Origin of the sequence: Actinosynnema sp. ALI-1.44, assembly GCF_001984155.1 — a bacterium.
In the GTDB taxonomy this organism is placed as follows: domain Bacteria; phylum Actinomycetota; class Actinomycetes; order Mycobacteriales; family Pseudonocardiaceae; genus Kibdelosporangium.
Map to the genome: position 1 here is coordinate 461,373 of NZ_MTQO01000051.1, position 57,671 is coordinate 519,043.

General features: G+C 68.5%; 50 protein-coding genes (2 of these 50 cut by a window edge). 33 read left to right on the forward strand and 17 right to left on the reverse strand.

The window, feature by feature from the left end:
- The 14 genes from ALI144C_RS37210 to ALI144C_RS37275 form a co-directional block, all read left to right on the forward strand.
- A protein-coding gene (locus tag ALI144C_RS37210) for an amidohydrolase family protein (RefSeq protein ID WP_076991900.1) crosses the window boundary here: on the forward strand, nucleotides 1-983 show its 3' portion. 493 nt of this gene lie to the left of the window's left edge; 983 of the gene's 1,476 nt are visible here — the last part of the coding sequence; the start codon falls outside the window, past its left edge; it ends in the stop codon at nucleotides 981-983.
- Nucleotides 980-1,849, forward strand: a complete 870-nt coding sequence (locus ALI144C_RS37215; RefSeq protein ID WP_076991901.1) for a GNAT family N-acetyltransferase — start codon at nucleotides 980-982, stop codon at nucleotides 1,847-1,849. Before ALI144C_RS37210 ends, ALI144C_RS37215 begins: the two co-directional genes overlap by 4 nt.
- Complete coding sequence (gene menC, locus ALI144C_RS37220) at nucleotides 1,846-2,952, forward strand: o-succinylbenzoate synthase (protein WP_076991902.1); 1,107 nt, start codon at nucleotides 1,846-1,848, stop codon at nucleotides 2,950-2,952. The genes ALI144C_RS37215 and menC overlap by 4 nt, the downstream gene beginning before the upstream one ends.
- 77 nt (nucleotides 2,953-3,029) lie before the next feature.
- Nucleotides 3,030-4,703: a PucR family transcriptional regulator gene (locus tag ALI144C_RS37225; protein ID WP_076991903.1), complete on the forward strand. Its 1,674-nt coding sequence runs from the start codon at nucleotides 3,030-3,032 to the stop codon at nucleotides 4,701-4,703.
- 156 nt (nucleotides 4,704-4,859) lie between these two features.
- Nucleotides 4,860-6,131, forward strand: a complete 1,272-nt coding sequence (locus ALI144C_RS37230) for an MFS transporter (RefSeq protein ID WP_076991904.1) — start codon at nucleotides 4,860-4,862, stop codon at nucleotides 6,129-6,131.
- Complete coding sequence (locus tag ALI144C_RS37235; RefSeq protein ID WP_076991905.1) at nucleotides 6,128-7,039, forward strand: serine hydrolase; 912 nt, start codon at nucleotides 6,128-6,130, stop codon at nucleotides 7,037-7,039. The genes ALI144C_RS37230 and ALI144C_RS37235 overlap by 4 nt, the downstream gene beginning before the upstream one ends.
- Nucleotides 7,040-7,162: 123 nt before the next feature.
- On the forward strand, nucleotides 7,163-8,548 hold the full coding sequence (locus ALI144C_RS37240) for a serine hydrolase domain-containing protein (RefSeq protein ID WP_076991906.1): 1,386 nt from the start codon (nucleotides 7,163-7,165) through the stop codon (nucleotides 8,546-8,548).
- A complete protein-coding gene (locus tag ALI144C_RS37245; RefSeq protein ID WP_076991907.1) occupies nucleotides 8,545-9,447 on the forward strand; it encodes a serine hydrolase in 903 nt (300 codons plus the stop codon). The genes ALI144C_RS37240 and ALI144C_RS37245 overlap by 4 nt, the downstream gene beginning before the upstream one ends.
- Before the next feature lie 8 nt (nucleotides 9,448-9,455).
- Nucleotides 9,456-11,057, forward strand: coding sequence for an ABC transporter substrate-binding protein (locus ALI144C_RS37250; protein WP_076991908.1), 1,602 nt, complete (start codon nucleotides 9,456-9,458; stop codon nucleotides 11,055-11,057).
- Complete coding sequence (locus ALI144C_RS37255; protein ID WP_076991909.1) at nucleotides 11,054-12,037, forward strand: ABC transporter permease; 984 nt, start codon at nucleotides 11,054-11,056, stop codon at nucleotides 12,035-12,037. Before ALI144C_RS37250 ends, ALI144C_RS37255 begins: the two co-directional genes overlap by 4 nt.
- Before the next feature lies 1 nt (nucleotide 12,038).
- Complete coding sequence (locus ALI144C_RS37260; protein ID WP_076991910.1) at nucleotides 12,039-13,877, forward strand: dipeptide/oligopeptide/nickel ABC transporter permease/ATP-binding protein; 1,839 nt, start codon at nucleotides 12,039-12,041, stop codon at nucleotides 13,875-13,877.
- Nucleotides 13,874-14,866 (forward strand): ABC transporter ATP-binding protein, encoded by a 993-nt coding sequence (locus ALI144C_RS37265; protein ID WP_076991911.1) that lies wholly within the window; start codon nucleotides 13,874-13,876, stop codon nucleotides 14,864-14,866. Before ALI144C_RS37260 ends, ALI144C_RS37265 begins: the two co-directional genes overlap by 4 nt.
- Complete coding sequence (locus tag ALI144C_RS37270) at nucleotides 14,863-18,156, forward strand: serine hydrolase (RefSeq protein WP_076991912.1); 3,294 nt, start codon at nucleotides 14,863-14,865, stop codon at nucleotides 18,154-18,156. Before ALI144C_RS37265 ends, ALI144C_RS37270 begins: the two co-directional genes overlap by 4 nt.
- A 239-nt stretch (nucleotides 18,157-18,395) precedes the next feature.
- Nucleotides 18,396-18,797, forward strand: a complete 402-nt coding sequence (locus ALI144C_RS37275) for a nuclear transport factor 2 family protein (RefSeq protein ID WP_076991913.1) — start codon at nucleotides 18,396-18,398, stop codon at nucleotides 18,795-18,797.
- Nucleotides 18,798-18,837: 40 nt separating this feature from the next.
- Here ALI144C_RS37275 and ALI144C_RS37280 read toward each other — a convergent pair whose 3' ends face one another.
- The 3 genes from ALI144C_RS37280 to ALI144C_RS55925 form a co-directional block, all read right to left on the reverse strand.
- The gene (locus tag ALI144C_RS37280; protein ID WP_076991914.1) at nucleotides 18,838-19,068 is read right to left on the reverse strand and encodes a hypothetical protein; all 231 of its coding nucleotides are present in this window, start codon (nucleotides 19,066-19,068) and stop codon (nucleotides 18,838-18,840) included.
- Nucleotides 19,069-19,342: 274 nt separating this feature from the next.
- Entirely contained in the window at nucleotides 19,343-19,918 is a 576-nt protein-coding gene (locus ALI144C_RS37285) for a hypothetical protein (RefSeq protein WP_076991915.1), read from the reverse strand.
- On the reverse strand, nucleotides 19,867-20,064 hold the full coding sequence (locus tag ALI144C_RS55925) for a hypothetical protein (RefSeq protein WP_076991916.1): 198 nt from the start codon (nucleotides 20,062-20,064) through the stop codon (nucleotides 19,867-19,869). The genes ALI144C_RS37285 and ALI144C_RS55925 overlap by 52 nt, the downstream gene beginning before the upstream one ends.
- A 323-nt stretch (nucleotides 20,065-20,387) precedes the next feature.
- On the opposite strand from ALI144C_RS55925, the gene ALI144C_RS37295 reads away from it, so the two are divergent.
- The gene (locus ALI144C_RS37295) at nucleotides 20,388-21,881 is read left to right on the forward strand and encodes an endonuclease/exonuclease/phosphatase family protein (RefSeq protein WP_237774509.1); all 1,494 of its coding nucleotides are present in this window, start codon (nucleotides 20,388-20,390) and stop codon (nucleotides 21,879-21,881) included.
- Between the two features lie 70 nt (nucleotides 21,882-21,951).
- Here the strand turns inward: ALI144C_RS37295 and ALI144C_RS37300 are convergent, their stop codons facing one another.
- Nucleotides 21,952-22,305, reverse strand: coding sequence for a VOC family protein (locus ALI144C_RS37300; protein ID WP_076991918.1), 354 nt, complete (start codon nucleotides 22,303-22,305; stop codon nucleotides 21,952-21,954).
- A gap of 149 nt (nucleotides 22,306-22,454) precedes the next feature.
- Here ALI144C_RS37300 and ALI144C_RS37305 point away from each other — a divergent pair, with 149 nt between their 5' ends.
- From ALI144C_RS37305 to ALI144C_RS37335, 7 genes are all read left to right on the forward strand, one after another.
- The gene (locus tag ALI144C_RS37305; RefSeq protein WP_143231092.1) at nucleotides 22,455-24,437 is read left to right on the forward strand and encodes a M4 family metallopeptidase; all 1,983 of its coding nucleotides are present in this window, start codon (nucleotides 22,455-22,457) and stop codon (nucleotides 24,435-24,437) included.
- A gap of 36 nt (nucleotides 24,438-24,473) precedes the next feature.
- Entirely contained in the window at nucleotides 24,474-24,980 is a 507-nt protein-coding gene (locus tag ALI144C_RS37310) for a hypothetical protein (protein ID WP_076991919.1), read from the forward strand.
- Nucleotides 24,977-26,473, forward strand: coding sequence for a hypothetical protein (locus ALI144C_RS37315; RefSeq protein ID WP_076991920.1), 1,497 nt, complete (start codon nucleotides 24,977-24,979; stop codon nucleotides 26,471-26,473). The genes ALI144C_RS37310 and ALI144C_RS37315 overlap by 4 nt, the downstream gene beginning before the upstream one ends.
- The gene (locus ALI144C_RS37320; RefSeq protein WP_076991921.1) at nucleotides 26,473-27,399 is read left to right on the forward strand and encodes a polyprenyl synthetase family protein; all 927 of its coding nucleotides are present in this window, start codon (nucleotides 26,473-26,475) and stop codon (nucleotides 27,397-27,399) included. Before ALI144C_RS37315 ends, ALI144C_RS37320 begins: the two co-directional genes overlap by 1 nt.
- Nucleotides 27,396-29,207 (forward strand): FAD-dependent monooxygenase, encoded by a 1,812-nt coding sequence (locus ALI144C_RS37325; protein ID WP_076991922.1) that lies wholly within the window; start codon nucleotides 27,396-27,398, stop codon nucleotides 29,205-29,207. Before ALI144C_RS37320 ends, ALI144C_RS37325 begins: the two co-directional genes overlap by 4 nt.
- Nucleotides 29,204-29,683 (forward strand): RICIN domain-containing protein, encoded by a 480-nt coding sequence (locus tag ALI144C_RS37330; protein ID WP_076991923.1) that lies wholly within the window; start codon nucleotides 29,204-29,206, stop codon nucleotides 29,681-29,683. The genes ALI144C_RS37325 and ALI144C_RS37330 overlap by 4 nt, the downstream gene beginning before the upstream one ends.
- 542 nt (nucleotides 29,684-30,225) lie before the next feature.
- Nucleotides 30,226-30,807, forward strand: a complete 582-nt coding sequence (locus ALI144C_RS37335; RefSeq protein ID WP_076991924.1) for an SIS domain-containing protein — start codon at nucleotides 30,226-30,228, stop codon at nucleotides 30,805-30,807.
- 163 nt (nucleotides 30,808-30,970) lie between these two features.
- Here the strand turns inward: ALI144C_RS37335 and ALI144C_RS37340 are convergent, their stop codons facing one another.
- The gene (locus ALI144C_RS37340) at nucleotides 30,971-31,894 is read right to left on the reverse strand and encodes an EamA family transporter (RefSeq protein WP_083753728.1); all 924 of its coding nucleotides are present in this window, start codon (nucleotides 31,892-31,894) and stop codon (nucleotides 30,971-30,973) included.
- Nucleotides 31,895-31,962: 68 nt separating this feature from the next.
- Between ALI144C_RS37340 and ALI144C_RS37345 the strand changes: the two genes are divergently transcribed.
- From ALI144C_RS37345 to ALI144C_RS37355, 3 genes are all read left to right on the forward strand, one after another.
- Nucleotides 31,963-32,823 carry a LysR family transcriptional regulator gene (locus ALI144C_RS37345; protein WP_076991925.1) on the forward strand — a complete coding sequence of 287 codons (861 nt, stop codon included), beginning with the start codon at nucleotides 31,963-31,965 and terminating at the stop codon, nucleotides 32,821-32,823.
- A gap of 83 nt (nucleotides 32,824-32,906) precedes the next feature.
- Complete coding sequence (locus ALI144C_RS37350; RefSeq protein WP_076991926.1) at nucleotides 32,907-33,452, forward strand: hypothetical protein; 546 nt, start codon at nucleotides 32,907-32,909, stop codon at nucleotides 33,450-33,452.
- A gap of 280 nt (nucleotides 33,453-33,732) precedes the next feature.
- Entirely contained in the window at nucleotides 33,733-34,677 is a 945-nt protein-coding gene (locus tag ALI144C_RS37355) for an SRPBCC family protein (RefSeq protein WP_168211449.1), read from the forward strand.
- Between the two features lie 176 nt (nucleotides 34,678-34,853).
- Here the strand turns inward: ALI144C_RS37355 and ALI144C_RS37360 are convergent, their stop codons facing one another.
- Nucleotides 34,854-35,219: a hypothetical protein gene (locus ALI144C_RS37360; protein WP_076991928.1), complete on the reverse strand. Its 366-nt coding sequence runs from the start codon at nucleotides 35,217-35,219 to the stop codon at nucleotides 34,854-34,856.
- A gap of 401 nt (nucleotides 35,220-35,620) precedes the next feature.
- Here ALI144C_RS37360 and ALI144C_RS37365 point away from each other — a divergent pair, with 401 nt between their 5' ends.
- From ALI144C_RS37365 to ALI144C_RS37390, 6 genes are read left to right on the forward strand one after another with little or no spacing between them, the layout of a single operon-like run.
- On the forward strand, nucleotides 35,621-36,316 hold the full coding sequence (locus ALI144C_RS37365; protein WP_076991929.1) for a winged helix-turn-helix transcriptional regulator: 696 nt from the start codon (nucleotides 35,621-35,623) through the stop codon (nucleotides 36,314-36,316).
- A 13-nt stretch (nucleotides 36,317-36,329) separates the two neighbouring features.
- Nucleotides 36,330-37,223: a crotonobetainyl-CoA--carnitine CoA-transferase gene (locus ALI144C_RS37370; RefSeq protein WP_143231095.1), complete on the forward strand. Its 894-nt coding sequence runs from the start codon at nucleotides 36,330-36,332 to the stop codon at nucleotides 37,221-37,223.
- A complete protein-coding gene (locus ALI144C_RS37375; protein ID WP_076991931.1) occupies nucleotides 37,220-38,506 on the forward strand; it encodes an aminotransferase class V-fold PLP-dependent enzyme in 1,287 nt (428 codons plus the stop codon). Before ALI144C_RS37370 ends, ALI144C_RS37375 begins: the two co-directional genes overlap by 4 nt.
- A 19-nt stretch (nucleotides 38,507-38,525) precedes the next feature.
- Complete coding sequence (locus ALI144C_RS37380) at nucleotides 38,526-39,392, forward strand: class I SAM-dependent methyltransferase (protein ID WP_076991932.1); 867 nt, start codon at nucleotides 38,526-38,528, stop codon at nucleotides 39,390-39,392.
- A complete protein-coding gene (locus ALI144C_RS37385) occupies nucleotides 39,389-40,510 on the forward strand; it encodes a trans-sulfuration enzyme family protein (protein WP_076991933.1) in 1,122 nt (373 codons plus the stop codon). The genes ALI144C_RS37380 and ALI144C_RS37385 overlap by 4 nt, the downstream gene beginning before the upstream one ends.
- Nucleotides 40,503-41,408, forward strand: coding sequence for a homocysteine S-methyltransferase family protein (locus ALI144C_RS37390; RefSeq protein WP_076991934.1), 906 nt, complete (start codon nucleotides 40,503-40,505; stop codon nucleotides 41,406-41,408). The genes ALI144C_RS37385 and ALI144C_RS37390 overlap by 8 nt, the downstream gene beginning before the upstream one ends.
- 36 nt (nucleotides 41,409-41,444) lie before the next feature.
- On the opposite strand, the gene ALI144C_RS37395 is transcribed toward ALI144C_RS37390, so the two are convergent.
- The 4 genes from ALI144C_RS37395 to ALI144C_RS37410 all read right to left on the reverse strand — a co-directional run bounded on the left by ALI144C_RS37395 (nucleotide 41,445) and on the right by ALI144C_RS37410 (nucleotide 46,287).
- Nucleotides 41,445-42,752, reverse strand: a complete 1,308-nt coding sequence (locus ALI144C_RS37395; RefSeq protein WP_076991935.1) for a metallopeptidase TldD-related protein — start codon at nucleotides 42,750-42,752, stop codon at nucleotides 41,445-41,447.
- On the reverse strand, nucleotides 42,749-44,191 hold the full coding sequence (locus tag ALI144C_RS37400; protein WP_143231096.1) for a TldD/PmbA family protein: 1,443 nt from the start codon (nucleotides 44,189-44,191) through the stop codon (nucleotides 42,749-42,751). The genes ALI144C_RS37395 and ALI144C_RS37400 overlap by 4 nt, the downstream gene beginning before the upstream one ends.
- A 5-nt stretch (nucleotides 44,192-44,196) precedes the next feature.
- The gene (locus ALI144C_RS37405) at nucleotides 44,197-45,435 is read right to left on the reverse strand and encodes a DUF885 domain-containing protein (protein ID WP_076991937.1); all 1,239 of its coding nucleotides are present in this window, start codon (nucleotides 45,433-45,435) and stop codon (nucleotides 44,197-44,199) included.
- Nucleotides 45,436-45,582: 147 nt separating this feature from the next.
- Nucleotides 45,583-46,287: a DUF899 family protein gene (locus ALI144C_RS37410; protein WP_076991938.1), complete on the reverse strand. Its 705-nt coding sequence runs from the start codon at nucleotides 46,285-46,287 to the stop codon at nucleotides 45,583-45,585.
- Nucleotides 46,288-46,418: 131 nt separating this feature from the next.
- On the opposite strand from ALI144C_RS37410, the gene ALI144C_RS37415 reads away from it, so the two are divergent.
- Nucleotides 46,419-48,110 (forward strand): ABC transporter substrate-binding protein, encoded by a 1,692-nt coding sequence (locus ALI144C_RS37415; RefSeq protein WP_076991939.1) that lies wholly within the window; start codon nucleotides 46,419-46,421, stop codon nucleotides 48,108-48,110.
- Between the two features lie 171 nt (nucleotides 48,111-48,281).
- Here ALI144C_RS37415 and ALI144C_RS37420 read toward each other — a convergent pair whose 3' ends face one another.
- From ALI144C_RS37420 to ALI144C_RS37430, 3 genes are read right to left on the reverse strand one after another with little or no spacing between them, the layout of a single operon-like run.
- Complete coding sequence (locus ALI144C_RS37420) at nucleotides 48,282-49,289, reverse strand: 3-oxoacyl-ACP synthase III family protein (protein ID WP_076991940.1); 1,008 nt, start codon at nucleotides 49,287-49,289, stop codon at nucleotides 48,282-48,284.
- Nucleotides 49,286-49,921 (reverse strand): SRPBCC family protein, encoded by a 636-nt coding sequence (locus ALI144C_RS37425; protein WP_076991941.1) that lies wholly within the window; start codon nucleotides 49,919-49,921, stop codon nucleotides 49,286-49,288. The genes ALI144C_RS37420 and ALI144C_RS37425 overlap by 4 nt, the downstream gene beginning before the upstream one ends.
- Nucleotides 49,905-51,596 carry a thiamine pyrophosphate-binding protein gene (locus ALI144C_RS37430; protein ID WP_076992064.1) on the reverse strand — a complete coding sequence of 564 codons (1,692 nt, stop codon included), beginning with the start codon at nucleotides 51,594-51,596 and terminating at the stop codon, nucleotides 49,905-49,907. The genes ALI144C_RS37425 and ALI144C_RS37430 overlap by 17 nt, the downstream gene beginning before the upstream one ends.
- A gap of 207 nt (nucleotides 51,597-51,803) precedes the next feature.
- Between ALI144C_RS37430 and ALI144C_RS37435 the strand changes: the two genes are divergently transcribed.
- Nucleotides 51,804-52,454 carry a YncE family protein gene (locus ALI144C_RS37435; RefSeq protein WP_076991942.1) on the forward strand — a complete coding sequence of 217 codons (651 nt, stop codon included), beginning with the start codon at nucleotides 51,804-51,806 and terminating at the stop codon, nucleotides 52,452-52,454.
- Nucleotides 52,455-52,474: 20 nt separating this feature from the next.
- Here the strand turns inward: ALI144C_RS37435 and ALI144C_RS37440 are convergent, their stop codons facing one another.
- The 4 genes in view from ALI144C_RS37440 to ALI144C_RS37460 are tightly spaced (at most 33 nt apart) and all read right to left on the reverse strand, a layout consistent with a single transcriptional unit that may run on beyond the window.
- On the reverse strand, nucleotides 52,475-53,764 hold the full coding sequence (locus ALI144C_RS37440) for an activator-dependent family glycosyltransferase (RefSeq protein ID WP_076991943.1): 1,290 nt from the start codon (nucleotides 53,762-53,764) through the stop codon (nucleotides 52,475-52,477).
- A gap of 12 nt (nucleotides 53,765-53,776) precedes the next feature.
- On the reverse strand, nucleotides 53,777-55,267 hold the full coding sequence (locus ALI144C_RS56905) for an NAD-dependent epimerase/dehydratase family protein (RefSeq protein WP_202819145.1): 1,491 nt from the start codon (nucleotides 55,265-55,267) through the stop codon (nucleotides 53,777-53,779).
- A gap of 9 nt (nucleotides 55,268-55,276) precedes the next feature.
- On the reverse strand, nucleotides 55,277-56,386 hold the full coding sequence (locus tag ALI144C_RS37455) for a DegT/DnrJ/EryC1/StrS family aminotransferase (protein ID WP_076991944.1): 1,110 nt from the start codon (nucleotides 56,384-56,386) through the stop codon (nucleotides 55,277-55,279).
- A gap of 33 nt (nucleotides 56,387-56,419) precedes the next feature.
- Nucleotides 56,420-57,671: the 3' portion of an NDP-hexose 2,3-dehydratase family protein gene (locus ALI144C_RS37460; protein ID WP_076991945.1), read on the reverse strand. It continues 191 nt past the right edge of the window; only the last 1,252 of its 1,443 coding nucleotides appear in the window; its start codon lies off the right edge, out of view; it ends in the stop codon at nucleotides 56,420-56,422.

Here is a 57,671-nt window from a genome sequence, read left to right on the forward strand (position 1 = left end):
GCGCGCTCGGGGTCGGGGTGCTCCTCGGTTACGCGCCGCTGACGGATCCCGGCGAGTTCGTGGCTCTGGCTCGGCTCGCCAAACAGGCGGGAGCACCCACCTACACGCACGTCCGGGAACTGGTCGAAGTGGACCCCGCGACCCCCGTCGACGGCTCGGCGGAGATCGCGATCGTCGCGGCCGAGACCGGCGCGGCCATGCACCACTGCCACGTCAACAGCACTTCCGGCCGTCAGATCGACCGCGTGCTCGCCGCGCTGGAGGCGAGCCGCTCGGCCGGGTCGCGGGTGACCGTGGAGGCCTACCCCTACGGTGCGGGCAGCACGGGTATCGGCGCTGCCTTCCTCTCGCCGGAGCGCCTGAAGATGAAAGGGCTCGCGCCGTCCAGCGTGATCATGCTGGAGACGGGGGAGCGGATCGCCGACGAACGCCGTCTGCTCCAGGTTCGTGCCGAGCAACCGGGCGCGCCGTGCATCCTGGAGTTCCTCGACGAGAGCAGCCCGCGTGACCTGGCGCTGCTGCACCAAGCGCTCGCGTTCCCCGACGCCATCGTCGCCAGTGACGCCCTGCCCGTGTACTGGAAGAACGGCACCAGCGAGAGCACCGAATGGCCGCTGCCGCCCGGAGGCGCGACGCATCCGCGCACGTCCGGGACGTACGCCAAGACGTTGCGCCTGATGGTGCGCGAGAGCCAGGCCTGGACCTGGCTGGAGGCGTTCCGGCGCTGTTCCTACCTGCCTGCGCGTGTCCTGGACGAGGTCGCTCCCGCCGCGCGGGCCAAGGGCAGGCTGGACGTCGGCGCGGACGCCGACATCGTCGTCATCGACCCGGCCACCGTCACCGACGCGGCCACCTACTTCGACCCGACAAGGCCCTCGGTCGGCGTCCGGCATCTGTTCGTGTCGGGCGTTGCCGTCGTCACCGACGGCAACCTCCGCACCGACGCGTTCCCCGGCAGGCCGCTGCGCGGTGAGCCGCGGTGAGCGAACTGCTGACGACGAGCGCGGAAAGCTCGGCGGAGGCCGTAACGGCCGCGCGGGCCGTGGCCGCGGCTTCGGGCGTCGAAGTCCGCGAACTGACCGAGATCGCCGATCTGTCGGCGGTGGCGGGCCTGTTCGAGTCGATCTGGCAGTCCGTGCCCGGTGCCCGCCCGGTGAGCACGGAACTGCTCCGGGCGATGTCCACGGCCGGGAACTACGTCGCGGGCGCGTTCGAGCACGGCGAACTGCTGGGCGCGTGTTTCGGTTTCTTCGGCAACCCCGGCAAGGCGAGCCTGCACAGCCACATCGCCGGGGTCGCCAGGGCGGGCACGGGCCGGGGTGTCGGCCACGCGCTCAAACTGCACCAGCGCGGCTGGGCGCTGCGCCAGGGCGTCTCGGTGATCACCTGGACGTTCGATCCGCTTGTGCGCCGCAACGCCTACTTCAACCTGGGGAAACTCGGCGCGCGCCCGATCGGGTACCTGCCCGACTTCTACGGTCCGATGCAGGACAGCATCAACGGTTCGGGTGACACCGACCGGCTGATGGTCGGCTGGGACCTGACGAGCCCGGACGTCCGAGCCGCCGCCTCCGGCCGACCTGTCCTGATCGACGCGCAAGCACTGGGTGCGGCGAAGGCGCTTTCGGTCGACTCCGGTGGCGGTCCGCTTGTGGGTGTCGCCGACACCCCGACCGTGCTCGTCGCCGTTCCGCCCGACATCGAGCGGTTGCGCCGCGCCGACCCCGCTCGTGGCAAGGCGTGGCGCGCCGCGCTGCGCGAAGTCCTCGGTGGACTGATGGCGGACAACGCCCGGGTCACCGGTTTCGATCGTGCCGGCTGGTACGTGATCTCGAAGGAGCGATCTTGAAACTCAGCGGTGTGGAACTGCGCCGGGTCCGGATGCCGCTCGTGGCCCCGTTCCGGACGTCGTTCGGGACGCAGACCGAACGGGAACTGCTGCTCGTCCGCGCGGTGACGCCGACGGGCGAGGGCTGGGGCGAATGCGTGACGATGGACGCGCCGCTGTACTCGTCGGAGTACAACGACGCCGCCGAGCACGTGCTGCGCAACCACCTGATCCCGGCGCTGCTGCGGGCCGGTGACCTCACCGCGCACAAGGTGACGCCGCTGCTGGCGAAGTTCAAGGGCCACCGGATGGCGAAAGCCGCGCTGGAGATGGCAGTCCTCGACGCCGAGCTGCGGTCCCACAACCGGTCCTTCGCCGCCGAACTCGGATCCACCCGCGACTCCGTGCCCTGCGGGGTCTCGGTCGGCATCATGGACTCCATCCCGCAGCTGCTCGACGTCGTCGGCGGCTACCTCGACGAGGGCTACGTCCGCATCAAGCTGAAGATCGAACCCGGCTGGGACGTCGAGCCGGTGCGCCAGGTGCGGGAGCGCTTCGGCGACGACGTGCTGCTGCAGGTCGACGCGAACACCGCGTACACCCTCGGCGACGCGCCCCTGCTGGCCAGGCTGGACCCGTTCGACCTGCTGCTGATCGAGCAGCCGCTCGAGGAGGACGACGTGCTCGGGCACGCCGAACTGGCGCGACGCGTCCGGACGCCGATCTGCCTCGACGAGTCGATCGTGTCCGCGCGGGCGGCAGCCGACGCCATCAAGCTCGGCGCATGCCAGATCGTCAACATCAAGCCGGGCCGCGTCGGCGGCTACCTCGAAGCCCGGCGGGTGCACGACGTCTGCGCGGCGCACGGGGTCGCGGTGTGGTGCGGTGGGATGATCGAGACCGGGCTCGGCCGGGCGGCCAACGTCGCCCTCGCCTCGCTGCCGGGTTTCACGCTGCCCGGCGACACCTCGGCGTCCGGCCGGTTCTACCGCACGGACATCACCGAGCCGTTCGTGCTGCGGGACGGGCACCTGCCGGTGCCGACCGGGCCGGGCCTCGGGGTGTCGCCGATTCCCGACCTGCTGGACGAGGTCACCACGTCGAAGACGTGGCTCGGTTCGTAGGGAACGACGAATTCCGGGGCTGGATTTGGTCGGATCGAACCATTCGGCCCGCCTGCGGCCGGGTTTAGCTTCTGTGGGTGCTGACACCGGTGCCCAGCAGGCCGAACACGAGTTTGGGGCGTGTCCTGGAAGACCTCGGGGACGTCCTCCTCGAACCGGTCGCGGTCGGCCGGACCACCCGCAGACAACTCGGCGGGGTGGTCATCCACGACCCGCACGACGAGTCCGAGTTCCCCGCGCAGGCTGTCGTGCTCGGCGTCGGCGTGCGGGAGCAGGACGAGGTCGTCCGCCTGCTGCACGACGTGGGTGTGCGGGGCGCGGCGGCACTCGTCGTCCGCTCTCCCGTCACCCCGGCACCGGAACTCCGCCGGGCGGCGGAGTCGTCCGGTGTCGCGCTCCTCGGCCTCGCGCGCGGCGCGTCCTGGGCTCAGCTCGCGGCGATGCTCAGGACGCTGCTGGCCGAAGGGGACGTCGGCGACGTTTCGCCGCAGACGCTCGGCGGGATGCCGTCCGGTGATCTGTTCGCGCTGGCCAACGCCGTCGCGGCACTGCTCGACGCGCCGGTCACCATCGAGGACCGCAGCTCCCGTGTCCTGGCGTTCTCCGGCCGTCAGGACGAAGCGGACCCGTCCAGGGTCGAGACCATCCTCGGCCGCCAGGTGCCGGAGCGGTTCACCCGCGGCCTGGTGCGGGACGGCGTCTTCGAGAAGCTGTACCGCGACCAGACGCCGGTGTACGTCGATCCGAAACGCTACGACGACAACGCGATCGCGGTTCCGCGCGTGGCGCTCGCCGTCCGCGCGGGCGACGAGGTGCTCGGGTCGATCTGGGCGGCGGTCCGCGAACCGCTCAGCGAGGAGCGGACACAGGCGTTCGTCGACGCCGCCAAACTCGTCGCGCTGCACATGCTCCGGCTGCGGGCGGGCGCCGACGTCGAACGACGGCTGCGCGCGGACCTCGTGAGCACGGCGCTCGAAGGCGGCGCCGGGGCTCCGGAGGCCATCGGGCGGCTCGGTCTGCTCGGCCAGCCGTCGATCGTGCTCGCCATGGGAGTGCTCGGCGCACCCGCCCCGGACGACGATCTCCGTCTCGTCGCGGACCGCCAGCGGGTCACCGACGCACTGGCCATGCACCTCAGCGCTGTCCAACCGCGTTCGGCCGTCGCCCTCGTCGGCGACGTCGCCTACGGCATCGTTCCGATGCCGGGCGGTCACGCCGACTGCCAGGAGCGCTCGGTACGGGTCGCGTCGACCTTCCTGGAGCGCATCGGACGCCGGGCGGCGGCCGCGATCGGCATCGGACCGCTCGCGCTCGACGGTTCCGGACTGCGCGCCTCGCGTGAAGGCGCGGACCGGGCGTTGCACGTACTGCTCACCAACGGTGGCCCGAAACGCGTCGCGACGGCAGAGGACGTGCACGTGGACGCGCTCATGCTGGAACTGGCCGATCTCGCCGCGGCCAGGGGGGACGTCGCGACCGGGCCCGTCGCGCGGCTGCTCGCCTACGACGTCCAGCACCAGTCCCAGTTGGTGCACACCCTGCGGTGCTGGCTGGACGCGTTCGGGGACATCGGCGCCGCGTCCGCCGCGGCCTACGTCCACCCGAACACCTTCCGGTACCGGCTGCGGCGGCTCGCCGAAGTCGGCGAGATCGACCTCGACGACGCGGGGGAGCGGTTCGCCGCGATGCTGCAACTGCGGCTGTTGCCGCGCGACGCGCGGACCGGGCCGCCCGCCGCCGAGGACCCCTGACCCCGGCCGGGGTCATTGGTCCTCCCGGCCGGAAAGGACGGTGGATCTTCGTGTGATCGAACGAACTCTGCCGCCCGACCGCTGTCCAGAATGAGTGATCGGCGCGACACCGGTGCGTCGGTCTCCTTATCTCCCACTGCTTTCGGCGGAGGCGTCATGGCGACAGTTGTCAAAGAGGACACCTGGACAGCGCGGCGGATCAACCGGACGGCGGTCGTCACCATGGTGGTGATGGTGTTCGCCTGGTCGGTCGACTACATCGACCGGTTCTCCATGGGGATGGCGCTGCCGATGATCGGCGCCGAGTTCGACCTCGGCAAGACCGAGCAGGGCTGGCTGGTGACCGTGTTCGCCCTGGTCTACATGGTCTGCCAGATCCCGGCCGGATTCCTCGCCGACCGTTACGGCTCACGCGGCCCGATGCTGGTCACGTTGCTGCTCTGGTCGGCGTTCACCGCAGCGACCGGGATGGCGGGGACGTTCGGGACGCTGCTGGTGGTCCGTGGACTTTTCGGTGTGTGCCAGGGGCTGTTCCCGGCGGCGTCGTTCAAGGCGATCGCGGAGCGGACGACTCCGGGCAACCGGGCGACGGTCACCGGCGTGATGCTTTCGGCAGGCGGGATCGGCGCGGGACTGGCACCGCTGATCGTCGGGCCGTTGCTGATGGCGGTCGGCTGGCGGCACACGTTCTTCTGGATGGCCGGTGTCGGCGCGCTCATCGGCGTCGTGGTCTGGGCGATCCTGCCCAAGGCGCTGCCGGAGTCGCTCAGCAGTCTTCCCCGGGCCGAGGTGACAACGCCGGAGGTCTCCCGCAAGCAGGTGCTGCGCTCCCCGGTGGTCTGGAAGTTCACCCTGCTGTTCTGCGTGACCAACATGCTCAACTACGGGATGATCACCTGGGTCCCCAGCTACCTGCTGGAGTCCCGGGGCCTGTCGCTGAGCCAGACCGGTGTGCTGGCCGCGATCCCGATGCTGGTCAGCATCGGCACGACCATCCTCGGCGGCTGGCTGTTCGACCGCTACTTCCACGACCACGGCCGCTGGTACCTCGGGTCCATCGCCCTGGTGACGGTGGTGCTGCTGACGCTGATGGTGACGGCGGACAGCACCGCGGAGTTCACCGTCTACGAAACGCTCGCCCTCGCGGTGTTCGGCATGGCGACCATGGCCGTCTTCGGCCTGCCGCTGCGAGTGCTTCCCACGGCGGTCACCGGGATCGGCATGGGCGTGATGAACTTCGGCGGCCAGGTCGCGGGCGCGGTCGCGCCGGTGGCGATGGGCTGGCTGGCCGACGCCTTCTCGTACACCGCCGCGTTCGGCTTCCTCATCGGCACCACCCTGATCGCCGCCGTGATGGCCTTCTGGGTCCCGCAGACCCCCGCCCAGTTCACGTTCTCGCCAGCGAGTCCCAGCAAGGGAGCATCATGACCACCTCTGCCGAAGTCGTCGAGACGATCAATGACCGCGCCAAGGAGGTGGGTGTCCGGGTCCGGTTGCACGCGGCCGAGATCGACGGCACGCGACAGATCGGCATCGACGAGGGCGTACCGGTCGTCACGGCGTCGGTGTTCAAGGTCCCGATCGCACTGGAATTGGCCAGGCAAGGCGCCGAAGGTGAGCTCGACCTCGGCGAGCGGATCACCGTCGCCCCCGGCCATCCCACACCGAGTCCCTACGGGCTGGCTACCTTCCGGCACGAAGTGACCATGTCCTGGCACGATCTCGCGATCCTGATGATCGGGATCAGCGACAACGTCGCCACCGACCTGATCCTGGCCGGAGTGGGCAAGGAAGCGGTCGGTGAGTCCCTGCGGCGTATGGGTTTCGAACACACCACGGTCACCAGCGACTGCCGGGAGATTCTCGACAGCATCGGGGAAGACCTCGGAATGTCCTACGAGGACGACGAAAAGGCGCTGGCGGACCTTCCGGTGGAACGGCTCACCGCGTTGCGTGCGCTGCGGCCGGAGCACACCTGCGCCACGACCGCCGAGGAGATCACCCGGCTGCTCGCAATGATCTGGCGTGACGAGGCGGCGTCGCCCACGGCGTGCGCGGACGTTCGGCGCTGGCTGGAGCTCCAGGTGTGGCCGCACCGGCTGCGATCCGGGTTCCCGGACGACGGGATCCGCGTGAGCGGCAAGACCGGGACCTTGCCGTCGGTGCGCAACGAGGTCGGCGTGATCGAGTACCCGGATGGGAGTCGTTACGCGGTAGGGGTTTTCACCGACGCCGTCGACGCGCGGTCGAGGGTGCCGGAGCGGGACGCGTTCATCGGGTTCGCCGCCGCGCGTGCGGTGGAATGGCTCAGGCTTCCGGAGTCCGTGTGCGAATAATTCGTCGGCTCGGATGAATTTTCGCGTCGCTCTCGTCGTTCCGCACGAATCGGTGACGTCCGTCACCGTCCTAGCATTCCGGGAACCCGCCGGACCGCCCGTTTCACGGACAATGAGGTGCGTATGTCGAAACTTTCCGAAATCGATGCCTGGCTCGGCCAGAACTTCTCCGCCCTCGTGGCCGAACACCAGGTACCCGGCGCGGCTGTCGCGGTCTTCGCGCAGGGCGAGGTGATCGACCACGCGGCGGGCCTGCTGAACACCGGCACCGGCGTCGAGTCCACAGTGGATTCCCTGTTCCAGGTCGGGTCGATCACCAAGGTGTGGACGACCACCCTGGCGATGCAGATGGTCGACGAAGGGAAACTCGACCTCGACAAGCCGGTCCGGACCTACCTGCCCGAGTTCGTCCTGTCCGACGAAGACGCCGCGTCGCGGATCACCGTGCGACAGTTGACCTGTCACACGTCCGGCTTCGAAGGGGACATCTTCACCGACACCGGGCAGGGTGACGACTGCGTCGAGAAGCTCGTGGCGACGTTGGCCGACGTCCCGCAGCTGTTCGGCCCGGGGGAGATGTTCTCCTACAACAACGCCGGTTACTGCGTGCTCGGGCGGCTCATCGAGGTGTTGCGCGGCAAGCCCTACGACGAGTGCCTGCGCGACCACCTGTTCACGCCGCTCGGCCTGACCCACGCGGCCACCGGGCCCTACGACGCGATCCGGTACCGCGCCGCGATCGGCCACGTGCAGGCCTCGCCGCAGGACGCGCCGCGGCCTGCCCCCGTCTGGGCGCTCACCCGGTCGAACGCGCCCGCGGGCTCGCACCTCGCGATGCGGCCGCGTGACCTGCTGACCTTCGCGCGCATGCACCTCAACGAGGGCCGGGCCGACGACGGAACCCAGGTGCTCAAGCCCGAGACCGTCCACGCCATGCGGGAACGGCAGGTCGAACTGCCCTACCTCGGCCTGATGGGCGGGGCGTGGGGCCTTGGCTGGATGATCTTCGACTGGCCGGGCGGCCCGGTGATCGGCCACGACGGCGGCACCATCGGCCAGTCGGCGTTCTTGCGGGTGGTGCCGGGCAGCGATGTCGCGGTGGCGCTGCTGACCAACGGCGGCAAGCCGCTGCACCTCTACCTGGACGTCTTCGGCAAGGTTCTCGGTGACCTCGCGGGTGTCGAAGTCCCGCCGCTGCCCGAACCCAACGCGGCCGAGGCTCCGGCCGACCCCGCCCGGTACGTGGGCGAGTACTCCTCGCTGGTCGCGGACATCGTGGTCAGCCAGGACGAGGACGGCGGCCTGTGGCTGGAACGCACGCCGAAGGGGATCTTCGCCGATCTCGCCAAGCCCGAGAAGAACAGGCTGCTCGGCTACAAGGGTGACACCCTGGTCGCGGAAAGCGGCGCACTGGGCCTGCACATGCCGCACGCCTTCGTCGGTGACGACGGCAGCGGCAGGGCGCTGTACGTCCACACAGGACGCGCGGACCGGCGGGTGAACCGGTGACCGCGATCGGGGCCGAGATCGAGGCCGTCTTCGCCGACGCGGGAGCCCGCGGTTTCGTGCACGCCAAACAGATCGGCGTCCCCGACGGTCCCGAGGTCGGCGTCGGCGCGGACGACCAGGTCGTGCTCGCGTCGGTGTTCAAGATCCCGGTCGCGGTCGCCTTCGCCCGCGAGGTGGCGGCGGGAAGGCTTGACGAGACCGAGCGGACCCGCGTCACCGCGCGGTACCGGATCGGCGGGATCGGCACCGCGGGGTGCGCCGACGACGTCGAGATGAGCTGGCGCGACCTGGCGCACTTCATGCTGACGATGAGCGACAACGCCGCCACCGACCTCATCTTCCACCGGGTCGGGCAGGCCGCGGTGGACCAGGTCCTCGCCGACCTCGGACTGGCGCGGACGCGGCTGACCGGCTGCTGCGAGGACCTCTTCGCCTCGGTGATCGCCGATCTCGGCGCGAAACCGGACGACGACCTGGATGCGGTCCTGGCGGGGGCGACCGAGGAACAGATGTGGAAGCTCACGGTGCTCGATCCGGACCGCACCACGTCGTCGACCCCGCGCGAGATCACCGCGTTGCTCGACGCCATCTGGACCGACCGCGCGGGCGACACGGCCGCGTGCGAACGGGTGCGCAAGATCATGGCGCAGCAGATCTGGCCGCACCGGATGTCGTCCGGCTTCCCGGCGGGCGTGGCGATCGCGGCCAAGACCGGCACCTTGCCCGCGGTCCGCAACGAAGCGGGGGTGGTGACCGATGTGGACGGTCGGCAGTACGCCGTCGCTGTGTTCACTCGCGCCGATTCCCTCCAGGACCGCTTGCCCGCGGTCGACGCCGCCATCGGCAAGGCCGCCCGCCTCGCCGTCGACCACCTCCGCGCTGAGACTTCGACCCCGTAGGAGAACTCATGAGGAACGCCCGGCTCACCGCCGCCGCGGTCGCGAGCGTGGTGGCCTTGACCGTGAGCGCGTGCGGGGGGACGTCGCAGCCCGGTGGGGACCGGACCGCGAACCAGAAACTGACCGATGGCAGGACCTTCACGATGGGGATCGCGTCCGACCCGGGATCGCTCGACCCCGCGATGACCGTGCTCGCGGTCGCGCTCCAGATCGACCGGTTCCTGTACGACGGCCTGATCGATCTCGACGCGTCGGGGAAACCGATCCCGAACCTGGCGGAGAAGTTCGAGGCCACGACGACCACGGCTGCCTTCACCCTGCGCGACGGGATCACCTGCGCTGACGGTGCTCGGCTGACCGCTTCCGACGTCGCGGCGAACATCAACTTCGTCGGCGACCCGGTGAACAAGTCGGCGATGCTGGGGCTGTCGATCACACCGGGGACCAAGGCAGTCGCCGACGACGCGGCCAGGACCGTCACCCTCACCAGCGGTGCGCCGGACGCGTTCCTGCTGCGCAACGTGGGCAGCCTGCCGATCGTCTGCGGCAAGGGGCTGGCCGACCGGTCGACCCTGGCCAAGGGGCAGCACGGCACCGGCATGTTCACCATGACCGAACTCGTCCCGAACGACCACTACACGCTCACCCGGCGGAAGGAGTACGCCTGGGGTCCCGGGCAGTGGCAGCGCGACCAGCCGGGCCTGCCCGACAAGGTCGTGATCCGGGTCGTCCCGAACACCACGACGGCGGCGAACCTGTTGCTGTCCCGCGAACTCAACGCCGCCACGATCACCGGGCAGGACCAGCAGCGGCTGCGTACCCAGAAGCTGTTCCACAGCGACTTCGTCGCGCCGATGGGCGAGCTGTTCTTCAACCAGGCACCCGGCCGCCTTGGCAGGGATCCGGCTGTGCGCCGGGCGCTGGTGCAGGCACTGGACCTCGGGCAGATCGGCAAGGTCCTCACCAGCGGCAACGGCAAACCCGCCACGGGGCTGGTCACCGCGGAGCCCCTGGCCTGCTCGGGCGATTCGGTGAGCGGCAAGCTGCCCGCCTTCGACGTCGCGGCGGCCAAGGCCGGGCTCGACGCGGCAGGCTGGCTGCCCGGTCCGGACGGTGTGCGGGTCAAGGACGGCAAGCGGCTCACGCTCACCGCCATCTACGGGCAGCAGCTCGGGCCCACCATGGCATCGGGCGCCGAACTGATGCAGCAGTCGTGGAAGAACGTCGGCGCCGACGTCACCCTCAAGGCGGTCGACAGCCCGGGTACCAGCCAGGTGCTGTTCGGCACCGGCGAATGGGACGTCTCCATGGCGCCGGTGGGCTTCGTGCTGCCGAGCCAGGCCGTGCCGTTCATGGCCGGACCGAAGCCACCCACCGGCACGAACTTCGCGCACATCGAGAACCCCGAGTTCGCCACGCTGGCCAAGCAGGCGGCGAGCATGCCGGGTGAAGCGGGTTGTGCCACGTGGACAGCGGCCGAGTCGGCACTGGTCAGCCGGTTGGACGTGGTGCCCTTCGTGCACACGGTCGTCCCGATCTTCGGCAGCGACGCGCGGTTCGACGTCGTCCTCGGCTCGATCGTCCCGTCGACGATCCGGATGTACTCGTGACGACCAGCGCGATCGTGGCGCCCGGCCTGCGGAGCAGCCCGTGGCTGTCGTTCGCCTGGCGCCGCCTCGGCCGGTTCGCTGTCTCGTTGTGGGTGCTGGTCACGATGGCGTTCCTGATGATCCAGCTGATCCCCGGCGACCCCGTCCGGGCGGCGCTCGGCCTGACCGCACCGGTCGAGCTGGTGACCGCGCGGCGAGCGGCGCTCGGTCTCGACGACCCGATCTGGCTGCAGTACGTCCACTACCTCGGCGGGCTGGTCACCGGCGACTTCGGCACGTCGATGACGAGCGGGCTGCCGGTCTCCGACGTGATCGGCGACCGGCTGCCCGCCACGCTCCAGCTGGCGTTGCCCGCGTTCGCGGTGGTCATCGCCGTGGCGATCCCGCTGGGCGTGCTGTTCGCCGTGCTGACCCGCGGTGGCCGCCGCCGGGGCGCTGAACTGGCGTTCACCTCGACGAGCGTCCTGCTCGCGGCCATTCCCGAGTTCCTGGTGGCGGTCGCGCTGGTCGCGTTGTTCGCGGTCCGGCTCGGCTGGTTCCCGGTCGCCGGGAGCGACGGGCCGAGCTCCTTCGTCCTCCCGGTCGTCGCGCTGGCCCTCGGCCCGGCGTCGGTGCTCGCCCGCATCGTGCGGGTGGAGACGCTTTCCGTGCTGGGCAACGACTTCATCCGGACGGCACGGGCGAAACGGCTGCCCGCGCGATTGGTCTACTTCCGCCACGCCCTGCCGAACGCGGTGACCGCGACGCTGACCATGGGCGGGCTGATGCTGACCGGGATGGTCGCCGGGACGGTGCTGGTGGAGAACGTGTTCGCCTGGCCCGGTCTCGGTTCGAGCATCGCGCAGTCGATCCTGCAGAAGGACTACCCGCTGGTGCAGGGAATCGTGCTCGTCTACGGCATCGGGGTGCTGCTGGTGAACCTGGCGGTGGACGTGCTGCTGGCCGTCCTCGATCCGCGTTCGACGATCCGGGAGAACTGAGATGGCGAAGGCCCTGCGCACCCCGGTGGGCGCGTTCTCGGCGGCGCTGCTGGCCCTGGTGCTGGCGCTTGCGGTGCTGGCCCCGATCCTGTGGCACGGCAACGCGTTCGAGGTCGACACCGAGGCGATCGGCCAAGGACCGTCAGCGGCGCACTGGCTGGGCACCGACAACCTCGGGCGTGACGTCCTCTTCCGTGTCCTGGTGGCGACCCGGCTTTCGGTACTGCTGGCGGTGCTCGCGACGGCGATCGGAGTGGTGACCGGGCTCGTGCTCGGCACGCTGCCTTCGTTGCTGCCTCGTTCGGCCGCCCGGCTGGTCACCGCGGCGGTGAACATCGCGGTCGCGTTCCCCGGGCTGCTGCTGGTGCTGTTCTTCTCGGTCATCTTCGGGGTCGGGACGCACGGCGCGGTGCTGGCGGTCGGTTTCGCGCTGGCACCGGCGTTCGCCCGGCTGGCGCAGACGTTGTCGGCTTCCGTGGCGGGCCAGGACTTCGTGTCCGCCGCGCGGATCTCCGGCGTCGGCCGGATCCGGCTGCTGGTCAGGCACATCCTGCCCAACATCGGCGAACCGCTCGTGGTGAACGCGACCATCGGCGCCGGTGCGTCGCTGCTGACGTTCTCCGGGTTGTCGTTCCTCGGCATCGGCGTGCAGGCACCGGACTACGACTGGGGACGGCTGCTCGGCGAAGGGCTCAACGGGATCTACGTCAACCCGGCGGCCGCGCTCGCGCCCGGTGCCGCGGTGGTCCTGGTGGGACTCGCCTTCAACCTGGCGGGGGAGACCGTGGCCGGGGTGATCGGTGTCCGCACCGGCTCCCGGACGTCGGCGCCGCGGCCACACATCCCGGCCAGGGAAGAGGTCGCCGAGGACCGTGACGGCGCCCTGCTGGTGGTGGAGAACCTTCAGGTGGCCTTCCCGCGTCCATCCGGGTGGACCGTCCCGGTGCGCGGCGTGGGTTTCACCGTCCGGGCAGGCGAGGCGATCGGCGTCGTCGGTGAGTCGGGCTCGGGCAAGAGCCTGACCGGCCTGGCGGTGTCGCGCCTGGTCGAATCGCCTGCCGTGGTCACCGCGGACCGGCTCGAGTTCGCCGGGAAGCCGGTGCTGACGACACCGGAACGGGAGCTGCGCGGCCTGCTCGGCACATCGCTGGCGATGGTGTTCCAGGACCCGATGACGTCGTTCAACCCGACCAGGCGGATCGGGCACCAGCTGGCGGAAGTGTCCGAACAGCACCAGGGGTTGCCGCGTGCCAAGGCGTTGGCGCGGGCCGTGGACCGGTTGCGCGCGGTGCGGATCCCCGCCGCCGAGCGTCGCGCCAGGCAGTACCCGCACGAGTTCTCCGGCGGGATGCGGCAGCGCGCGATGATCGGCATGGGCCTGATGGGCGATCCGCGGCTGATCATCGCCGACGAACCGACCACGGCACTGGACGTCACCGTGCAGCGGCAGCTGCTGCGTCTGCTGGCGCGGACCAGGGCCGAGCGGGACACGGCGATCATCCTGATCAGCCACGACATCGCGGTCGTCTCCCAGACCTGCGAGCGGATGCTGGTGATGTACGCGGGCCGGATCGTGGAGGACCTGCCGTCGGCCGCGACGCCGCGGCATCCCTACACGCGGGCACTGCTGGCAGCGTCGCTCGACCTCGAGACCGATCGTGACGCGCCGCTCGTGGTGATCCCCGGTCGTCCGCCGGAACCGGATCGCGTACCCGACGGATGCGCGTTCGCCGACAGGTGTCCCGTGGTGACCGATCGGTGCCGACGCGAAGACCCGGTCCTGGAACGGGTCGACGCCACGCACCGCGTCGCGTGTTGGCACAAAGGAGGTGCGGCGTGAGCGATCTCGTGTTCGACTCGGTGAGCGTGCGGTACGGCGGCAGGCGCGGTCTCACCGCGGTCGACCACGTCGGGCTGACCGTCCCCGCCGGGCAGGTGGTCGGGCTCGTCGGCGAATCGGGCTCGGGGAAGTCGACGCTGGCCCGCGCCGCGGTCGGGCTCTCGCCCGTCAGCGCCGGGCGGGTCCTGCTCGGCGGAGTGGACGTTCGGGAGCTGCCCCGGCGCCGTCCGCTGCAGATGGTTTTCCAGGACCCCTATTCCTCTTTGGACCCTCGGATGAGCGTCGGGGAGTCGATCGCCGAAGCGATCCCACGCGGTGTCCTGCCCGGCCGCGGCGCGCGCCGTGACGAGGTCGCCCGCCTGCTGGACCTGGTCAACCTCGATCCGGATCGCGCCGGTCACCTGCCGGGCGGGCTCTCCGGCGGGCAGCGGCAACGGGTGGCGCTCGCCCGCGCACTGGCCGGACGGCCCGAAGTGCTGATCGCGGACGAGATCACCTCGGCGCTCGACGTCTCGGTGCAGGGGGCGGTGCTCAACCTCGTCCGATCCCTGCAACGGCGGCTCGGCCTGTCGATGCTGTTCATCTCGCACAACCTCGCCGTGGTGCGCTACCTCAGCGACATCGTCGCCGTGATGTACCTCGGCCGGATTGTCGAAGTCGGCCCGGCAGAGCAGGTGCTTACCGAGCCGCAGCACCCCTACACCCGAGATCTGCTCGCTGCGGCACCGTCCGCGCACACCTCTTTGTTCGACACCGGTGTGGACACGGCGACCGCCGACACCGAACCCGCCGACCCGCACCACCCGCCGAGCGGATGCCGTTACCGCACGCGATGTCCGGTCGGACCGCTCGTGCGCGCCGACCGCGAACTCTGCCGCCAGGCGGATCCCACCGAGGACGCGGCACACCGGCGGCACTCGGCGGCCTGCCATTTCGCTGAAAACCACAGCCACCAGTCTGTGATCTCCCGAGGAGCAAGCGCATCATGACACGACGTCTCGGCCTTGATGACCTGTACGACATCGCCGTCCCCAGCCAACCCGCGCTGTCCCCGGACGGCGGCCGGATCGTGTACGTCGTCCGCACCGCGGATCGCGACAAGGACCGCAACGTGTACACGCTCTGGGAGGTCGGCGCCACGACCGGCGAGGCCCGGCAGCTCACCCACGAAAGTGCTGACACGGCACCGAGTTGGGCGCCGGACGGATCACGGATCGCGTTCCTGCGCGTCCAGGACGGTCCGCCGCAGGTGTGGCTGCTGCCGTCGGCGGGCGGGGAGGCCGAACGGATCACCGAACTCCCGCTCGGGGCGGGTGCACCGGTGTGGAGTCCGGACGGCAACCGGATCGCGTTCTCGGCCGCGGTCGACCTCGCGGGCGAACCGGCGCGGAACGCCCCGGTGGTGGCGGATCGCTTGGACTACAAGGCCGACGGTGCCGGGTTGATCAAGACCGTCCGCAAGCACCTGCACGTCCTCGACGTCGCCACGAGGACAGTCCGGCAGGTCACCTTCGGCGATTGGCACGCGGGCGAGCCCACCTGGTCGCCCGACGGCACCCGCCTGGCGTTCGCCGCCGGACAGGACGCCGACGCGGACCTGACCTTCCGTTCAGGGGCCTATGTCCTCGACGTGACCACGAGAACCGCGGAGCCCCGGCTGATCGGCTCGGGCGAAGGCATGGTGGGGCAGGTCGGCTGGACCGCCGACGGCGGTGCGCTCCTGGTGGTCGGACGCCGCGACACCGAGGTCGGCCATCTCGCGCTGCTGCGGGTTCCGCTCGACGGCGGGGACGCGATCGACCTGACGGCGTCCCTCGACCGCAACGTGATGCCCGGCGGCGCGGGCTACCCGGGCGCGATCCCGAAACTGACCGCGGACGGCGGTTCGGTGCTGTTCGGTCTCCGCGACCGTGGCTGCACCCACCTGTACTCGGTGGACATCGACGGCGGAAAGCCGCGCGCGGTCCTGGTAGGCGCCGACCGCGTCGTGTCCGGAATGGACACCGCAGCCGGGCGGGTGGTGGTCGTCCTGGCCACGGACACCTCGTTCGGGGACATCGCGGTCGTCGACCCGGTCACCGGCGCTGTCGACGTGCGCACCCGGCACAGCCTCGCGGTCGAACTCTTCCCACGCGAGGCACGGGAATTCACCACCGGCGACGGCACCGTCGTGCACGGCTGGCTGCTGCGGGACCCGGCGAGGACCGGCGCCGCGCCGCTGCTGCTCGACATCCACGGCGGACCGCACAACGCATGGAACGGCACGGCCGACTCGATCCACCTCTACCACCAGGAGCTCGCCGCACGAGGCTGGGCGGTGCTGCTGCTCAACCCGCGAGGCAGTGACGGCTACGGCGAGGACTTCTTCACGGGCGCCGTCGGCGAATGGGGCCGAGCCGATGCCCGTGATTTCCTCGACCCGGTGGATCAGCTGGTCGCCGAGGGGATCGCCGACGCGGACCGCCTCGCCGTGGCGGGGTACAGCTACGGCGGGTTCATGACCTGCTACCTGACCAGTCGCGACGACCGCTTCGCCGCTGCCGTCGCGGGCGGTGTGGTGAGCGATCTGACCAGCATGGCAGGCACCTCCGACGCCGGGCACTACCTGTCCGTCGCCGAGCTCGGTGGCCGGTCCGGCGACCAGTTCTCGCCGTTCGCCCAGGTCGAAGAGGTGCGGACGCCGACGCTGATCCTCCAGGGCGCGCAGGACGACCGGTGCCCGGTCGGTCAGGCCGAGCAATGGTTCAGCGCCCTGCGTACGCGTGGCGTCCCGTCCCGGCTGGTGCTGTATCCGGAGAGCTCACACCTGTTCATCCTGGACGGCCCGCCGTCGCACCGCCTCGACTTCAACCGGCGCGTGCTCGAATGGGTCGAGCAGTACGCGGCGCCGGTGGGCGGCGTGTCGCGGGTCCCGATCGACGCGGCGCACTGGCGGCGCCGTCTGGCCGAGCTGGCGCGCAAGTACCGCGTTCCCGGTGCGGTGCTGGGCATCACGCGGGTCGACGACGCGGAGGTGCACGTCACGTACGGCGTGCTGAGCACGGCGACCGGTGTCGAGGTCACCGAGGACTCGGTGTTCCAGATCGGCTCGGTGTCGAAGGTGTGGACGTCGACCGTGGTCATGCAACTGGTCGACGAGGGGCTCATCGACCTGGACGCGCCGATCTCCGACGTCGTCCCCGAACTGCGGCTGGCCGACCCGGACGTCGCGAAGCAGGTGACGATGCGGCACCTGCTGACGCACACCAGCGGAATCGACGGCGACGTCTTCACCGACACCGGCCGCGGCGACGACTGTCTCGAGCGCTACGTCGAAGTCCTCGACGAGGCGGCGCAGAACCACCCGCTCGGCGCGACTTTCTCGTACTGCAACTCGGGCTTCGTGCTCATGGGCCGGGTGATCGAGAAGCTCACCGGGCTGACCTGGGACGCCGCGATGCGGGAGAAGCTGTTCACCCCGCTGGGCCTGACGCACACCGTGACCCTGCCCGAGGAAGCGGTGATGTTCCGGGCCGCCGTCGGTCACGTCGCCACCGGAGACGAGGACCCGAAGCCCGCCCCCGTCTGGGGCCTGCCCCGGAGCATGGGACCGGCAGGCTTGATCACCGCGACGACCAAGGACGTGCTCGGGTTCGCCCGGCTGCACCTGACAGGCGGTCTCACCCCGTCCGGGGAGCGCGTTCTGACGGCGGAGTCCGCCACCGCGATGGCCGAGAAGCAGACCGACATCCCCGACACGCACTCGCTCGGCGACTCGTGGGGGCTCGGCTGGATCCGCGACGAATGGGACGGCAGGAGGGTCATCGGCCACGACGGCAACACGATCGGGCAGTCGGCGTTCCTGCGGCTGCTGCCCGACGAGGGGCTCGCCGTCACCCTGCTCACTAACGGGGGCAACACCCGAGACCTGTACCAGGAGCTGTACCGGGAGATCTTCGCCGAGCTCGCGGGCGTGACGATGCCGCAGCCGCTCGTGCCGCCCGAGACTCCGATCACCGTCGACGCTTCGAGGCACATCGGTGTCTACGAGCGAGCCGGTGTGCTGATGGAGGTCCTCGGCGACGGGGACAGGATCCGGCTCCGGCAGACCGTCACGGGTCCGCTGGCCGATCTCGTGCCGGAGAAGACGACGGAGCACGACCTGGTCCCGGTGACCGACTCGCTTTTCGTCTGCCGTGAGCCGGGAGCCCGGACGTGGACACCCGTCACCTTCTACACGTTGCCGACCGGAGAGCCGTACATGCACTACGGGGTGCGGGCGACGCCAAAGGTGTCCTAGGTGTAATGCCCCGGGAGGTTGTGAACGTGGGACACGCAGTCGGATGATCTTGAGATGAGGGAAGATCTCCGAGTTCGGTGTGGATCGCGACATGGATATGACACCCTTTGTGTCAGGCCGCGTGGCAGTCAACCGCACCTCAGGGGAACGTGGCGCGAGCCAGCCATCGGTACGCGCTGAACTGAACGGTGTCAGCCGAAGGTGACCAGGCGTTGAAATTCCGGGGAGGCGGAACTGTCATGACTGACGATGTGGCCAGCCAGGTGATCAAGGCTGAGCAGGATCGGATCCACTGTCTCCTCGACGTGGATCGCGGCACCTACGACCGCTTGCACGCCGCGGAGTACCGGTTGTGCAACCCGACCGGCACCGTGTGGACGAAGGCCGAATACCTCGATCTCCTCACCACCGGGCGGGTCGTCTACCGGGAACTGGGGTTGATCGGCGACGTGGACGCCATCGTCGGCGCCGACGTCGTCGTCCTCCGCTACCGGTGCGTCATCGAACTCACCGTCGACGGCGCGGACATCCCGCGGCACGAGGCCTGGCACACCGACGTCTACACCAATGCCAGCGGCACGTGGCGTTGTGTCTGGTCGCAAGCCACCGGCATCACGGACCTTCCGTTGGCCGCACCCTGACCCAGCACGAGGAATGCGGGACTGGTGTTCGCCGAACCCCTCACGTGTGGGGGACATCGACTGGACGCAGCGCCGCCAGCAGATCCGGCAGGTTCGGATGCCCGGCTGGTACGGACATGGTCACCAGGCAGTGGAGGTGATCCGGGGAGGCGGCAATCATGTTCTGGATGTAGCGCACCTTCGTTGGCGTCGGGGTGTTGTTGGTGACCTGGGCGGCCAGCGCGGAGCGGTGCCGGGCGAGGTCCGCCGCTGTGAACGGCGCATCCGGCACGGCACTTCACACGACGCGCAGCCCGGCATCGCCCGGGGTGGACGGGCCGCGATCAGAGCCCGGACCTGGTTCTGCGCTGTGGTGAAAGCGGTGGCGTCGAAAGCGTTCTGCCATACCGTGCAGAGGCGGGCGATGTGCCTGCCTGCCCGGTCCGCGAAGCACTTATCGTCGTCGTCACCGAGGTTGCGCAACTCGATGACACAGGGTGTCTCGAACAGTTCGTGCGGCGGGGTGGACCTGCTGCCCGCCAGCGTCGCTCCCTTCGCGCCCACCATCAGGCAGTGCAGCCGGGCACGAGGGCGGCACCCATGTTCTGGTGGATCTCTTCACCGTACTTGCGGTCTCGCAGCACGTCCTCGATCTTGTCGTGCAGGTCCACAAGGGACGGCACGAGTGCGTCACGGTCCTCCGGTGCCGGATGGGGACCGAGGGCCCGGTTGACCGAGGTGTTGAGGTTCCAGCCGCGCTCCTGGTAGATCCGCAGCATCGCCTCCTCCAGCACGTACGGCATCCCCGCGTACATCGGGAACGACGCGTTGAACACGGCTTTCAACAGGTCGATGTGCCGTAACAACGGCACGGAGTCCACGGGCACGAACGGGTTGATCCGCAACGGCAGCCCGCCGTCCTCGCCGATGGTGAACACGCGGACCCCACCCGGCACTTGTCCGGTCAGAGCCCGGTACTCGGCCTTGACCGCGCCCGGCAGTGCCTGAGCGCGCACCGAGCGGCCGAAAGCCCCAGCGGAGCGCCGAATGTCGCCCCATGTCAGGCCCGAGTTCGCGGCCCGCAGTCTGATCAGGTCGCCATCGGACGCGCTGAGCACGCCCGCGGTGACGGCGGTGTCCACGACCCGGCCATCCACGTGCGGTCGACATCCGCGGCGCCCGGTTCGGCGACGTCAACCGCGGCGACCTCCCACGAGGTCTCCCGCTGGTTGCGTTTCGCCTGCCGCCCACGAAACCGCGCCACCTCCCGCTCGGCGATCCGCAACACCCAGGTGAGAAAACTGGACCTCGAACTCCGAATCCGAGGTCACCACGCTGCTCTCTCGACACCGGGACAGCGAAACGCAGAACCAGCTGAACTCAGTGCGCTCAATGCCAATGGTTGTACGACGACGGCCAATGACTGGGGGCGGTTCGGCCTGAAGACTTGAGCTCGGGCAATCCGCTCGGTTGCCGATCTTTGATATGGAGGAACAGGATGCGACAACGTTCAGCGCCAACACCGTTCCTTGCTGTTGGGGGAGGACCATGCTGAAAGTCGTTACGCGGGCGCCGTCTGTTGTCGCCATGGTAGCCGCCGTCGTGGCCACCATGGGCGTCGGGAACAGCGCGGTCGCCGAAACGAACCCCGTCATCGCCGCGGCCAAGGTGTGCAACATCGGAAGCTGCAGCGCGGAAGCGACCCTCACTGTCGACGGCGCAGGCCGTGAGATCCTGACGGTCAGCGACAACCACGCCGACGACAGTTCGGCGGTTGCGGTGTACTGGGTCGAAGGTCGTACTGGCCCGCCCACATACGTCTGGGCCCACGGCAACGGCACCAAGACACGCCACCAGATCGAGCCGGACGTGCCCGCCGGGAAGTACGTCAAGTTCCGCGCCTGCATCGGGGAATACGGCGCCCGCCAGGTGCTGTGGGACACCTGCGGCGAGACCCAGCAGCCTGCCGGGGTGGCCGCACGCCACGATGCCCCGGTGCTCACTCCGGAGTCCGGGACAACCGCGCAGGCCGCGGCCGACAAGGTCAAGGTCATGAGTTGGAACCTGGGCGCGGGTGCGAATTTCCAGGAGATCGACGGCTGGGCTGACACGATCGCTGCCCACCGGCCCGACGTCGTCGGTGTGCAGGAAGCCTGCAAGACCGATATCGACGGAGTGGAGAAAAGGCTTCGGGACAAGCACGGCCTCGACTACCAGCTCGAATACGGCATGGTTGAGTCCAAGCCGGGGCCCTGCGGCTTCCCGACGACTGATTTCGGGCAAGCCATGCTGTCGCTGCGCCCCATGACAGACGTGAAGATGGTCAGGTACCAAGTCCAGAACCCGGACGAAAAACGTGGTTACATGTACGGCACCATCAATGTCGACGGTGGTCTGGTCCGGGTCTTCAACACCCACCTCGAAGAGCCGAGCAAGCCGGAAAAGACCGCGCAGGCCAAGGAATTGGCCGAAGCGACCATGAGCATGCCACGGGCGCTGGTCCTCGGCGACCTGAACGCGCAGCCAGAGGACGGCCGGGAAACCACCTACCTGCCGCCGGATCAGCAGACCCATCTGGTGCCGCTGTTCAACGCGGGCTTCCGCGATATCGATCGCAACTGCAACCGCAACCGCAACCCCGGTTGTCTGCAGACTCGAGACAACTCGCCCAGCAAGTACGACTACATCTTCATGCGGCTGTTGACCGAGACCGCGCGACCTGCGGTGCCCGACACCACGTTCTCCGACCACCGGCCAGTCATCGGCACCGTTGAGCTGAGCCCCGGCTGGGAAGATGCGGCGGCCTGCAACTACAACAGTTGCGTCGCCAAGGTCACCTTCAAACACGATGGCGAACACCTGCTCGTCGAGGACACCAATGCGAACGGCCTTTCCGCGGTCGGCGTCTACTGGGTCCAGGGCAAGGGGCGACAGCACACCGTCGTCTGGAACTCGCACGGCCACGACAGCCCCAAGAATCCGGTCGACGAGAATCTGACCATCGCAGAAGGCCAGTGGATCATGTACAGATCGTGCAGTGGCCACGGAGGCGCCAAGATCGTCTTCTGGGACACCTGCGGCAACGTCCACTTCGCCTTCGCCTGAGAACCGCCGACGAACCACCATCGCGCTCCCGGCTCGTCCAGCCGGGAGCGCGTGCACGCGGGGAACTGAATCAGTCCTGGTCCGGTGGGCTCACCAGTTCGTACACGTTGCCGTCGGGACCGCGGAAGTGCTGCCAGGTCGGACCGGGTTCGCCGACCAGTTCCACGCCCGCCCCCCGCAACCGCGCCACGGCCGCGGGCAGGTCGCGCACCGTGAACCCGGCGACCGGTCCGGTGACGAAATGTTCCTTGCCCTGGTAGTCCTCGCCGAACACCTCGACGTTGTTGCCTTCGGGAAGCTTGAACACCCAGAAACCCGGCTCCTGGTGCGCCAGCGGCAGCCCGAGCACAGTGCCGTAGAAGTCCGCCAGTTCACGCGCCCGCGCGGTCCGTGTCCCCAGCCAACCCAAACCGATGATCTCCATGACCACCTCCTCGACCTCCCATCGAACAACTTCGACGCCGCTTGAGGTCAAGGGCGCGTCACCTCGTGAAAACCTCGCGAAAACGCGAAGAAACAGGCGGATGGTCTGCTGATGCCCGTCATGCGGTCCGTGCGAGGGGGCGATCAGGGTTGAGATCCATTCATCCAGCCGGTGCTGTGCTGGCCATCGCGGCGAGTGTCGTGGTCGCCATACCGGTTGAGGCGGGCGCCGCTGCGGTCACCACCGAAACTGTGGCCGTTGCCCGTGCGCAGCGGTCGATCGCCTCGCATCCCAAGGCGATCCAGGGCAGTGCGGGTGATCAGTACTCCGTTTGGCGGACCATCGTCGACAAGGACGGGTCGAGCCACGTCCGGTATCGGCGGACTCATCGCGGCCTGCGGGTCATCGGTGGGGACTTCGTCGTGCACAACGGCCCCGATGGTTCGTTCAAGGGCACGACCGGCGGGCTGCGGACGCCGCTCTCGGTCGACATCACGCCTTCGGTCAAGGCCGCGCCCGCGACCGTGACGGCCCAGGCGCAGTTCCGGGGCAGGATCGAGAAAGTGGGCGCGCCGGAGCTGGTGATCGACGCCAAGGACGGCACCGGGGCGTTGGCATGGGACACCCTGGTGTCCGGTGTCAGCGAATCGACCAAGGACATCAGCCGACTGCATGTCCTCGTCGACGCGGCATCCGGCAAGCACATCAGGTCGATCGACGAGGTGAAGTCCGTCGAAGGTCTGGGCGACGGGGTGTACGAGAGAGGCGTGCCGGTGGAGACCACCCAGCGCTCGAATCCCTTCCGCTTCGAACTTCGGCACCCGACACGCGCGAACAGCTACACCTGCGACCTGATGAACAAGGGTACCGAGAGCAGTTCGAGCGACCCGTGCTCCCCGATGTTCAGCACGAACAATTTGTGGGGGAACGGATCCCAGTCCGACAGGAACTCAGCCGCCGTCGACGTCCACTTCGGAGAGTCGGTGTGGCACAGCTACGTCAAGAACGCGCACGGCCGCGACGGCATCTTCGGTGACGGCCGCGGTATCCCGGCCAAGGTGCACTGGGGCAACAACGTCGTGAACGCCCACTACTCGCTGAGCGGCGGTGAGGACCATGTCGCGTTCGGCGACGGGCTCAGCAACTCGGCACCGCTCACGAGCATCGACATCGTCGGGCACGAGTACACCCACGGGCTGACCGACTACACCGCCGCGCTCGAGTACTTCGACGAGTCCGGCGGACTCAACGAGGCGACCAGCGACATCTTCGGCACCATGACCGAGTTCCACGCCAATTCGGCGACACCACGGCCGAACTACGCGATCGGCGACCGCATCAGCGGGATGCCGACGCGGTTCATGTACGACCCCGCTCTGGACGGGAAATCCGACTCGTGCTGGACGACCGGCACGGCCTACAAGGACGTGCACTACTCGTCCGGTGTCGGCAACCACTTCTTCTTCCTGCTGGCCGAGGGCAGCGGCAAGACCGCGTACGGCACCAGCCCGACCTGTGACGGCTCCACGGTGACCGGCATCGGGCAGGGCAAGGCGGCCGACGTCTGGTTCCGGGCGCTGAACGTCTACTTCACGTCCAACACCTCCTACGGCGGGTACAACGGCGCCCGCAACGCCACACTGCGGGCCGCCGAGGACCTGTACGGCTACTGCAGTACCGAATACCGCGCTGTACAGGCATCCTGGAACGGCGTAGCGGTGGTCGCGACCCAGGACCCGCCCTGTGGCAACGAGTACCCGCCGAAGTGCCCGCCTGCCGCCGTCAACGACACGAACGTCGCGATCCCGGACGCCAAGACGGGCAGCCCAGGCACCCCGGCGAAAAGTGAGATCCAGGTCAGCGGTTGTGAAGGCGCTGCGACACAGGGCATCAGGATCGACGTCGACATCAAGCACACCCTCCGCGGTGACCTGAGCGTCGTCCTCTATGGACCTGGCAACAGCTCATGGGTGCTGAAGAACAACGATCCCACCGACGGCCGGGCCGACATCAAGCTGTTCTTCGTCGTGGACGCGCGCACTGTCACCGCCAACGGGACGTGGCGGCTGGAGGTGCAGGACTTCGTCAGGGCCGACACCGGCCACATCGACAGGTGGGCGTTGTCCATCTAGACACAGTCATTCTGGGACACTGGGGGCACACCGAAAATGGACATTCCTCGACGGCGGTTCATCCAGGCGACCGGAGTCGGATCCGCGGTGATCGGCGCCGGGCTGGTCGCGACGGCACCGGCCGGGGCCGAACACGTCATCTTGACACCCGATCAGCGCAGGATGGTGTTGCGGGTCGCGGAAACCGGGACCGCAGTGCCGTCGGCGCTGCCGGATCTCGACGAGCCGGGTTCGGCGATCAGCAGGGCGACCGGTGACCGGCTGGACGCCCACCTCGCCCGCCTCGCGCCGGACCGGGTCGCCCTGGTGCGTGACGGCGCGCAGGGGTTGATCGCGGGCGGTCTGCTCGCCGCGGACGACAAGAAGATCGCGACGGTGATCGGCCAGCAGGTCGCGGGTGGCACGCCGCCCGCGCCGCTGGTTGCTGTCGTCTCCGCGGCTGTGGGGACGGTGTCGAAACGGCTCGCGCCGACCGCAGACGACGCGGCACGACTGTGGCTTTCCGCGCTGTGGGCGCGTTACCAGGCTGGGGGACAGAAGTGACGATCGAGCAACACCGGGACGCGCTCAGGCGCGGCAAGCAAGCCATCCACCAGCAGTTCGGCGGCGACCCGAACGTCACCGGGGTCGGGATCGGATTCCGGTGGCGCGGCGGGGAACTGACCGACGAGCCCGCCGTCATCGCCCTGGTCGCCAAGAAACGCCCGGAAGGCCACGTCGCACGCAGGCGGCTGCTGCCACGAAGTGTGGATGTCGGCGGCCGCGAGTACGGCGTCGACGTCGTCGAGGCGGGCCCGTTCTTCACCGATCCGCCCGCCGCGGAGTCGCTCGGCCCGATCACCGACAAGTTCCGGCCGTTGCGCCAAGGAAGCCAGATCGGCAACGCCACGGACCGCGGCGTCGGCACCTTGGGCTGCATGGTGCGCGACCGCACCGACGACACGTTGTGCGTCCTGACCAACAACCATGTCATCGCCCGGCTCAACCAGGGCAAACCCGGCGAGAAGATCTTCCAGCCGGTGCCCAGCGAGGTCATCGGGACGCTGAAACGGTATGTGCCGATGCTGGACATGCCGCTCATGAACCAGGTCGACGCCGCGATCGCGTCGGTGACCGACGAGTCGCTGGTCAGCAAGGCCATCGTCGGCGACCTGATGCCACCGGTCTCCACCCGTCATCCCGCGGTCGGGATGGTGGTCGGCGGTGACACGATGGGCACCACTGTCATGACGCCCATCGCTCCCACGCTGGACCGGCTCGGGGTCGACCTGATTCCCGCCAATTCCGTGGGACGCGTGACCGTGGGGATGAACATCGACAAGGTCGGCCGCACCACCCGGTACACGTCGAGTCGTGTGGTGGCGGTCGACGTCGTGGCCGATGTCGTCTACCACGACGGCGTCGGCCGGACGTTCGACAACTTCTTCGTGGCCAACCTGTTCGCTCTGCCAGGAGACTCCGGATCCGTGGTGTGCGCAGGGGGCGACGGGCGAACACTGATCTCCAGGATCGTGCTCGCGTGTTACGTGCTGACCGCGGTCGGTGGCATGTACGCGCTGCCCTTGGCCGCCGACAACCCGTTCGTCGACCGGCTGCGTGACGAGTTCTTCGCGCTGACCGCGGTCGGCAGGTTGATCAGCAGCATCGTCTACATCAACTCCGACATGGTGCTCAGCCGCAGCGAAGGCGTGGTCGCGACCGACACCGAACGCAGCGAGGCCAACCGGCTGTACACCAAGTACCGGCAGTTCGTCGAGAACGCGCTGAACGATCCGGACCGGCCCGACCTGGTGGTCACCAAGGAACACCTGGAGGACATGGCGTTGGCGAACTACGGGCTGAAGCTGCGGATGCGCACCCAGGCCGAGACGACCGCGGCGGACGCGCTGTTCAACGAGCTGGCCAAGCCGACGCTGGGGATGAACCATCGGCAGATCCTGGACTACATGAACGACCCCAAGGTCTTCCAGCGGGTGTACGACATCTTCCGCAGCGTCCCGAGCCTGGAGATGCACGGACCGATCACGGGCAGCTGATGAGTCGCCCGTACGAGCACAGGGTCACCGACCGGCTCAACGCGGCGGCGTCGGAACTGGACGAATCCGTGCGTCCACTGGTCAGCAGGTTGATCGACCAGCCGGGTAAAAGGTTGCGCTCGACGTTGCTCGCGGCGTGCGTGCCGGGTACCGGCGTGGATCCGGCTCCGCTGGGTGCTCTCGTCGAGCTGGTGCACGTGGCGTCGCTGTTGCACGACGACATCATCGACAGGGCGGCGGTTCGGCGGGGTCTTCCGGCGGCGCACGTCGTCGCCGGGGAGGAGCGGGCGACACTCGCCGGACTGGCGTGCTTCGCGCTGGCCGGCAAGCTCGCCGCTGACCTGGGGCCAGGTGTGAGCATGGCGGTGAGCGCCGCGGTCGCCGAACTGTCCGTCGGCGAACTGCTCGACGTCCAGCGGGCGTTCGACACCGAACTGTCGATCGAGGACTACCTGGAACTGGTGACACGCAAGACCGGCGAGTTGTTCCGGCTGCCGTGCGTGTTGGGCGCCCTCGCCGCGGGCGCCGATCGCGCGACAGCCGCCGTACTCGCCGAGTTCGGGCTGGAGCTGGGGGTCGCGTTCCAGATCATGGACGACTGCCTCGATCTGCGCGTCGGTCAGGACGTGGACAAGCCCGTCGGCACCGATCACCAGCTCGGCCTGTTCGGTGCGCCGACCCTCTTCGCCCTGCGCGTCGACGAGGATGGGAGCCTGAGAAGAACTCTGCTGTCATCGTCGTTCGGTGCGCACGACATGCCCGGGGTGCGGTCGATGGTCCTTGATCGCGGTGGCTTCGCCAGCGCCACCCACCTCGCCAGGGAACGCCACGCGAACGCACTCGTCATCCTGAACCGACTCGAGGACGAAGACCTGCGAGCGTCCTTGCGAACCGTGGGTATGGCGATGTGGCAGGACGTGACGTGACTCCGGGCGTGTTCGTAGTCGGTGCGGGACCGGCGGGCAGCGTGGCGGCGGTCGCGCTGGCCCGGCAGGGGCTGACGGTTCAGGTGGTCGACCACGACGCCGACAGGGGCGAGAGCCACGACCTCCTCGTCAACGCGCCGACTCTGGCCACACTGGACTCGATGGGCGTGCTGACCGGACTGCGGGTCCGGCCTGTGGACGAGATGGAGATCCAGCTCGGCCGGGCCCGGCCGCGGGTGCTTTCCGGGCTGGGCGGCGCAGTGGTCGACCGCGATCAGCTGCGGTGGAACCTGCACGCGCTGATGGCCGACGCGGGCGTGGAGCGAGTCAGCGGGTTGCCGAAGGGCTCGTGTCATCTGATCATCGCCACGGGTGCGGGAACCCGGCCATCCACATCGGTGTATTCGACGGGCCGGACGTACGCGCGGACGTTCGCGGGCCACGCGGATCGGGTCGTCCTCAGGTCGGTCACGCCGAACGCGGACGATCCACGCCAGATGCCCTCCTTCCTGCGTGTACTCCCAGGTGACGACGGTGTGCTGACGGTAACGCTGACTGTGCTGGGTGACCATGAGTTCGACCCGGCCATGCTGGCCGGTCCGTTCGAACCCGTCGGTCCGGTCGTCAGCGGGCCGGTGGACACCGGGTTCAGCCCTGATCTGGCCGTCGGCCCGGACTGGATGCGGATCGGTGACGTGGCCGGCCTGGTGAACCCGTTCACCGGGGACGGGCTCGGTCACGCGGTCGAGAGCGCGATGCTGGCTGTGCGGAGCATCGTCGACCACAAGGCGGATCCGGCGGCCGCCCGCTCCGCGTACCGGCGGAGACTCGGCTCGGCGTTCGTCGGCTACTTCGAGACCGCGCGGCACGCGGCTCGCCGATACCACCTCGCCTGGCGGATCCTGGAATCGGCGGCCGAGGACGACGGGCCGTTCTTCGTCAAGGGGCATCGGGCGATCCTGTTGCCGGAAGGAATCGGCGGTCTCGCGACCGAACGCATGCCGCGGGACTGGTCGATGGTGCCCTTCCTGACCGCCTGCGACGAGGTCGCGGTGAGCACTGTCCGGCACGAATGGCCCTTCCTCGCACGTCTGCTCGCGGACGAGGGATCAGGTGCGGGACAACAGGTGCGGCCCGCGCTGCTGTTCGCGTCTGCGCTGACCGCGTCCGGTGGTCCACCGGATGTCGGGTACGCCCCGGTCGGCGCGGCGATCGAACTGGCCACCCTTGGCACGCTCGCCTTTCTGAGCCCGAGCGGACACCGCCCGCCGCCGGGCCGGGGGATCGACTGGACGATGGCAACCACTGTCCTCGCCGGTGACTTCCTGCTGTCCCAGGCGTCTCGGCTGGTCGCCGCCGCGGCTCCGGACTGTTCATGGGCGTTCGCGGAGTGGCTGGCGGAACTGACGGCCATGCGTGCCACCAGGGCACCGGCGACCGCCCTGTTCGGCGCGCTGTTCGAGTTCCCGGCGCGGATCGGGGCCCAGCTCGCGACCACGGACCCAGCGGTCGTGCGTGTGGTGCGGGACATCGGTCACCACTGCGGTGAGATGTTCCTGCTCGGTGAGGACGTGCTCGCCTTGCGGGGTGAGCGCACCCGGCTGGACCTGACGGCGGCGGGCATGGCCGATCGGGGCATCTCCTCCACGCTCGGCCTGGCCGCCGCCGAACTGTCCTGTGCGGACACACACCGGCGAACCCGCGAAGCCGCCGCGAAGATCCCGCACCTCCGTTGCGCCCGCCTGCTTCTCGGGTTCGCCGACGCCGTCGCCGCGCCTGTGACAAACGGAAAGGAAGACCAGCCATGAAACTCTGGTCAGTGGGCCTCCTCCTGGTCGCCCTGACGATCGCCGCCCCGGCCGCGGAGGCGGCACAGGGCAGCTATCCCATGCTCCGCAACGCCCACAGCGGCCGCTGTCTCGACGCGGACCTCAACACGATCACGGCGAACGGCACCAAAGTCCAGCTGTGGGACTGCAACGGGCAGAACCAGCAACGCTGGCGCGAAGCCTACGACAGCCCGAACCGGATACTGAGCAGGCGCAGCTTCCGGTGCCTGGACACCGACACCAGCTCCAACGGTGCCAACGGCGGCAAGGTCCAGCTCTGGGACTGCACCAGGAGCCTCCAGCAGAACTGGTACATCGACGGCCAGACGATCAGGACCCGCTACCACGGCAAATGCCTCGACGCCGACCTCAACACCATCGGTGCGAACGGGACGAAGGTGCAGATCTGGGACTGCAACGGCTCACCGCAGCAGCGGTGGACCCTCGTCCCCTGAGATCGGCATCGCGGGGACGCCGGGCACCCTGGGGCGTGCCCGGCGTCCGGGCCGGTGACCAGGTACTCGCCGCGCTGTGCTCCGCCGCCGGTGTGGAAGCCGAACGACCGGGTGACCTGGTGACCTGGTGGTCGCTCTCGCTGATCGACCGCGCCCGTTCGTCGCCTTCATCGACGCGCTCGACGAGGCCACCGACGCGCTCGAAGTCGCGGCTGGCTTTCGGCACGCGACGGCACCTGTCGAATGAACCCGATCGAGTTCACCCGGGCGGTCGGCAGCACTCGTCGTGAGCGACGCCGATTCCCCGGTTTGGGCGTACCGACCGGAAGCCCGGGTGTTCCGGATCGCCACTTCTCGACTGACGGATCGCTGACGCGGATCCGACGTGTCGTGGACGCATTGCTCGTCCGCCTCACCGGTCAACGCCACCGTGGTGAACAATTCCGGTCACAGCACTAGCCAAGGCTCCGGGTCTGCCGGTTGGCTGACGGCAAGATCGTGAAGCACCGCCCAGCAGAGCTTGGGTGCACCAGAGGAGGACCATGTCGATCACCATCCAGCCCACCGCGGAGCCCGGCCGGGCCGCGGCGACCGCCGCCCGCGCGGTGCTGCGCAGAAGCCGCGACGCGGTGAACACCATCCCCGACGACGCCGTCATGGCGGCGATCGAACCGATCGCCGCCATGACGGGCAGGGTGATCATCACCGGCGTGGGGACCTCAGGCGACCTCGCCAGGGTCGGCGCGACCGTTCTGTCCAGCTGCGGCACCCCTGCCTACTTCCTGCACGCCACCGACATGCTGCACGGCGCGAGCGGTGCCGTGGTGGCAGGCGACGTCCTCATCGCGGTCTCCCAGTCTGGCGACACCCCGGAGGTCGTCCAGTCCGCCATCGAAGGCCAGCAGTGTGGCGCGCACGTCATCGTGCTGACCTCCGTACCAGGCAGTGCGCTCGCCGCGCCCGGCCGGACTGTCGTCGTGCTCGACCTCCCCGAGGAAGATTTCCCGCTGGCCTCGACTGTCGCCCGAACCATGTGGTTCGTCGCCCTCGCCGAAGCTCTGCACGCTTTCCGCACCGCGTCGGACAGGGTGGTGAGACTGGGACGAAGCGACGACGACCTCTGACGGCCACAGGGGCCGCACGGGAGCAGGGCGGCCGCGGCGGCCACCGCGGTCACCGTGGTCACGGCGGGAAGCCGAGTCGTTGACGAAGGCGGCGTAACCGATCGTTCCTCCTGGCCGGGGGTTTCAGTGCGGTCACGCTTGGCGTTGGCACGCCTGTTGCTGATCAGGTACGGGATGAGGTGACCCCTCGTGCTGTCACCGCGGTGTTGCTGACGACGATCAGTCCGATGCCGATCCATTCGTTCAGGTGGAGGGTCTGGTGCAGCAGCACCCACCCGGCCAGTGCCGCCCAGACGGGGTTGATGCTGGTGAAGGTGCTGAACATCCGGGCGGGCACCCGGCGCAGGGCGAGCAGGTCGGCGACGTAGGGCACGATCGAGGACATCACCCCGCAGGCCACCGCCAGGAGCATCGCCGCGGCGGTCGGGGTGTGCAGGGCGAACCAGACCGCCGCGATCGGGGTCCAGGCCGCGGCGGAAACGACGCTGGCCACCGCGGTTCCCTGCAGGCCGGGAAGGCGCTGGCCGATGGTGCGGTTGAGCAGGATGTAGCAACCCCAGGCGGTCGCCGAGAGCAGGGCCAGAAGTATGCCGACCATATCGGTGGTGGGCCCGGGGGCGGTCAGCACGACCACGCCGACACCGGCCATGACGGCGCAGGCGATGTCGGGTACTCGTCGTGAACTGGCGATGGCCACGGTCAGCGGGCCGAGGAACTCGAGCGTGACGGCCAGGCCGAGTCCGATGCGGTCGATCGCGGCGTACAGGCTGAGGTTCATCACGCCGAACACGGCGACCAGGCCGAGGATCGGCAGCCACTGGTCCTTGCGCAGGCCACGGAATCTCGGGCGCACGATCGGTGTCAGGACGACCGCGGTCACGAGTTGGCGGACGGCGACCACGCCGACCGGACCGATGGCGGGGAACGCCATCGCGCCCAGTGCGGCCCCGGCCTGGTTCGACGCCGCGCTGGTGAGCGCCATCGCGACGCCGGCGCCGCGTTGACGCGGTGTCGCCGTCGCAGCGGACAGCTGCTGGTTGTCGGCGGGCGCGTTCTGCGTGCGTACTTCGGCGTCGAGGGTGTTCATACGCTCACCGTAGGAGCGCCTCTCTGCATAACCTAGTGCTCGTTCTGACGTTGCCATACGCTCTGGTTATGGATTGGAGCCTTCGGGAGCTGCGGTTCTTCGTCGCGGCCGCTGAGTCCGGGTCGTTCACCGACGCCGCTGCGCAGTTGCACGTCTCGCAGGCCGCTGTCTCGCGCACGATCGCCAGCTTGGAGAAGACAGTGGGGGACAAGCTGTTGTGGCGGGTTCCGCGAGGGTGCGAGCTGACCAGCACCGGGCAACAGGTCCTGCCGCATGCTCGGCGAGTGCTGTCCGAGGCGGACCGGTTCACCGAGTTCCTGACCGTGCGTCAAAGCGTCCTGCGGTTGGGGTACGCCTGGGCGGCTCTCGGGCGGCACACCGCGCGCCTGCGGCGAAACTGGGGCCAGCGCCACGACGCGATCGATCTGCAGCTGGCGCGGCACAACTCGCCGACGGCCGGCCTGGCCGAGGGGCTGTGCGATGTGGCGATCGTGCGGATACCGGTCGACGAGAAGCGGTTCGACTCCGTCGTGGTAGGACTCGAACGCCGGTTGGTCGCCTTCGCCTCCGACGACGCGCAGTGGTCGCGCCGACGTCAGCTGAGCATGGCCGAGATCGCGGGCCGCACGGTGATCATCGACCCTCGCGTCGGCACCACCAGCAGCCACCTGTGGAGCGGCGCCGAGCACCCACCCCGGTTCATCGAGTCCACCGACGTCGACAGTTGGCTGGACGCCATCGCCGCCGGGCGCGGCGTGGGAACCACCGCGGAGGCCACCGCGCACCACCACCCGCGCCCGGGGGTGACCTACCGCCCCATCAAGGACGGCCCTCGTATCCCGGTCAGACTCGCCTGGTGGCGTGACAACCGGCTCAACGGGCTGCGGGACCTCGTCGACACCATCACTCAGCTCTACGCAACGACATGACAGCGACATGACGCCGCCGCGGACGTTCCGATCTGTCGTGCGGCTCGCGCGTCGGCTGGGAGCCTGTCTGCTGTAATGTCCTCATGGATTCCACCGTTCACCAATATCTGGACGATATCCAGTCGTCGGACAGGGGCGCGCGCAACAGCGCGTACGAGGCCATCATCGAAGTCACGGAGAATCGTGTCGACTGGGCATATGACGTCTGGGACGAGGTTGTCTCCGCCATGGCCCACAAGGACAACCAGGTTCGCTCGATCGCCTCCCAGATTCTGTGCAACCTGGCGAAGAGCGACCCGGAAGAGCGTATCGTCAAAGACTTCCCGGCACTGCTGAAAGTCACGAAGGACGATCGGTTCGTGACTGCCCGACACTGCCTGCAGTCGCTCTGGAAAGTGGGCGTCGCCGGTCCGCGCCAGCAGGAAACGTGGCTCAAGGGGATGAAGCGGCGCTTTTCCGAGTGCGCCGAGGAGAAGAACTGGTCGCTGATTCGTTACGACATCATCCAGAGTATGCGCAACGTCTACGATGTCGCAGAGGATGACAAGATAAAGAAGGCGGCAGAAAAACTCATCGAGAGTGAATCCGACGACAAGTACCGAAAAAAGTACGCGACGATCTGGAAATGACCGGACGAATCCCGGCCGGGCTTTCCTGTCGGTGACCTGCGTGTGCGCGCCTGTCGGCTGTGGGCTTGTCGTGTATTTGCCGAGTGGCCGGCGCGGACCGTGGTCAAAGCGCTTGTGGGCGTGGTCTCGGCCGTCACGAGGGCCTGCCGAGCAGTACAGGGAGTGATCGTATGATGTGTCCCAACCGCTGGTGATGGCGAGCTCGAGAGATGGGGGCACGCACATGGAGCGCACGAACAACAGAACGGTTGACCTTGTCCGCGAGACCGAGCGTGAGCTCATGCGCGGCCATGTCGAAGCTGGTGACGCCGAGACGTTGGTGATGCGCCGCCGCTACCGCGCGTCGATCGAGGACGTGTGGGACGCCTGTACCGACCCTCGCCGGCTGGCCAAGTTCTTCATGAAACCCGTCGGAGACTTCAACGTCGACGGGAAGTTCGAGTTCGAAGGCAACGCGCACGGGGAAGTCCTGCGGTGTGAGCCGCCGGAACTGCTGCGCTTCTCCTGGATCTACGGGTCGTCGGACCGGGACGAGGTCGAGATCCGGCTTTCGCCCGAGGGTGCCGAGACCACGGTTCTCGAACTGGAGCACGCCTCCACGACCAAGCTGGCCGACAGCCTGCTCAACGACCCGGAAACGGGGATGTGGGGACGGGGTACCGGCTGGGAACTGGGACTCATCGCCATGGAGGCCCACCTGTGCGGCGAGTTCCCCGACTTCGACCTGGCGTCGCTCGACGAGGACTCGCCGGAGTTCGCGGAAGCGGCCGAGTTGGCCGATCGAGTCGGTGAGGCGTGGGCGAAGGTGCTCGACGCGTCGGAGTTCCGGCCGCGCAAGCAGGCGAACGCGGGGCAGGGCAGCCGGACCGAAGCGTTGCTCGCGAACCACCTCCGCGGCAGGTCGGCGGAGGCGGTCGCGCTGTTCGACCGGTTCGTCGAGTTGGTCGAACGGGCTGGGTCGTTCACCTTCGTCGTATCGCCGACGACCGTGGGGTTCAAGGGCAGCCGTCGCGCGTTCGCGGGCGTCCAGATCAAGGACGACATGCTGAAGATCTTCCTTGACCTGCGGTTCGAGCTGCGCGACGCCCGCGTTCGGGGTGTCAAACCGCACAGCGGATCGCTGTACGCGCACGAGTTCCTGGTTGCCGAGCCGGGCGAACTGGGCGACGAGTTCGCGGCGTGGGTCGATGAGGCGTTCGAGGTCGGCGAGGGAATCGGCAGCTGAGCGGATCACTCCATAAGAGACAGTCTAGTAAGGACGCAAAGGCGGGTCGCGCAGGTAGCCCGTGTGGTGCTCGAAGGCCACGCGCGCAGTTTCCTGATCGGGTTCAACGTCGTCGCAGGTCACCCTGATCCACACCGCGTGCTCGCGTGAATCACCGCGGAGGAACGGGGTTTCGCCTACGAGGTACAGGGATGCGGGCGGCGCTTGCCGAGATGCTCCAACTGGATGGCCTCTCCGAGTTCGGCCAGTCGCTGGCGCATCGGCTCGGATCCGGCGATTTCCCTGCTGCGGGCGTAGAAGCGTTGTCGCCATGAACCACGGACTGGTGGTTCTTCGAGAGCGATCGTCAAGTCGAACTGAGCCAGGACGTACTCGACGGTGGCGATCTCGATATCGTCCAGACCGCGCCATGGTCCGTCCAGCTGTGCGAGCCGCTCCGCATCGCTGCTCGTGGTGCCAGGCCGGTCCTCGGCGTCGATCTCCGCGCGCTTGACCGAGGTCCGCAGCACCTCGGGATGGATCCCGAGCTGCTCGGTGTACACCGAGGCGATGCTCGTGACATGGGCGGCTGTTTCCGCTACGGACCGGGCGCCGACTGCGGTCGCGCACCGAGGATAACAGGTTCTCAAACTGAGTACCGGTTCGCTGAAGCGACTCCCGCACGTCCCGGCAGCGCTCCGACGTGATGCAGATGGTCACGGTCGAGAATGCTGCAGGAAAATTAATCGATGGAGCACACGTTGCACGGCTGCCCTGGGTTTATCCGATGTTTGGGTCAAGCGGTGGCTTCCTGAGTGTTCACTGGTGTTATCAGGACCAGCTTCGGTGAGGGGTGGTCGTCGTCTCAGTATGAGGACGTTCAGCCATCCACACCGCTAGCGTTTATAGTACTGCCAGGCCGCGTTCGAACTGACGCGACGTGGAGTGTGATGGAGTGCCTGCCATGACGACGAGGCGCAGCTATAACCAGTACTGCGGACTCGCTTCGGCGCTGAACGTGCTGGGCGAACGCTGGACGTTGCTGATCATCCGCGAGTTGCTGATGGGTCCGAGGCGCTACAGCGAACTGCTGTCCGACCTGCCTGGACTCGGCACCAACCTGCTGTCGGAACGGCTGAAGTTCCTCGTGGAGAACGAGGTGGTTCGCCAAACTGACGTGCAGGGCACCGGATTCCGGCTGTCCTATGAGCTCACCGAGACGGGACTGAGGTTGCGGCCTGCCGTGCTCAGCCTGGCCAGGTGGGGAATGGAGTTCGTCGACGAGGTGGCCGAGACGGATGTCGTTCGCGCGCACTGGGGATTCCTGGCGGTCGAGGCGATGATCGACACCGCCAGAGTGGGCGCGGTGGGCGAATCGTACGAATTTCGCGTAGAGGGCGAAATTTTCCATATCGACGTCGCCGACGGCAAAGCGAGGGCGGTCAAGGGTCCGGCCAGCAACCCGGCCATGGTCGCGGTCACCGACGCCACCACGTTCGTGCGCATCGGTTCCGGCAGGCTGACGCCCCTCGCCGCGATGGTGACCGGGAAGCTCAGTCTCGAAGGCGGTATCGACGCCGTGCTGCGCTGCTGCGAGCTGCTGGGCCTGGAAGCCGGTCCAGCGCAGACCGCCGCCGCGGGAGTCGCGCACCGGGTCTGAGCGCTCGCTGCGCGTGGTTGCCGCTTTAATTTTAAGTGGTAACCTGAGTCCGGTGGTCGACGATCCAACTCGGGTCGCGACGGGGGAGTCCGCATGCGACGGCAGGAGCGGAATGGTGTCGGGCACAGGCTTCACGGCAGCGAAACTGCGGGATGTGGCTCGCGACTACATCCGGACATCCGGCCTTGACCAGCATGACTTCGACGTCGCGGAGGGCAGTGGGCTTTTCCTTCTCGACGAAGGTTTCTGTCGTGATGTGGCAGCCGTCTTCGACGCGGCCCCGCTGCTCGACTTCGACACCGAACTCGCCGAACAGTACCTTATTTTCAAGTCAGAGAACCTGCGGCAGCTGGCGGCCCTGACCGAGGCGGGGCTGCGCGTGCGACCGTGGCGGCAGCCAGGTCAGCCTTACGCGACCTCGCGTGAGCTGCGCGAAAGTGTTTTGCACACTGGCACGTTGTACGTGTACATGACGATGTCGGGGCACGGTCCTGGCGAGGTCACCGGGTTCCACCCGTTGCGCGCGCCATCGGGCGTCCGGGCCGACGGCGTCGATTTCACCCACAACGACGTGTTCCGCGCGGTGCACGACGTCTTCGGGCACGTGGCGGAAGACGTGGACTTCGGTCCGCGCGGCGAGTTCATCGCGACCAAGAGCCATCTGCGGATGTACCCCGACGAAGTGCTGCCAGTGCTGTTCACCGAGCAGATCGGTCAGATCTGCTGGTTCTTCTTCGGCCCGCACCTGGCCGACAGCACCGGGCGGCTGCCGAGGCCGGGCGAGCCAGGCTACCTCCCACCGGCCAGGCGCCCGTACCCGCCGCAGAAGGTTTTCCCTTATCCCGTCGGGATTCTCAGCCGGTTCCGGGAACTGGTCGGCCATCAACCTGCAAGGAGTCCGGAATGACTGATGTGGCACCGGCACGGGATCACACCGAGGTGCTGCCCAGGTCGGTCAGGCACGACTTCCCCATCCTGCGGCAGACCTTCAACGGGTACCCGCTGACCTATCTGGACAACGCGGCGACGACGCAGAAGCCCCAGGCGGTTCTGGACGCCATCACCGACTACTACGCGACGGCCAACAGCAACGTCGGTCGTGGCTACTACCAGCTGAGCATGCGCTCGACGGATCGCTACGAGCAGGCGCGCGCAGTGGTCCAGCGGGCCGTCAACGCCGAGCACCCCGACGAGATCGTGTTCACCGCCGGCACGACAGCCGCGGTGAACCTGCTCGCCGACACGTTCGGCCGCAAGCATGTCGGCTGCGGGGACGAGGTCGTCGTCACCGGCATGGAGCACAACTCGAACACGCTGCCGTGGCGAAGGCTGGCCGAGCAGTCCGGCGCGCGGCTCGTCGTCGTTCCGGTGTCCGAGAACGGCTCCGTGGACATCGACACCTTCACGTCGGTCCTGGGCCCGCGTGTGCGGCTCGTGGCGGTGAGCCACGTTTCGAACGTGCTCGGCACGGTCAACCCGGTCCGGGAGATGATCGCCGAGGCGCATCGCCGGGACGTTCGCGTGGTCGTGGACGGCGCCCAGGCGATCGCGCACCGCACGGTCGACGTGCGTGATCTCGACGCGGACTTCTACTGCTTCTCCGGGCACAAGGTGTACGGCCCGCTGGGCGTCGGCGTGCTGTACGGCAAACGGGAAATACTCGCCGAGCTGCCGCCGTACCAGGTGGGCGGCGGAACCGTGAAAGGCGTGACCTTCACGGCGCCCGTGTCCTACGTCCCGACGCCCGCCCGGCTGGAAGCGGGCACGCCGCACATGGCGGGCGCTGTCGGGCTCGCGGCCGCGCTGCGGTACCTCGACGGGCTCGGCCGTGACGCGGTCAGCGCACATCAGGAAATGCTCGTCCGGCAGGCAGTCGACGCGTTGAACACGCTCGACGGCGTGCGGGTGGTCGGTGACCCGGCCAGTGCGCCCAACGGGATCGTGTCCTTCGTCGTCGACGGCATCCATCCGTACGACGTCGGCGGTCACCTGGACCAGCACGGCATCGCGGTGCGCAGCGGTGTGCACTGCGCGTCGACCTTCCTGGACAGCATGGACCTGGTCGGCACGGTCCGGATGTCGTTCGCCGTCTACAACACCTCCGACGAGATCGAACTGGTCCGGCGCGCCCTGGAGACGCTGCGCCCCGGACCATGGACCAAGGATCGGCCGACCACGCGGTTCCTCTGATCCGGTAAGGAGTCTCGGCATGACCTCGGTGGGCTTCGACCCGGTCGCGTTCAAGAACCAGCAGCGCGGCACGTGGGACGCGATCAGCGCCGGCTGGCAGAGCGAGCAGGCCGCATTTGAGCGTGGTGCGGCGGCGGCCACAGCGCGGCTGCTGGAACTGGCCGGGATTCGTCAGGGGCACCGGGTGCTCGACGTGGGCACCGGCATCGGCGAACCAGCGTTGACCGCGGCGGGGTTGACCGGCGCGAGCGGCCAGGTGCTGGGCGTCGACCTGTCGCCGCGGATGATAGAGGCGGCCCGTGCGCGCGGTGCGGGCGTGCCCGGCCTGGAGTTCCAGGTGGGGGACGTGGACTCGCTCGAGCTGCCCGCTGCCGGGTTCGACGCCGTGCTCAGCAGGTGGGGGCTGATGTTCGCGGTCGACCGCGTGGCCGCGTTCCGTTCGTTGGGACGGGTTCTGGCGCCCGGTGGCGTCCTGGCAGCGGCGGTGTGGAGCGCGCCCGAGCAGGCGCCGATGATGTCCCTCGGCTTCCGCGCGTTGGCCGAGCGGCTGGACATGCCACCCCCACCGCCCGGGATGCCGGGGCCGTTCAGCATGTCCGACCCCGAGCAGGTCGCGGGTGAACTGGTCGCGGCCGGTTTCACCGAGGTGTCCGTGACCGAGGGGGACTTGAGGTTCCCGTTCCGTTCCGGGGACGAGTACGTGGCCTTCAACAAAGCCGTCACGCCACCGTCGATGAAGGCCGCACTGGCGGAGAAGTTCGGCTCGGACGACGACCCGGAGACCTGGGCCGCGGTGCGGTCCGCGACCGAGCCGTACGCCTCGCCGGACGGCAGCGTGGTGCTCCCGGCCAAGACCCGCTATCTGCGCGCGGTGCGGCCACGATGAGGTTCGACACCAAGCTTGTCCACAGCGGATATGATGTGACCGCGTCGACCGGCGACGTGGTGCCGCCGATTCACCTGGCGGTCACCTACGACCGGCGGGCTCAGGAACCGGTCGAGTACTTCTACGGCAGGGGTGAGAATCCGACCAGGCAGGCGCTGGAGACCTGCCTGGCCGCGCTCGAGGACGCGGAGTTCGCCCTGACGTTCGCCAGCGGGCAGGCAGCCGGGGCCGCGGCGTTGTCCCTGCTCGAACCAGGTGACAGGCTGGTCTGCTCCGACGATGTCTACGGCGGCACGCACATGCTGTTGTCGGAGTACGCCCGCTACGGTGTGAACGTCGAGTACCTCGATTTGTCCACTCCGGACATCGTGCTGCCCGAAGACGTCCGGATGGTGTGGATCGAAGCGCCGACCAACCCCCTGCTCAAGGTGGCCGACATCGCGGCGATCGCCCGCCAGGGGCCCATCGTGCTGGTGGACAACACGTTCGCCAGTCCCGTGCTGCAGCAGCCACTGAGCCTCGGCGCGGACATCACCCTGTACAGCACGACGAAGTTCATCGCCGGGCACTCCGACGTACTCGGCGGCGCACTGGTGTTCAACGACCCGGCTTGGCAGGCGAGACTGCTCGGATATCGCACGGCGGTCGGCAGCGTCCCCGGTCCGCTGGACTGCTTCCTGGTTCACCGGGGCCTGAAGACGTTGTCGCTGCGGGTTTTCCGGCAGGTCGCCAACACGCGGGCGGTTGTCGAGGCGCTGCGGGACTGCCCGTCGGTCGGGCGTATCCACTATCCGGGGCTCCCCGAGCACCCCGGGCACGCGGTCGCGGCGCGGCAGATGTCCGAGCCGGGATCGATCGTGAGCTTCGAGTACCTCGGCGACGTGGCGAAGCTGATGGAACGCGTACGCCTGTTCGCGTGCGCGGTGAGCCTCGGCGGTGTTCGATCGCTGATCGAGTGTCCCGCCATGATGACCCACCGCCCAGTGCCCCGGCAGACCCGGCTGGCCCTCGGTATCGAGGACAACCTGGTGCGGCTCTCCCTCGGTATCGAGGATCCGGCGGACCTGGTGGAAGACCTGGTCACGGCAGTCAACGAAGCGGAGCGGCAAGATGGCTGACTCATCGAACGCACTGGTCCGGCTGGACGGCGGCCTGGCGACCGAACTCCAGCGCGCGGGCGTGACGCTGCGCGAGCCGTGGTGGACCACGGGTGTGCTGCGTGTGGAGACGGACCGCCGCCGACTGAGTGACATCCATCAGCGGTACCTCGCGGCAGGCGCGCAGGTGATCACGGCGAACACCTTCCGGACCAACCTCCGGACACTGCGGCAGACCGACCTCGACCCGGCCGGACAGGCATGGATGGTGCACGCCGCGATCGGTGTGGCGATGGCCGCCCGCAACCTGGCCGGTACCGGCCGGACACGCATCGTCGCGTCCGTGGCACCAGTGGAGGACTGCTACCGGCCGGACCTCGTGCCTTCGGACGAGGAACTGCGCGCGGAACACGCGTGGCTCGCGACCGAACTCTCCCGGTCCGGCGTACAGCACGTGCTGATCGAGACGATGAACACGACTCGCGAGGCACTCATCGCGCTCGAGGAGGCACAGAAGACGGGCATGCGCGCCTGGGTGAGTTTCGTGTGCGACGACGAGTTCTCCCTGCTGTCGGGCGAATCCCTCGCCGCCGCCGCGACGGCCGTCGAACGCGCCGGGGCGGACGCGGTCCTGGTCAACTGCGCCCCGCTCGCCCAGACCGAGGGCAGCATCCGGGTCCTGCGTGACGCGGTGTCGCTTCCCGTTGGTGCGTATCCGAATCTGGAGGACCGCAGCGGATCCCCCCGCTGGCAGCACGTGGAACGCGTGTTCCCGGTCGCTGTGGAGCCGCCCGCCTTCGCGGAGACCGCGCACCGCTGGCACACCGAACTCGGCGCCCGGATCATCGGCGGCTGCTGCGGCTCGACCCCGGACCACATCGCCGCGCTGTCGGCCGCGAACCTGACGAGAGTCGGGTGAGGGGCCTGGCTGTCGCGATCGGGGCGTTGGGACAGACTAGGGCACGGCTCCTGCTGGAAGGAGGTGGATGTTCGACACGCGAAGCGGCGGCATCGCGGTCAACACCTCGACATCGCCCCACTCGCGGGGCAGCGCGGGCTCGGTCTGTCCCACCTCGGTGATCCTGCCCAACAGCTCGACCGGGCTCTCGTTGAGGCGGAAGTCGTCGACAGCGGCCACGACCTCGCCGTCCTCGACGAGGTAGACGCCGTCGCGGGTGGTCCCGGTGAGCAGCAGCCGACGGGGATCGACTTCACGGAGGTACCACAGCGACGTGATCACGATGCCGCGCCGGGTCGCGGCGATCATCTCGGACAGCGACCGGTTGCCTGGCCCGGACAGCACGAGGTTGCCGATCTCCGGCGTGACCGGATGGCCGGATGTCCGGGCGGTGTGCCGCGTTTGGACGAGCGCCCGCAGGACGCCGTCCGACATCCACTCGGTCGGCGCCAGCGGGAGGCCGGTGTCGAAGACGGACAGCGTCTCGCCGGACGACCGCGCCACCACGAACGGGGAACAGGACAGCCCAGGGATGGCCGGGTCGCTGCGCAACGTCAACGGAATCGAACTCAGCCGGTCGCCGAGGGCCAGCGGGGAGTAGCCGTCGAGTGCGGCCCGCATACCCGCCGCGCCGTACAACCGCAGCATCAGATCGGCGACGCAGGAAGGCGCCAGCAGGACTTCGTAATCGTCCTCGGGCAACGAGGTCCGGCGACGTGCCCAGCCCAGTCCTCTGTGTACTTGCGAGACCAGGTCCGGCAGCGAATCCGTCGCCCTCGCCCCCGCCCAGCTGGAGGTTCCGTCAGCATGGGCGACGAGGTCGACGAGGCCCGCCTGCCGAACGTCGCGAAGCCGTGTCCCGGCGGTCGAGCCCACATACGTGGAGCGCACCGAATGCTCCGCGTAGCCGGACAACTGGCCGCTGGGAGCGGTGAAAGCCTCGGCCAGCTCGGGCAGGAGCGCGTCGAGGACCCGCAGGGACGTCTCCGCCGGCGGCGCGTCCCAGTCCGAACTGGCCGAGACGACCAGGGGCGCGGCGTCCTCGGCGGGAGGCACACGGCGCGCGATCCGTTCAGCCGCGCGAACCAGGTCGCCGGGGTCGGCGATGGCGCCGCTGTGCGAGACGACACCGACAGAGGATCCGGCGATGGCGGCGACGGTCACCCGACGTGACCGGACAGAGCCGTTCGTCGTCACGCGGTCACGAGCCCACCGGACGTTGAGGGTCGCGATGTCGTCCGCGATCACGACACACGAACCGCTGCTCGCGGCCAGGGCATCCGCCACGACCGCCTGGACTGTCACGACCCACCCCCGGTGTTGATCACCTGGATCTGCCGCACCAGCACGGAAGGAGACCCGTGGCTCACCGCAGCCGCCTGCACGGGCTGCCCCTTGCCGCACAGGTCGGCACCGAACACCTGGTACGTCCCGGGTCCGCCGGTCCCGTCGAGCGAGCCCCAGAAGGCCGTGGTCACACCGGTGTAGGCGACGTCACGCAGCGGCTCGGCGAGCTGTCCGTGCCGGATCCGGTGGCAGCGCTGCGCGGTGAACTGGAAGTTCTGCCGCGAGGCGTCGATCGACCAACTGTCCGCACCCGCGATGTGGATGCCGTCCTCGACCGCGGCGATCAGCTCCGCGGTGTCCGGGCCTCCTGGCGACGGCTGGACGGACACGTTGGGCATGCGGGAGATCGGGACGTGCAGGCCGGACTCGGCGTAGGAACAGCCGTTGGACCGTTCGGCGCCGAACAGCCGGGCCGTGTGTCGGTCGAACTGGAGGCCCACCAACACGCCCTGATCGATCAACGGCCACGACTGAGCCGCCACGCCCTCGTCGTCGTACCCGATCGTGGCAAGGGAGTGTTCGGCCGTCCGGTCAGCCGTGACGGACAGGTGCGCCGACCCGTAGCGCAGTGCGCCCACGTGTTCGGGTGAGACGAACGTGGTGCCCGCGTATGAGGTTTCGTACCCGAGGGCCCGGTCGAGCTCGGTGGCGTGTCCGATGGTCTCGTGCACGGTGAGCCACAGGTTCGACGGCTCGATCACCAGGTCGTAGCGGCCGGGCTCGACCGGCGTCGCGCTCGTCTTCGCGGCGAGCTGGGACGGCATCTCTGCCAGTTCGCTGTCCCAGTCCCAGCCCGTGCCTGTCACGTACTCCCAGCCCCGTGCGGTCGGCGGCCCGCACGACCGCAGCGTGGCGCCGTCGCCGAAGGCGAGCACCTGCGGGTGGATCCGGACCCGCTCCTGGGTGGCCGTGGTCCCGGCGAGATCCGCGTAGAACTTGTTCTCCCGCACCAGCACCAGTTTGGCCATCACGTGCGCGACCCGCGGGGCACCGAGCAATCGCCCGCTCCAGTCGGCGAGCAGCGCCACGCGTTCGTCCTCCGGTACCCCGAACGGGTCGACCGCACACGGCCCCACCCAGCTCACGTCGCCGTACCCGGGTTCCTCCGCAGGTTCCCCGTGACGGCCACCGACCGCGACCGCCTTGGCGATCGCGACGGCCTGTTCGACAACGGCGACAGCCGACGAGATGGTCACGTCGACGCCAGCCGCGAACCCCCAGGCGCCATCGTGCACCACACGCACCGAGAACCCGGTGTCCGTGGCATCCTGAGTGCTCACGACATTGGCGTCACGCAGCAACAGTCCCGCCGTGCGGACTTGGTCCTCCCTGAACCACGCGTGGGAACAGCCCAGTTCGTGGGCCCGCTGGAGCGCTGCCGCCGCGACCTGCCACACGCCCGTCACAGTGCGGCGGCGAGGTCGGCGGGCAACAGCGGTTCACGCAACAGCACGTCGTACCGCTCCGCCGCGCTCTGCCCGGCGGGCCGGGCCGCCATCCACTGGCCGACCAGCTGGGCGCCTTCGATGTACGTCGTGGTGTATGCCCGCCACAGCGGGTCGGTGAGGAACCGGACCATGTGCCGGGCGCGTTCCTCGGTCAACAACAGCCACCGCCGGAGGTAGTTGATCACGTCATCGGGATCGGCGCCTTTGTCGTGCAACAGGATCGCCGCGTCCTGGCGGGCGGGGAGCAACCGCACGATCAGGGCGAGCATCTGTTCGACCAGCTCACCTTCGACGCGCACACCGTGTTCGGCGAGAATCTCCTCGGTCCAGGCTCCCCAGCCCGACGGCATGACCGCGTAGAGCGCCGCCTCACCCATTCCCTCGGCGATCAGGCACTGCGGCGTGTTCACCAGCGCGATCGTGTGCTCACGCCAGCCCCGCCCGACGACGAGTTCGGCTTCCTTGACGCAGTGGTCCGTGTGGTGACCGGGATAGGACTCGTGGGTGACCTGCACGGGTAGTGCCGCGATGTTGCGGCCTGACGTCGCGTTGAACTCGACGGTGGAGCGCAGGCCGCCGTGATAGTGGTTGAAGGCGTTCCAAGGCTTGTCGTGGACGATCCGGTAGGTCAGGTGTTCCCGCTCTGGCAGGCCGAACAACGGCGTGACCAGTGCACGCAGCCGCTCGGACACGGCGAGCACGCACCGTTCCAGACTTTCCGGCGGGACGTGGTTGCGCTCCATGAACTGCCCCACGCGGTCCAGCAAGCTGCCGGAGCCGGGCACCAACTCGGCGATGGAGTCGTGCACGTCCGCGTACCGCTGCGGGTCACCGACCTCAATGGACACCTGGAAGTACGCTTCGATCTCGGTGTGGAACGGGATCTCCACCCCGGCCATCCGCCGCGCGGCGCACTCCAGCGCGGTCAGCTGCGCGGCGAGAAAACGCTGCCGTGGCTCGACGAGCCCGCTGTCCGGCAGGTGCTCGATCAGTCCGCGCGCCTGCGCGGCCAGGTCGAGAGGGTTCGGCTTCGGCTCCTGGTCGACCTGACGCGCCAGCTCGGCGTCGCCGAACCAGCAGTCCACGAAGCCGTCGGCCAGCCTGCCGAGGCGAAGGCCCAGCCGCAGGTAGTCGGTGACCAGCTGTTCGCCCGTCGCGGTGCCCGGTGCCGCCGGGTGGGACTGCTGCCGCACAGGTGATCCCTCCGTGTCTCGACGACCTTCGGATCCCCTAGAACGATATCAGATTTTAAAGTAAAATGGGTGGCGTGAGGTCCACTAGCCGGCGGCCACACACCAGGCGGCCCCGCCCGGAACTGCCTCGGGCGGGGCCGTGTGCCGTCATCCGCGCAGGCGCCCCGCATAGTCGTTCTCGGCGTACCACTCGCCGCGGCCGGAGGGCAGCAGGTCCAGCACGTTCCACACGGGAGACAACTGGTCGATGCCGCGTTGCGCGTCGTCGATGAAGTTGGCGGGCAGGGTATAGAAATGCCGGACCTGCTCGCCGTCCCGGACGAACACGCTGGCCATCGGCCGCTGCGAGCCGTCCGGCTGCTCGGCGTTGAGGTCCGCGTTGAAACTGGTGCCGTGGGCGGACAGGATGCGCAGCCCGTCCCAGCCGCGCCTGCGGGCCCATTCCCGCAGCTTCGGCAGCGGTGCCTTGCCGACCACCGCGAACGCCGTGTTCTGGGCGAGATGCCTGGACACACCGTGGAACCCGTCCACCCACATCGAGCACATCGGACACGCCGCGTCGTCGTCCGGGTGAAACATCAGGTGGTACACGAAGAGCGTGTCGTGCGTGCCGAACAGCTCGGCCAGCGCGGTCTGCCGGACGGGCTCGGCGAGGCCGAGATCCACCGGGCCCTCGGTCAGCCGGTAGTCCGCGAGCACCATGCCGGGCGGCATCGCGCGGCGGGCGGCCGCGACCTGTTCTATCTGGTCGCGCAGGACCCGTTCGGCCCTGGCGAGTTCGATCCGCGCGGCGATGTACTCGTCGCTCGCGCCTGCCGGCCACATCGGGGGCACGTTCTCCACGTCGGTCATGGTCGCGCTGTCTCCAGGTTCTCCCGTGCTGTTCGAGGCGCGGCTACTCTACTTCAATATAAGATGGTAACGTCGGTGGCCTGATCGAGCGGAACTCTCCGGTCACCACTTCGCCCGGGAGGCACTGGACCATGGTGCGAACAGAGCCGCGACACGGCGGCACGCTCCGATACTTCGGCCCTGGCAGTATGGATCACGTCGACCCGGCCAGCGCCTACTACGCGTTGTCGCACCAGATAATCCGGCTGTACGCGCGTCAGCTGTTCAACTACCCGACCGCGGTGGACATGTCGGCGCTGACCCCGGTGCCGGACGTGGCGGCTGAAGTGCCCACAGTGGACAAGGGCGGGATCAGCGCGGACCTGTGCACCTACACGATCGGCCTGCGCGAGGGCGTCTACTGGGACACCACCCCGCCGCGGCCGGTGACCGCGGCGGACTTCGTGCGCGGCTTCAAGCGGATGTGCAATCCGGTGGCCGGCGCGGGCGCGATCGCCTACTACACCAGCACCATCAAGGGCATGTCGGAGTTCGCGGCGGGGTATCGCGACGTCCCCGGCGACGCGGCGGCACTGGCCGCGTACCAGAACACCCACGAGATCTCCGGCCTGCGCGCCCTGGACGACCGGACGCTGCGGATCGACCTGGTGCGCCCGGCCAACGACCTGCTCAACATCCTGTCGATGACCTTCGCGTCGGCGGCGCCGGTCGAGTACGACCAGTACGTCCCCGACAGCGCGGAGTTCTGTGCCAACATCCGCTCGAACGGTCCCTACAGGCTGACGTCGTACGAGCACGGCCGGACGCTCACAATGGAGCGCAATCCCGCGTGGCGACAGGAAGGCGACCCGCTGCGCCACCAGTACGTCGATGCCATCGAGGTCAAGATGGAACGCGTGACCCAGGATCGGGTGCGGCGCGCGATGGACACCGGCGAGGCGGACCTGTCGTGGGCGTCACCGGTGATCGTGAAGGACGGCAGCCGCGCCCCGGACGCCGACCGTCATCTCGGGTACGCGTTGAACCCGTACATCGTGTTCAACCTGCGCAGCCCCAACGAGCGGGGCGCGGTCGGCAATGTGCTGGTCCGGCGCGCCATCGCCTACGCGGTGAACAAGGCCGCGGTGGTGAAACTGTTCGACGCGCTGGACGCGGGCACCCAGACGCAGCCCGCCCACACGGCGATTCCACCGGGCAACTTCGGATACCGGGACTACAACCTGTACCCGACTCCAGGGGATCGCGGCGATCCGGCGCGGTGCCGTGAACTGCTCGCGGAGGCCGGGTACCCGGACGGGTTGACGTTGACGGCGCTGTACCGCAACGTGGACGTCCACCCGGAGGTCGCCAAGTCCTACACCCACGACCTCGCGGCCGGTGGGATCACGGTGAACCTCGTACCGGTGAGCCAGTCCGACTACTACCGGCTGCTGCAGGATCCCGAACGGGCTGTGCGGGGCGAGTGGGACTTCACCGCGGCCGCGTGGACCCCGGACTGGTTCGGCAACAACGGGCGCGCGTACATCCAGCCGATGTTCCAGTCGAACTTCGCTCCGGGCACCGCCAACTACGGCGACTACAGCAACTCCGAGGTCGACCGGTTGATCCAGGAAGCACTGGCCGCCCAGGACACCGAGCACGCCAAGGAACTGTGGCACCGGATCGACCGGATGGTCCTGCAGGACGTGGCCATCGTGCCCATCCTGGTCCACGAGCCGACGATCCCGCACATGACCAGCAAGCGGGTCAGGAACGCCATTCCGATGCCGCACATCGACCGCTGGTTCGACGCGACCAACCTGTGGCTGGACCCGCCGGACTAGGTCGTGTGGCGCGGGGCACTGGCTTGGGTCCCACCTCCGGGAGGCTGGTGGGCGTGCAGCCCCGCGCCATGACGCCCACACCGTCACCAGCACCGACAAGCCGGATCCCAGCAAGCTGGCCCCCGCGTTCCGGCCGTGTCGACGGACGGAACGCGGGGAGTTTGTGCCAGGTCAGTTGCGCCAGCGGATGGCGGCGGCACCGGCGAAGTCACCGGCGTGGGCGAAGCCCGCGAGCATCAGCAGTGAGTCGTCCGCGACGCGACCGGCCCGCAGTTCGCGGTCGAGGGTGATCGGGACTCCAGCCGCGAAGATGTTGCCGCACTCGTCGAAAGTGTCCGGATAGGACTCCTTCGCCAGCCCCAGCGCGTCCCGCCAGCGGCGCAGGAACACCCGGTTGGGCTGGTTGGTCACGAACGTGTCGATGTCCTTTGTCTGGACGCCGATCCGCTCGCACACCGCACCGACCGCGTCGGGCACGAGCTTCGTCCCGCGTGCGATCACCTCGGCCACCTTGTGCTCGGTGAAGCCGATGTGCATCTGCTCCTCGCCGGGCTCCCAGTACTTGCGGCCGTTGTCCAGTTCGAGGGTCATGTCCCCGGCGTAACCGGGGATGTGCCGGGCTTCGACGTCCAGGATCGGCGAGTGGCTCGACGTGGTCAGCAGACCCGCTCCCGCCCCGTCGCCGGGGATCGCCGCCTGGGCCATCGTGCGGACCACGCTCTGGTCGAACATCTGCCCGGCGGTGTTGGCCACCGCGCAGACCAGGGCCGACCTGGCATCCGTGGTGAGCAGGAAGTGCCTGGCCAGCTTGATCATGTGCAGGAACGAGGCACAGCCGCCGTTGTGCAGGTCGTACACCCATTCCGGCCGCATGCCGAGCCGTCTGGCGACGTCTCCGCCGCAGCCGAACAGCGGCGAGTCCGGCAGTTGGACATGCGTGATCAGCACGTCCACCTCGCGCAGCGTCTTCATGCCGTGGCGCTGCGCCAAGCTCTCCACCGTACGCTCGATCATGTCCACAGCTGACTCGTCCGGCGCCACGTGGTGACGGAACGCGGGCGCGGAGAACATGACGCTGCCTGCGAGCTTGTCGGAGGCCGCCAGGTCAGCGTAGTACTGGGCGGGAACGCGTTTCTCCGGCAGATATCCCGCGACATCCACCAGGCTGACGCTCCTCACAACGCCGCCTTGGTCCGTACCGGTGCCACCGGCAGGCCGTTGGCATGGCGGTACTCGCAGATCAGCTTCAGGTTGTTCAGCTCGATCCGGTGACCGGCAGCGAACAGACCCCAGAAGTCACCGACCCACGGCCTGTCTTTCGGCGCGGTGGCCGCGTTCGGGTTGTCCGCGTAGAACGGGTGCCTGCAGTTGGTCCACTGCACCACGCATCCCGGCTTGTTCAGCACGGTCCGCGCGTCGATCACGCGCATCAGGTAGATCATCCAGAGGTGCTCGCCCTGATCCCACGCGCAGTGGTAGTCCACAGTCATCGCGTCCGGGTTCGCCTCCGTCCGCGTGTAGATCAAGGTGTCCGGGACGAGCAGGTCCTTGGACACGTACACGCCGGGCGAGTCGGTCTCTGTGAAGTCGCGCAGTGTCATCGTCCACTCGTCGAGGGACCTGGTGTCGGCGATGTAGTCGTACACGTCACGCGCCGGGGCGTCGAAGTGGTCGATGACGTGGCAGTACCGGCCGTAGATCTCGTCGTGCGTGTACTGGGACCGGGTCATGGACTCGACCTTCGCCAGCGCGACGTCGATCGGCGTGGTGTCGATACGGATCAGTCCCGGAATGTCAGCCAGCGTGGACACAGTGGTTCTCCTCGGCCAGGAACGGAACGAACGGGGGGATCTCGTCGGGGTCACAGTCGACAGCCACGAAAGCGGGGCCGGACGTCGCATTGGACTCGAACAGCGCCGTGGCCAGGTCGTCCACTGTGCGTGGCGCGTACGCGTTGAGAGAGGGGAACATCGCGGCGACACCAGCGGCCAGATCGGACTTGCGGAACCGGTTGTAGCTGTACTCACCGCCGTAGTACAGCTGTTCGCGCGTCACGCACATGGCGTGCGCGTTGTTGTTCATGATCACGAAGGTGACGGGCAGGTCGTACTCGACCGCCGTGTGGATTTCCAGACCGTGCATGTAGAAAGCACCGTCACCGGCGAGCACGTACGTACGCGCGGCGCCGCCGAACGTCGCCCCGATGCCCGCGCCGAACGTGTAACCCATCCCGCCCATCCCCAGCGCCACAACGAACCGGCCATGCTTCGGCGCCAGGATGTTGTGGATGACGGCGGCACAGGCGTTGCCCGCGTCCACGAACACGCTGGCGTTGTCGGGTACCGCCGCGTTGATCGCGGTGACGACCTCGGCGTAGCCGAGGCCGCTGCCGCGTTTGGGCGGCACACGCAGCGGCTCCGGCGCACGGTGGACACTCGGTCTCGTCGTGGCCGCCGGTGCGAGCCTGTCTCCGAGCGCGGCCAGCGTGGACGCCAGCGCACCTGGCACGAGCGTGCCGTCCACAAAGGGCTGTTCGTTGTCCAGGCAGATGACCGGGATCTCCGTGAGGATCTGCTCGAGACCGGTGCGCGCGACCATCGGCAGGCGGGTGCCCACCAGCAGGCACGCCGAGGCGGTCCGCAGGTGCTCGGCGACCGCCGGGTGGCCCATGATGCCTGCCACGCCGAGGAACCGCGCGTGGTGGTTGTCGAACACGTCCCTGGCGTCCGGTGCCACCGCGACCTTCGCGTCCAGCCGTTCGGCGAGCCTCGCCAGTCCGGGACGCGCGTTCGCACGCGCGACACCGTCACCCGCGATGATCACCACCGGCCCGCTCGCCCTGGCCCGCTCGATCTGGTCGGCAACATCAGTCACGTCGGGGACCGCGGTCACACCGTCGCATGCGGACGAGGCCGCCACCGGACTGGTCATCGGCGCCTGCTGGATGTCCTTGGGCAGCAGCAGAACCGCTGGACCGTGCGGCGCCGACAACGCGGCCGAGATGGCCTCCGACAGGAGCGCGGGCAACTCGTCCACATCCTTGACGAGCGCGCAGTACCGTGACACGGCGGAAAAAACGTGCGCGCCGTCCAGTGATCCGGTCAGGCCGCTGGAGTCCTGGAAGACGCCCTGTCCGGTCAGCGAGGTGGGCGGCTGCCCGGCGAGGGCCAGCACGGGCACGCGCGACATGAAAGCCTCACCGAGCCCGGCCAGGAGGTTCAGCGCGCCGCCGCCGGACGTCGCCGCCACGACACCGAGCTGATTGGTGGTGCGAGCGAACCCGTCGGCCATGGTGGCCGCGGAGAACTCGTGTTTGGCCAGGACGCCGGTGATCGAGCCGTGCCGCTGCACGGCGTCGTACAGGTCTTCGATGTTCGCGCCGCCGACACCGAACAGGTGGCTGACACCGAGTGACGCGAGCCTGTCGACGATGTGGTCGACGGCTCGGTACTGGTCGAGTAACCGATGACTGGTCGGACTGGGCATTCGCATCAACGATGCCTCGCTCTCGTATTTCGACCGGCCGGTCACCGCAGTGACCTGGCCTGGAAGCCCCGCAGCTCAGAGCAAGCGCCGCTACTTTTTACTAAAGTAAAATACATGGTGTCAACCCCTACCCAGCGATGTTGGCTTGACTCGCTATCTGCTTTGCAAGCAAGATGGCAGGACGTCGATTCGCGAAGGGGCTACCCGATGCCTGCTGGCAAGATCGAGACAGCGCCGATCGTCACCACCCTCCCCGGACCCGCGGGCTACATGTGCGGGCTCACCTTCGACGGAACCCTGTTGTGGCACTCGGACCAGGACGCGGAACGCGTGTTCGCCATCGACCCCGCGGACGGGTCCGTGGTCAACGAGTTCGGCTGCACCATGGTCCGCGCCGACCTCGCCCACAACGGCCGGCTGCTGTGCCAGGTGGGCGGACGGCCGAAACGCGTGGTCCTGATCGACCCGGCGACCGGCGCCGTCGTCGGCGAGAAACCGGTCCTGCCGTCAAGCGGCCGGCTGACCGGCCTGGAGAGCTCGGCAGCCGGTTTCTGGATGATCCTGCGCGGCCCGACCACAGTGGAGCTGCGGGATCCGCAGACGATGGAGGTCATCAAGGCGTTCCCCGCGCTCGGCGAGTCACCGTCCGGTCTGACCTACGCCGATGGCGTCATCGTCTACGGCGACTACGACGACGCTGTCCTGCACGCCATGGACTCGTCCACCGGCGCCCACCTCGGCACTGTCGCCGTTCCCGGCCGTCCGACCGGCATCACGTGGGACGGAAGACACCTGTGGTACTGCGACTTCGCGGCCCGCAGCTTCCGGGCGACGGAGCTGGGGTCGGTCCTGGCCTGACCGGATCCCGTCGCCACGCATCAGGGCACCGGGTTCGCTGCGTGCGCGACGAGGTCGGGGACCAGGTCGTACGGAGTGGGGGTCTTGAGCAGCTCCGCACGGGCCTCGGTGGCCTGCTCGGCGAAGGACGGTTCGGTCAGCACCCGTTCGAGCTGACGGCGGACCAGGTCGGGGGAGAGGTTGTCCGGCGTGATGGACACGCCGACGCCCCGCCGTACCAGCGCTTCCGCCTTCGCGGTCTCGTCCCACAGGGTGCCCGGCACGATCAGCTGCGGAACGCCGTGCAGCAACGCCGTGCTCAGCGTCCCGGTCCCGCCGTGGTGGATGATCGCCGAACAGCTCGGCAGCAACTCGTTGAGCGGCACGAAGTCGCAGACCCTGACGTTGTCCGGCAGGTCGGGAACCTCGGCCAGCTGCTTCGTGTCGAGTGTCGCGATCACCTCGACGTCGAGTTCCGCCATGGCCTTGAGCAGCTCCGGGACGGTCACCGCGGGCTCGGACATGTCCGACACGGACGTGCTGCTGTCCACCGGCATCCGGCCGGTCAGCCCCAGGGTGAGGCACACCCTTGGCTTCGTCGGCGCTGCCATCAGCCAGCTGGGCACGCTTGTGGTGCCGTGGAAGGGGACCTGCCGCATCGCGAGGTACCTGATGCCCACGGCGGGACGCATCCACGACGGCAACGGATCGATCGTGGCCTGCCCGCAGACCATGGTCTCGTCGAACGTGCCGCCGTGCGCGGCCACCTTGCGGGTCAGCCACTCGGCCATCGGGTCGTCCGGCGCGGCGTGTGTGCGGGCCAGGTCCAGGAACACGTCCCGCATCCGGCCGAGGACGTCCACTCCGGACAGCAGACGGATCTGCGGGATACCGAGCACACTCGCCACCACGGGCGCCGAGTAGCACATCGAGTCCCAGATGACCAGGTCCGGCCGCCAGTCCTCGGCCACCGCCAGGAGGCCGGCGATCAGCCCGTCGTCGGAGAACGCGTCGAACGCCAGTGGCGCCGAGACGTGCACCCGGAACACGTTTCGAACGTAGTCCCAGGTCAGCACCTCCGGACGGGACTCGGCCATCCGGTAGCCCGAGCCGTACACGGTCTGCTCGAACGGCACGTCCTCGTGCCGGGCGGCGAGCTCCAGCGGCTCGCCGACCGCCACGGAGGTCAGCCCGGCCTGCTGGATGACCGGGGTGATGTCGGGATGGCCCGCCACCCGGACCTCGTGTCCCGCCGACCGCAGAGCCCACGCGAGCGGAGCCAGGTTGTACACATGCGACGGCACGGCGAAGGTCTTGAACAACACGCGCATGTTATGTCCCCCTTAGGATCGGACGCCGACAAAGACCCCACGGCCGGCTGGGTCGCCCGGCAGGTACTCCACGTCGCATCCCGCCGCTCGGAAGGCCTGTTCGTACTCCTCGCGCGTGAACAGGGTGATCCGGTGGCAGTCGGCGAAGTGTTGGATTCCCTTGCCCGGCTCGGCGACGATGTAGTGCACCTCGATCCGGGTGGCCGTGCCCGCCCGCACCGAGTGCGACACCCGGGCGATGGTCATGCCGTTGTCGGTGACCACGTCGGATCCCACGTAACCGGGCAGGAACGTCTCCGGGAACCACCACGGGTCGATCGCGATGACACCGCCCGGCGTGAGGTGCTCGGCGAAGGACCGCAGCGTCTGCGCCAGTTCGTAGGTCGTGTCCAGGTGGCCGATGGAGCTGAACATGCACGTGACGGCGTCGAACCGGCGTGCCAGCCGGAACTGGCGCATGTCGCCGTGGTGCACCGTGATGCCCGGGATCCGCCTGGCGGCGGCGCTGATCATCTCCCGCGACAGTTCAAGGCCTTCGACGTGCCGGAACGCCTTGTCGAAGTGGTGCAGGTGGCCACCATACCCGCATGCGACGTCGAGCAGCGACGACGCGTCCGGTTTTCGGTCCAGTACCAGTTTGGTGATCGTGTTCGACTCGGCCTCGTAGTCCTTGCCGCGGCCGCGGTAGAACGCCTCGTAGGTTTCGGCGCGGTCGTAGATGTCGCGTTGCTTCTCGTCGGCTGCCGCGGTTCCCGGTGGCATGGGGTCCTTTCCTATGTAGCGGTCCAGCAGGGCCGACAGGTAGTCCGGCCCGAAGCCGAAATCCGTCACCTCCGGTACTAGTTCGCGGAGTCGTGCCGTCGAAACGGTCGTCTCGGTCCGCGGCACGTCGACCATGTGCCATTCGGCGACGCGGCCGAGCCGCTGTTCGATGCCGCACACGACCGTCTCCATGCGCTGCGGGATGCCGGAGGCGATGTTGACGACCGTGTTGCGGACGCCGTCGGCGAGCAGGCGGTCCAGTGCGGTCACCATGTGCCGCACGTCGACCATGTCGCGGTACGTGTCGCGGTGGACCGTGACACGGCCGGACAACACTCCCTTGACCAGCAGCGGGATCGTCTGGTGCGGAGGTTGCCCGTCCCCGATCAGGTGGGTCAGCCGCAGGATCAGCCAGTCCGCGCCGGACGACCGGACCGCGGCCTCCAACGCGAGCTTGTGCCTGCCGTAGACCGATGTGGGGTACACCGGGCCGTCCTCGGTGCCCGGCGAGCCGTCGGCCCCGTAGATGGCGTGCGAGGACGTCGAGAAGAACACCACGGTCCGGCGTTCGGCCCGGCATCGCCGCAGCACCTGGTAGACCAGTTCGGCCTCCCGGTCGAACGCGGCCACGTCCTCGATTGCCGTGGTCGACACGCCCGCCGCGACAACCGTGACATCCGGGTGCCTGTCCGCGAGCGGCGCCAGGTGGCGGGCTGTGAACCCCCGGCCGACGATCTCCATCCGCGCTCCTCAGAGTCCGGCCAGGACTTCGCGCACCGCGTTGATCACCTTGTCCTGCACACCGGGGGACAGGGACGGGTACATCGGCAGCGAGAAGATCTGGTCCGCCATGGCCTCGGTGACCGGCAGCGAGTCGTGTGGATAGCCCAGGTGTGCGAACCCGGACATGGTGTGCACCGGCCAGCGGTAGCTCACGTTCAGTTCGATGTCGTACTCCCGCAGGCGGTTGAGGATCTCGTCGCGCCACGGGTGGCGCACCACGTACAGGTAGTACACGTGGTCGTTGCCCGGCGCGATCTCCGGCAGCACCAGGCCGGTGTCGCCGAGGCCGTCGGCGTAGCGGCGGGCGACCGCGCGCCGTGCCGCGATGTACCGGTCCATCCTGGTCAGCTTGCGGCGCAGGATCTCTGCCTGGACCTCGTCCAACCTGCTGTTGTGCCCGGGCGTGGCGACCACGTGGTAACGCTCCCGCATACCGTAGTACCGCAACCGCCGCAGGTCGGCTGCCACGTTGTCGTCGGATGTGATCACGGCACCGCCGTCGCCGTACGCACCGAGAACCTTGGTGGGGTAGAACGAGAACGCGGCGGCCGAGCCCATCGTCCCGGCGAGTTCGCCGTGGTGGCGCGCGCCGTGCGACTGCGCGCAGTCTTCCAGAATGGGCAGTCCGTGCTCCGCCGCGATCCCGCGCAACGAGGCCATGTCGACACACTGCCCATAGAGGTGGACGGGTAACAGGCAGCGGGTCCGGTCCGTGATTGCGTCCGCCACCTGGCTGGTGTCCATCAGGTACGTGTCCTCGTGGATGTCGACGAACACCGGCCTCGCGCCGATCTGGTCGATGGCCACGACCGTCGGCGCCGCGGTGTTGGACACTGTGATCACCTCGTCGCCGCGGCCGATCCCCAGGGCCCGGAGCGCGAGCACGATGGCGTTCGTTCCATTGTCGCAACTGACGCAATGGCGCGCGCCGTGGTACCACGCGTACTCTTCCTCGAACTGTCGGACGCACTCGCCGAGCACCAGGCGGCCCGACCGGAAGACCTGGTCGACTGCTTCGAGGATGTCGTCTCGCTCCGCCTCGTACTCCTGGCGGTAATCCCACACCAGTGTAGTCATGCAGCGCTCCGTCCCGCAGTCGGTGAATGGATGTCAGCGGCCGGGCGGCGGCGTGTGCAGGCTGCGCAGGCAGGCCAGCAGGCTGCGCGCCTGGACGTTCACGTAATGGCTGTGCCGCAGCAGATCCGCCAGCTGGTGCGGCGTCATCCAGCGGTAGTTCGGGTACTGGTCCTCCACGGCGGTGCCGAGATCCGTCTCCACGATGAGATAGCGGTTGCGGGCGTGGTAGAACCGGCCGCCTTCCTCCGACTGGACAGCGTCGAACCGGATCCGGTCCCCAGGGGCGTTGAGGACGTGGTCGAGTAGTGGCGGTCGAGCGCTCTCCGGCAGGTGCGCCAGGGTCGCCGGCGTGCACTGCAGGGTCGGCGCGAGCTCCGCGACGTCGACGTATCCGGGCTCGGCGCGCGCGTGCACGAGGACGTGCAGCACGCCGTCGATCCGGTGTACGAGAAACGCGACGACGCCCATGGCACGTGGTCGCAGAATCGGTTGTGACCACTGGCTCACCTCGCGCCCGACGGTCTCCACCCGCACCCCGATGACGTCGAAGAACCAGTCGCGCACATGGCGGACCCGGTCACCGTCGTTGTACCAGTGGGTGAGCAGGTCGAGCGGTACGCGGTCGGTGTGGATGTCCATGGCCGTGCGCACGTCGGTGATCCACTTCAGGATGTCGTCCATGTGGTGTCTGCTGCCGTGGCGTGCGTCGGTGGATCTGGCCAGCGCGGTGTGGAACTCGTCCACGCCCGGTCCGGCCGGGTCGACCTCGGTGAAGGGCAGGCAGGACAACACGGTCCGAGTGTCCATGTTGACCATGTCGGAAACGCTGAGCAGCCGGTGTACCTGGGCGAGGCTCAGCCAGCGGAACCCGTCGAGCACTTCGACGTCGTCGCTGGTCTCCGCCACCATGTTGCGGTTGCGCTTGCGGAAGAACCACGTGCCCTGTTCGGACTGCCGGACGTCGGTCACCAGCCGGTGGACCGGCGAGTCCTGGAAGTACTCCAGGTAGGGCACGGCACGGCCGCCATGTACCCGGGTGTAGTTGCTGCGGGTGGCCTGCACTGTGGGGGACAGCTGCAGCCCGTTGACGTTGCCCGGCTCGTTCTTGGCCTGCATCAGCACGTGCGGTACGCCGTCGAACTCCTTGGCCAGGATGCCGAGCGTGCCGATCTCCGGCTGGTCGATGATGGGCTGCTCCCAGCAGGGTACGGGCGCGCCGGGCAGGTCCACTCTCAGCCCGTGGATGGTGAAGAACTTGCCACTGCGATGGCGGATGTCACCGGTG

Excerpts from the sequence above, each read along its gene's own strand:
- ALI144C_RS37230 (WP_076991904.1), top strand. The coding sequence starts at position 4,860 with ATGGCGACAGTTGTCAAAGAGGACACCTGGACAGCGCGGCGGATCAAC.
- ALI144C_RS37235 (WP_076991905.1), top strand. The coding sequence starts at position 6,128 with ATGACCACCTCTGCCGAAGTCGTCGAGACGATCAATGACCGCGCCAAG.
- ALI144C_RS37240 (WP_076991906.1), top strand. The coding sequence starts at position 7,163 with ATGTCGAAACTTTCCGAAATCGATGCCTGGCTCGGCCAGAACTTCTCC.
- ALI144C_RS37250 (WP_076991908.1), top strand. The coding sequence starts at position 9,456 with ATGAGGAACGCCCGGCTCACCGCCGCCGCGGTCGCGAGCGTGGTGGCC.
- ALI144C_RS37260 (WP_076991910.1), top strand. The coding sequence starts at position 12,039 with ATGGCGAAGGCCCTGCGCACCCCGGTGGGCGCGTTCTCGGCGGCGCTG.
- ALI144C_RS37270 (WP_076991912.1), top strand. The coding sequence starts at position 14,863 with ATGACACGACGTCTCGGCCTTGATGACCTGTACGACATCGCCGTCCCC.
- ALI144C_RS37275 (WP_076991913.1), top strand. The coding sequence starts at position 18,396 with ATGACTGACGATGTGGCCAGCCAGGTGATCAAGGCTGAGCAGGATCGG.
- ALI144C_RS37295 (WP_237774509.1), top strand. The coding sequence starts at position 20,388 with ATGGGCGTCGGGAACAGCGCGGTCGCCGAAACGAACCCCGTCATCGCC.
- ALI144C_RS37300 (WP_076991918.1), bottom strand. The coding sequence starts at position 22,305 with ATGGAGATCATCGGTTTGGGTTGGCTGGGGACACGGACCGCGCGGGCG.
- ALI144C_RS37310 (WP_076991919.1), top strand. The coding sequence starts at position 24,474 with ATGGACATTCCTCGACGGCGGTTCATCCAGGCGACCGGAGTCGGATCC.
- ALI144C_RS37320 (WP_076991921.1), top strand. The coding sequence starts at position 26,473 with ATGAGTCGCCCGTACGAGCACAGGGTCACCGACCGGCTCAACGCGGCG.
- ALI144C_RS37330 (WP_076991923.1), top strand. The coding sequence starts at position 29,204 with ATGAAACTCTGGTCAGTGGGCCTCCTCCTGGTCGCCCTGACGATCGCC.
- ALI144C_RS37335 (WP_076991924.1), top strand. The coding sequence starts at position 30,226 with ATGTCGATCACCATCCAGCCCACCGCGGAGCCCGGCCGGGCCGCGGCG.
- ALI144C_RS37340 (WP_083753728.1), bottom strand. The coding sequence starts at position 31,894 with ATGAACACCCTCGACGCCGAAGTACGCACGCAGAACGCGCCCGCCGAC.
- ALI144C_RS37345 (WP_076991925.1), top strand. The coding sequence starts at position 31,963 with ATGGATTGGAGCCTTCGGGAGCTGCGGTTCTTCGTCGCGGCCGCTGAG.
- ALI144C_RS37350 (WP_076991926.1), top strand. The coding sequence starts at position 32,907 with ATGGATTCCACCGTTCACCAATATCTGGACGATATCCAGTCGTCGGAC.
- ALI144C_RS37355 (WP_168211449.1), top strand. The coding sequence starts at position 33,733 with ATGCGCGGCCATGTCGAAGCTGGTGACGCCGAGACGTTGGTGATGCGC.
- ALI144C_RS37365 (WP_076991929.1), top strand. The coding sequence starts at position 35,621 with ATGACGACGAGGCGCAGCTATAACCAGTACTGCGGACTCGCTTCGGCG.
- ALI144C_RS37375 (WP_076991931.1), top strand. The coding sequence starts at position 37,220 with ATGACTGATGTGGCACCGGCACGGGATCACACCGAGGTGCTGCCCAGG.
- ALI144C_RS37380 (WP_076991932.1), top strand. The coding sequence starts at position 38,526 with ATGACCTCGGTGGGCTTCGACCCGGTCGCGTTCAAGAACCAGCAGCGC.
- ALI144C_RS37385 (WP_076991933.1), top strand. The coding sequence starts at position 39,389 with ATGAGGTTCGACACCAAGCTTGTCCACAGCGGATATGATGTGACCGCG.
- ALI144C_RS37390 (WP_076991934.1), top strand. The coding sequence starts at position 40,503 with ATGGCTGACTCATCGAACGCACTGGTCCGGCTGGACGGCGGCCTGGCG.
- ALI144C_RS37410 (WP_076991938.1), bottom strand. The coding sequence starts at position 46,287 with ATGACCGACGTGGAGAACGTGCCCCCGATGTGGCCGGCAGGCGCGAGC.
- ALI144C_RS37415 (WP_076991939.1), top strand. The coding sequence starts at position 46,419 with ATGGTGCGAACAGAGCCGCGACACGGCGGCACGCTCCGATACTTCGGC.
- ALI144C_RS37430 (WP_076992064.1), bottom strand. The coding sequence starts at position 51,596 with ATGCCCAGTCCGACCAGTCATCGGTTACTCGACCAGTACCGAGCCGTC.
- ALI144C_RS37435 (WP_076991942.1), top strand. The coding sequence starts at position 51,804 with ATGCCTGCTGGCAAGATCGAGACAGCGCCGATCGTCACCACCCTCCCC.
- ALI144C_RS37440 (WP_076991943.1), bottom strand. The coding sequence starts at position 53,764 with ATGCGCGTGTTGTTCAAGACCTTCGCCGTGCCGTCGCATGTGTACAAC.
- ALI144C_RS56905 (WP_202819145.1), bottom strand. The coding sequence starts at position 55,267 with ATGGAGATCGTCGGCCGGGGGTTCACAGCCCGCCACCTGGCGCCGCTC.
- ALI144C_RS37455 (WP_076991944.1), bottom strand. The coding sequence starts at position 56,386 with ATGACTACACTGGTGTGGGATTACCGCCAGGAGTACGAGGCGGAGCGA.